General features: G+C 56.0%; 53 protein-coding genes (1 of these 53 only partly in view). 39 read left to right on the top strand and 14 right to left on the bottom strand.

Annotation, left to right across the window (positions count from 1 at the left end; genetic code table 11):
- A protein-coding gene (locus tag ACUTQ5_RS16905) for a zinc/cadmium/mercury/lead-transporting ATPase (protein ID WP_445652188.1) crosses the window boundary here: on the bottom strand, window positions 1-1,869 show its 5' portion. Its footprint begins 447 nt before the window's first position; 1,869 of the gene's 2,316 nt are visible here — the first part of the coding sequence; the start codon lies at window positions 1,867-1,869; its stop codon lies beyond the left edge, outside the window.
- A 614-nt stretch (window positions 1,870-2,483) separates the two neighbouring features.
- Here ACUTQ5_RS16905 and ACUTQ5_RS16900 point away from each other — a divergent pair.
- Both ACUTQ5_RS16900 and ACUTQ5_RS16895 read left to right on the top strand, forming a co-directional pair.
- Window positions 2,484-3,947 (top strand): serralysin family metalloprotease, encoded by a 1,464-nt coding sequence (locus ACUTQ5_RS16900; RefSeq protein ID WP_445652187.1) that lies wholly within the window; start codon window positions 2,484-2,486, stop codon window positions 3,945-3,947.
- Window positions 3,948-3,999: 52 nt separating this feature from the next.
- The gene (locus tag ACUTQ5_RS16895) at window positions 4,000-4,377 is read left to right on the top strand and encodes an AprI/Inh family metalloprotease inhibitor (RefSeq protein WP_445652186.1); all 378 of its coding nucleotides are present in this window, start codon (window positions 4,000-4,002) and stop codon (window positions 4,375-4,377) included.
- A gap of 37 nt (window positions 4,378-4,414) precedes the next feature.
- On the opposite strand, the gene ACUTQ5_RS16890 is transcribed toward ACUTQ5_RS16895, so the two are convergent.
- Complete coding sequence (locus ACUTQ5_RS16890) at window positions 4,415-5,041, bottom strand: lysoplasmalogenase (RefSeq protein ID WP_261152884.1); 627 nt, start codon at window positions 5,039-5,041, stop codon at window positions 4,415-4,417.
- A gap of 160 nt (window positions 5,042-5,201) precedes the next feature.
- Here ACUTQ5_RS16890 and ACUTQ5_RS16885 point away from each other — a divergent pair, with 160 nt between their 5' ends.
- On the top strand, window positions 5,202-5,567 hold the full coding sequence (locus tag ACUTQ5_RS16885) for a DUF2500 domain-containing protein (RefSeq protein WP_445652185.1): 366 nt from the start codon (window positions 5,202-5,204) through the stop codon (window positions 5,565-5,567).
- A gap of 1 nt (window position 5,568) precedes the next feature.
- Here ACUTQ5_RS16885 and ACUTQ5_RS16880 read toward each other — a convergent pair whose 3' ends face one another.
- Both ACUTQ5_RS16880 and rsmD read right to left on the bottom strand, forming a co-directional pair.
- Window positions 5,569-5,841, bottom strand: coding sequence for a DUF1145 family protein (locus tag ACUTQ5_RS16880; RefSeq protein WP_006317223.1), 273 nt, complete (start codon window positions 5,839-5,841; stop codon window positions 5,569-5,571).
- Window positions 5,831-6,451, bottom strand: coding sequence for a 16S rRNA (guanine(966)-N(2))-methyltransferase (gene rsmD, locus ACUTQ5_RS16875; protein WP_445652184.1), 621 nt, complete (start codon window positions 6,449-6,451; stop codon window positions 5,831-5,833). The genes ACUTQ5_RS16880 and rsmD overlap by 11 nt, the downstream gene beginning before the upstream one ends.
- Window positions 6,452-6,796: 345 nt before the next feature.
- Between rsmD and ftsY the strand changes: the two genes are divergently transcribed.
- The 4 genes from ftsY to rpoH all read left to right on the top strand — a co-directional run bounded on the left by ftsY (window position 6,797) and on the right by rpoH (window position 11,201).
- Window positions 6,797-8,407, top strand: coding sequence for a signal recognition particle-docking protein FtsY (ftsY, locus tag ACUTQ5_RS16870; RefSeq protein ID WP_445652183.1), 1,611 nt, complete (start codon window positions 6,797-6,799; stop codon window positions 8,405-8,407).
- A gap of 5 nt (window positions 8,408-8,412) precedes the next feature.
- Window positions 8,413-9,084, top strand: a complete 672-nt coding sequence (gene ftsE / locus ACUTQ5_RS16865) for a cell division ATP-binding protein FtsE (protein ID WP_012004692.1) — start codon at window positions 8,413-8,415, stop codon at window positions 9,082-9,084.
- Entirely contained in the window at window positions 9,074-10,027 is a 954-nt protein-coding gene (gene ftsX / locus ACUTQ5_RS16860) for a permease-like cell division protein FtsX (protein ID WP_445652182.1), read from the top strand. Before ftsE ends, ftsX begins: the two co-directional genes overlap by 11 nt.
- 316 nt (window positions 10,028-10,343) lie before the next feature.
- Window positions 10,344-11,201 carry an RNA polymerase sigma factor RpoH gene (gene rpoH / locus ACUTQ5_RS16855; RefSeq protein WP_012004694.1) on the top strand — a complete coding sequence of 286 codons (858 nt, stop codon included), beginning with the start codon at window positions 10,344-10,346 and terminating at the stop codon, window positions 11,199-11,201.
- Window positions 11,202-11,260: 59 nt separating this feature from the next.
- Here the strand turns inward: rpoH and ACUTQ5_RS16850 are convergent, their stop codons facing one another.
- From ACUTQ5_RS16850 to panM, 3 genes are read right to left on the bottom strand one after another with little or no spacing between them, the layout of a single operon-like run.
- Window positions 11,261-13,258 carry a hypothetical protein gene (locus ACUTQ5_RS16850; protein WP_445652255.1) on the bottom strand — a complete coding sequence of 666 codons (1,998 nt, stop codon included), beginning with the start codon at window positions 13,256-13,258 and terminating at the stop codon, window positions 11,261-11,263.
- A gap of 46 nt (window positions 13,259-13,304) precedes the next feature.
- Window positions 13,305-14,522: a DUF3142 domain-containing protein gene (locus tag ACUTQ5_RS16845; RefSeq protein WP_445652181.1), complete on the bottom strand. Its 1,218-nt coding sequence runs from the start codon at window positions 14,520-14,522 to the stop codon at window positions 13,305-13,307.
- The gene (panM, locus tag ACUTQ5_RS16840) at window positions 14,519-14,911 is read right to left on the bottom strand and encodes an aspartate 1-decarboxylase autocleavage activator PanM (RefSeq protein WP_445652180.1); all 393 of its coding nucleotides are present in this window, start codon (window positions 14,909-14,911) and stop codon (window positions 14,519-14,521) included. Before panM ends, ACUTQ5_RS16845 begins: the two co-directional genes overlap by 4 nt.
- 406 nt (window positions 14,912-15,317) lie before the next feature.
- Between panM and ACUTQ5_RS16835 the strand changes: the two genes are divergently transcribed.
- The 11 genes from ACUTQ5_RS16835 to ugpQ all read left to right on the top strand — a co-directional run bounded on the left by ACUTQ5_RS16835 (window position 15,318) and on the right by ugpQ (window position 27,071).
- Complete coding sequence (locus ACUTQ5_RS16835; protein ID WP_261093052.1) at window positions 15,318-16,433, top strand: branched-chain amino acid ABC transporter substrate-binding protein; 1,116 nt, start codon at window positions 15,318-15,320, stop codon at window positions 16,431-16,433.
- A 116-nt stretch (window positions 16,434-16,549) separates the two neighbouring features.
- The gene (gene livH / locus ACUTQ5_RS16830; protein WP_445652179.1) at window positions 16,550-17,476 is read left to right on the top strand and encodes a high-affinity branched-chain amino acid ABC transporter permease LivH; all 927 of its coding nucleotides are present in this window, start codon (window positions 16,550-16,552) and stop codon (window positions 17,474-17,476) included.
- Window positions 17,473-18,756 (top strand): high-affinity branched-chain amino acid ABC transporter permease LivM, encoded by a 1,284-nt coding sequence (locus tag ACUTQ5_RS16825; protein WP_445652178.1) that lies wholly within the window; start codon window positions 17,473-17,475, stop codon window positions 18,754-18,756. The genes livH and ACUTQ5_RS16825 overlap by 4 nt, the downstream gene beginning before the upstream one ends.
- On the top strand, window positions 18,753-19,523 hold the full coding sequence (livG, locus tag ACUTQ5_RS16820) for a high-affinity branched-chain amino acid ABC transporter ATP-binding protein LivG (protein WP_445652177.1): 771 nt from the start codon (window positions 18,753-18,755) through the stop codon (window positions 19,521-19,523). The genes ACUTQ5_RS16825 and livG overlap by 4 nt, the downstream gene beginning before the upstream one ends.
- Window positions 19,523-20,224: a high-affinity branched-chain amino acid ABC transporter ATP-binding protein LivF gene (gene livF / locus ACUTQ5_RS16815; RefSeq protein ID WP_445652176.1), complete on the top strand. Its 702-nt coding sequence runs from the start codon at window positions 19,523-19,525 to the stop codon at window positions 20,222-20,224. The genes livG and livF overlap by 1 nt, the downstream gene beginning before the upstream one ends.
- Window positions 20,225-20,266: 42 nt before the next feature.
- Window positions 20,267-21,454: an aminotransferase-like domain-containing protein gene (locus ACUTQ5_RS16810; RefSeq protein ID WP_445652175.1), complete on the top strand. Its 1,188-nt coding sequence runs from the start codon at window positions 20,267-20,269 to the stop codon at window positions 21,452-21,454.
- Window positions 21,455-21,769: 315 nt separating this feature from the next.
- Window positions 21,770-23,089, top strand: a complete 1,320-nt coding sequence (gene ugpB / locus ACUTQ5_RS16805; RefSeq protein ID WP_445652174.1) for a sn-glycerol-3-phosphate ABC transporter substrate-binding protein UgpB — start codon at window positions 21,770-21,772, stop codon at window positions 23,087-23,089.
- A 162-nt stretch (window positions 23,090-23,251) separates the two neighbouring features.
- A complete protein-coding gene (ugpA, locus tag ACUTQ5_RS16800) occupies window positions 23,252-24,139 on the top strand; it encodes a sn-glycerol-3-phosphate ABC transporter permease UgpA (RefSeq protein WP_445652173.1) in 888 nt (295 codons plus the stop codon).
- A complete protein-coding gene (gene ugpE, locus ACUTQ5_RS16795; protein WP_445652172.1) occupies window positions 24,136-24,981 on the top strand; it encodes a sn-glycerol-3-phosphate ABC transporter permease UgpE in 846 nt (281 codons plus the stop codon). Before ugpA ends, ugpE begins: the two co-directional genes overlap by 4 nt.
- 270 nt (window positions 24,982-25,251) lie before the next feature.
- Window positions 25,252-26,325 (top strand): sn-glycerol-3-phosphate import ATP-binding protein UgpC, encoded by a 1,074-nt coding sequence (locus ACUTQ5_RS16790; protein ID WP_445652171.1) that lies wholly within the window; start codon window positions 25,252-25,254, stop codon window positions 26,323-26,325.
- Window positions 26,325-27,071 carry a glycerophosphodiester phosphodiesterase gene (ugpQ, locus tag ACUTQ5_RS16785; RefSeq protein ID WP_445652254.1) on the top strand — a complete coding sequence of 249 codons (747 nt, stop codon included), beginning with the start codon at window positions 26,325-26,327 and terminating at the stop codon, window positions 27,069-27,071. The genes ACUTQ5_RS16790 and ugpQ overlap by 1 nt, the downstream gene beginning before the upstream one ends.
- Here ugpQ and ACUTQ5_RS16780 read toward each other — a convergent pair.
- Window positions 27,068-27,397 (bottom strand): hypothetical protein, encoded by a 330-nt coding sequence (locus ACUTQ5_RS16780; RefSeq protein WP_445652170.1) that lies wholly within the window; start codon window positions 27,395-27,397, stop codon window positions 27,068-27,070. The two genes, ugpQ and ACUTQ5_RS16780, sit on opposite strands and share 4 nt — an antisense overlap.
- A 151-nt stretch (window positions 27,398-27,548) precedes the next feature.
- Here ACUTQ5_RS16780 and ACUTQ5_RS16775 point away from each other — a divergent pair, with 151 nt between their 5' ends.
- Window positions 27,549-28,412 (top strand): carboxylate/amino acid/amine transporter, encoded by an 864-nt coding sequence (locus ACUTQ5_RS16775; protein ID WP_445652169.1) that lies wholly within the window; start codon window positions 27,549-27,551, stop codon window positions 28,410-28,412.
- Window positions 28,413-28,445: 33 nt separating this feature from the next.
- Here ACUTQ5_RS16775 and metR read toward each other — a convergent pair whose 3' ends face one another.
- A complete protein-coding gene (gene metR, locus ACUTQ5_RS16770; RefSeq protein WP_012004711.1) occupies window positions 28,446-29,396 on the bottom strand; it encodes an HTH-type transcriptional regulator MetR in 951 nt (316 codons plus the stop codon).
- Window positions 29,397-29,501: 105 nt separating this feature from the next.
- Here metR and metE point away from each other — a divergent pair, with 105 nt between their 5' ends.
- Window positions 29,502-31,778 carry a 5-methyltetrahydropteroyltriglutamate--homocysteine S-methyltransferase gene (metE, locus tag ACUTQ5_RS16765; RefSeq protein WP_445652168.1) on the top strand — a complete coding sequence of 759 codons (2,277 nt, stop codon included), beginning with the start codon at window positions 29,502-29,504 and terminating at the stop codon, window positions 31,776-31,778.
- A 112-nt stretch (window positions 31,779-31,890) separates the two neighbouring features.
- Here metE and ACUTQ5_RS16760 read toward each other — a convergent pair whose 3' ends face one another.
- Window positions 31,891-32,727, bottom strand: a complete 837-nt coding sequence (locus ACUTQ5_RS16760; protein ID WP_445652167.1) for a dienelactone hydrolase family protein — start codon at window positions 32,725-32,727, stop codon at window positions 31,891-31,893.
- Between the two features lie 705 nt (window positions 32,728-33,432).
- Here ACUTQ5_RS16760 and udp point away from each other — a divergent pair.
- The 12 genes from udp (at window position 33,433) to hemB (ending at window position 44,259) form a co-directional block, all read left to right on the top strand.
- Window positions 33,433-34,194 (top strand): uridine phosphorylase, encoded by a 762-nt coding sequence (udp, locus tag ACUTQ5_RS16755; RefSeq protein WP_153858756.1) that lies wholly within the window; start codon window positions 33,433-33,435, stop codon window positions 34,192-34,194.
- A 170-nt stretch (window positions 34,195-34,364) separates the two neighbouring features.
- Entirely contained in the window at window positions 34,365-35,147 is a 783-nt protein-coding gene (locus tag ACUTQ5_RS16750) for a tyrosine-protein phosphatase (protein ID WP_445652166.1), read from the top strand.
- Window positions 35,148-35,234: 87 nt separating this feature from the next.
- The gene (locus ACUTQ5_RS16745; protein WP_012004716.1) at window positions 35,235-35,765 is read left to right on the top strand and encodes a DedA family protein; all 531 of its coding nucleotides are present in this window, start codon (window positions 35,235-35,237) and stop codon (window positions 35,763-35,765) included.
- A gap of 140 nt (window positions 35,766-35,905) precedes the next feature.
- Window positions 35,906-37,453 carry a DNA recombination protein RmuC gene (gene rmuC / locus ACUTQ5_RS16740; RefSeq protein ID WP_445652165.1) on the top strand — a complete coding sequence of 516 codons (1,548 nt, stop codon included), beginning with the start codon at window positions 35,906-35,908 and terminating at the stop codon, window positions 37,451-37,453.
- A gap of 79 nt (window positions 37,454-37,532) precedes the next feature.
- Window positions 37,533-38,288, top strand: a complete 756-nt coding sequence (ubiE, locus tag ACUTQ5_RS16735) for a bifunctional demethylmenaquinone methyltransferase/2-methoxy-6-polyprenyl-1,4-benzoquinol methylase UbiE (protein ID WP_012004718.1) — start codon at window positions 37,533-37,535, stop codon at window positions 38,286-38,288.
- Window positions 38,289-38,301: 13 nt separating this feature from the next.
- Window positions 38,302-38,910, top strand: a complete 609-nt coding sequence (gene ubiJ / locus ACUTQ5_RS16730; RefSeq protein WP_445652164.1) for a ubiquinone biosynthesis protein UbiJ — start codon at window positions 38,302-38,304, stop codon at window positions 38,908-38,910.
- Window positions 38,907-40,538, top strand: coding sequence for a ubiquinone biosynthesis regulatory protein kinase UbiB (gene ubiB, locus ACUTQ5_RS16725; protein WP_445652163.1), 1,632 nt, complete (start codon window positions 38,907-38,909; stop codon window positions 40,536-40,538). The genes ubiJ and ubiB overlap by 4 nt, the downstream gene beginning before the upstream one ends.
- Window positions 40,539-40,618: 80 nt before the next feature.
- On the top strand, window positions 40,619-40,882 hold the full coding sequence (gene tatA, locus ACUTQ5_RS16720; protein WP_085116539.1) for a Sec-independent protein translocase subunit TatA: 264 nt from the start codon (window positions 40,619-40,621) through the stop codon (window positions 40,880-40,882).
- A 3-nt stretch (window positions 40,883-40,885) separates the two neighbouring features.
- Window positions 40,886-41,452 carry a Sec-independent protein translocase protein TatB gene (gene tatB, locus ACUTQ5_RS16715; RefSeq protein ID WP_445652162.1) on the top strand — a complete coding sequence of 189 codons (567 nt, stop codon included), beginning with the start codon at window positions 40,886-40,888 and terminating at the stop codon, window positions 41,450-41,452.
- Between the two features lie 3 nt (window positions 41,453-41,455).
- Window positions 41,456-42,226: a Sec-independent protein translocase subunit TatC gene (tatC, locus tag ACUTQ5_RS16710; protein WP_261093067.1), complete on the top strand. Its 771-nt coding sequence runs from the start codon at window positions 41,456-41,458 to the stop codon at window positions 42,224-42,226.
- 213 nt (window positions 42,227-42,439) lie between these two features.
- Window positions 42,440-43,222 carry a 3'-5' ssDNA/RNA exonuclease TatD gene (tatD, locus tag ACUTQ5_RS16705; RefSeq protein ID WP_445652161.1) on the top strand — a complete coding sequence of 261 codons (783 nt, stop codon included), beginning with the start codon at window positions 42,440-42,442 and terminating at the stop codon, window positions 43,220-43,222.
- Between the two features lie 14 nt (window positions 43,223-43,236).
- Window positions 43,237-44,259: a porphobilinogen synthase gene (gene hemB, locus ACUTQ5_RS16700; protein ID WP_012004724.1), complete on the top strand. Its 1,023-nt coding sequence runs from the start codon at window positions 43,237-43,239 to the stop codon at window positions 44,257-44,259.
- Window positions 44,260-44,424: 165 nt separating this feature from the next.
- Here hemB and rfaH read toward each other — a convergent pair whose 3' ends face one another.
- Window positions 44,425-44,913, bottom strand: a complete 489-nt coding sequence (rfaH, locus tag ACUTQ5_RS16695) for a transcription/translation regulatory transformer protein RfaH (protein WP_445652160.1) — start codon at window positions 44,911-44,913, stop codon at window positions 44,425-44,427.
- A 244-nt stretch (window positions 44,914-45,157) separates the two neighbouring features.
- On the opposite strand from rfaH, the gene pepE reads away from it, so the two are divergent.
- From pepE to fre, 3 genes are all read left to right on the top strand, one after another.
- Window positions 45,158-45,883 carry a dipeptidase PepE gene (pepE, locus tag ACUTQ5_RS16690; RefSeq protein ID WP_445652159.1) on the top strand — a complete coding sequence of 242 codons (726 nt, stop codon included), beginning with the start codon at window positions 45,158-45,160 and terminating at the stop codon, window positions 45,881-45,883.
- An 88-nt stretch (window positions 45,884-45,971) separates the two neighbouring features.
- Entirely contained in the window at window positions 45,972-47,468 is a 1,497-nt protein-coding gene (gene ubiD, locus ACUTQ5_RS16685) for a 4-hydroxy-3-polyprenylbenzoate decarboxylase (protein ID WP_135314738.1), read from the top strand.
- Window positions 47,469-47,641: 173 nt separating this feature from the next.
- Entirely contained in the window at window positions 47,642-48,343 is a 702-nt protein-coding gene (gene fre, locus ACUTQ5_RS16680; protein WP_445652158.1) for an NAD(P)H-flavin reductase, read from the top strand.
- A gap of 170 nt (window positions 48,344-48,513) precedes the next feature.
- Here the strand turns inward: fre and fadA are convergent, their stop codons facing one another.
- Window positions 48,514-49,677 carry an acetyl-CoA C-acyltransferase FadA gene (gene fadA, locus ACUTQ5_RS16675; RefSeq protein WP_445652157.1) on the bottom strand — a complete coding sequence of 388 codons (1,164 nt, stop codon included), beginning with the start codon at window positions 49,675-49,677 and terminating at the stop codon, window positions 48,514-48,516.
- Window positions 49,678-49,687: 10 nt separating this feature from the next.
- Window positions 49,688-51,877, bottom strand: coding sequence for a fatty acid oxidation complex subunit alpha FadB (gene fadB, locus ACUTQ5_RS16670; protein ID WP_445652156.1), 2,190 nt, complete (start codon window positions 51,875-51,877; stop codon window positions 49,688-49,690).
- 390 nt (window positions 51,878-52,267) lie between these two features.
- Between fadB and pepQ the strand changes: the two genes are divergently transcribed.
- The 4 genes from pepQ to hemG are packed head-to-tail and all read left to right on the top strand — an operon-like array spanning window position 52,268 to window position 56,255.
- Window positions 52,268-53,599 (top strand): Xaa-Pro dipeptidase, encoded by a 1,332-nt coding sequence (gene pepQ, locus ACUTQ5_RS16665; protein ID WP_445652155.1) that lies wholly within the window; start codon window positions 52,268-52,270, stop codon window positions 53,597-53,599.
- A complete protein-coding gene (locus ACUTQ5_RS16660; protein ID WP_261166075.1) occupies window positions 53,599-54,213 on the top strand; it encodes an IMPACT family protein in 615 nt (204 codons plus the stop codon). Before pepQ ends, ACUTQ5_RS16660 begins: the two co-directional genes overlap by 1 nt.
- A gap of 34 nt (window positions 54,214-54,247) precedes the next feature.
- Complete coding sequence (gene trkH / locus ACUTQ5_RS16655) at window positions 54,248-55,699, top strand: Trk system potassium transporter TrkH (protein WP_012004734.1); 1,452 nt, start codon at window positions 54,248-54,250, stop codon at window positions 55,697-55,699.
- A 22-nt stretch (window positions 55,700-55,721) separates the two neighbouring features.
- A complete protein-coding gene (hemG, locus tag ACUTQ5_RS16650) occupies window positions 55,722-56,255 on the top strand; it encodes a menaquinone-dependent protoporphyrinogen IX dehydrogenase (RefSeq protein WP_445652154.1) in 534 nt (177 codons plus the stop codon).
- 90 nt (window positions 56,256-56,345) lie between these two features.
- Here the strand turns inward: hemG and ACUTQ5_RS16645 are convergent.
- A partial coding sequence (locus ACUTQ5_RS16645) for a hypothetical protein (RefSeq protein ID WP_261277335.1) occupies window positions 56,346-56,571 on the bottom strand: 226 nt, incomplete at its 5' end.

Below are 56,571 nucleotides of genomic sequence, written 5' to 3'. Positions count from 1 at the left end.
ATCACCGGTTAGCATGACCCCGTTGATCCCCAGCGCTTTCAGTTCGGCAATCGCCAGTTTGGCATCGCTACGCAGCGTGTCGCGCAGCGCCAACAGGCCAATCGGGGCACCGTCTTCCAGCACCACCACCGCCGTTTTACCGGCGTTTTCCAGACGTTCTACCTGATTGGCACCTTGCTGACTGAGCAGGCCTGCAGCTAACTTGGCCGGCGCACTGATCAGGAAGGTTTTTCCGTCGATAACACCCTCTACCCCAACGCCCGCCAGGGCGCGGCGGCCCTGTGCCAGTGGCAGAGGGACGCCATACTGCTCGGCCCGGTTGATAATCGCTTGCGCCAGTGGGTGATGGGAACCGGCCTCTACGGCGGCGGCGAGGGTCAGCAATTGTTGTTCGCTGATGCCGTTGAGCGGCAGTACATCGGTCACCGTCGGTTTACCTTCCGTCAGCGTACCGGTTTTATCAAAGGCGATAGTTTGCACTTGACCCAATTGTTCCAGCGCCGCACCACCTTTGATCAACGCCCCGCGACGGGTGGCGGCTGCAAGCCCGGAAGTGATCGCTGCCGGGGTAGAGATCACCAGGGCACAAGGACAACCGATCAACAGCAGGGTCAGACCGCGATAAATCCAGGTATCCCAAGGTTGTGAATACAGCAACGGCGGCACCAGGATCACCGCGATGGCCAACAACATGATGGCTGGGGTGTAGTAACGGCTGAAACGGTCAAGGAAGCGTTCGATCGGCGCACGGCGCTCTTCGGCTTCTTCAATCAGTTGCAAGATACGGTCGATGGCGTTTTTGCCCGGCTCGGAAACCACCTTCATCTGCGCGGCTTGATCGACCGACAAACTGCCTGCGGCAACTTTCTGGCCCTGCTGACGCTCGACCGGCACCGACTCGCCGGTCAGGGCGCTTTCGTCGAAGCTGGCAAACGGATTGAGCAGTTCGGCATCGGCCGGCAGGCGGCCACCGGGGGCGATTTCAATCACATCACCGGGGCGCAGGCTGGCGACCGGTACGCGCTTGCGCTCCGTTCCCTGCAGCAGCAGGGCATCTTCCGGCACCAGCTCCATCAGCGCCTTCACGCCACGGCGTGCACGGTTGGCCGCGTAGGACTCCAGCACCTCGCCGACCATAAACAGCAGCAGCACCATCGCCGCCTCGGCGGTGGCACCGATAAACAGCGCGCCAATGGCTGCCACGCTCATCAGGGTTTCGATGGCAAACGGCGTGCCGGAGCGGATCAGGCGTACTGCTTTGGTGGCAACCGGAGCCAGACCCACCAGCGTAGTGGCGATAAAGGAAATACGGCTCAGTTCAGGGTCGACCATGCTGAGCGCCCAACTGACGATCATCAGCGTGGTGAGCAGCAGCAGTGGCCCAAACTCGCCGAGGCGCGATGTTTTTGGCTGCTCGGCTTGGGTGGACTGGGTGCCGAGCAGGGTAAAACCGGCTTGTTTCACCGCGTCCTGAATACGCAGGCTGATATCGGATTGCGCATCGACCACCAGTTTTTCCGTGGCGAACAACACGCGAGCGTTGTCGACGCCCGGGAGCGCGGTTACCGCATTCTCAATTTTTTTGGCACAGCTTGGGCAATCCATGCCGGTGACTTTCCAACTGTAGCGCTGGCTGCCGGAGAGAGGGGCGGCGGCTAGCCTGTCGCTTTCCTCATCCGGATCCTCGTGATCGTCAGCGCTGCACCCGCCGGCACCATGATCGTGCGTATGGGCATGATCGGCATGGCTGTCGGCGTTTTGTTTTGCACTGCTGCAACCGTGCTGGGTTTTGCTGTGGCTGTGGTTGCAACCGCAGCTGCCTTCCGCGTGGTGATGTTCCTGATGATTATGGTTTTCATGGTTGGTCATAGCGTCCCCCTCCGGGCCGTTAATGAAGTTCATTGGGCAGACTCTACACCCTGGAGCCAACTCCAGAGTCAAGCAGTGGATGAGAATAATTACTAACTGTGAGGCAGGCGCTATCGCGGGTGGCGCAAGGCCGTTAGACGAGAAAATAAATGGCTATTCCCTTAGAAACTTAAAAGTCCCGTCGGCTAATAATAAAGAGTTATTAATATATAACTCTTTAGCTAAATTTAACTTTTAGGGGGCTAAATGCCAGCACGATCCGCTTGTATCTGTAGGCCGCATTTTTGTTGAAGTTTGTTGCTAACTTGTGACTTTCAGGTTTCATTTAGATTGTAATTATCGCCAAAAACCAGCATAACTCTCCTTCGTTATGAAAATATATAGATGATTATTTTATGTGCAGTTTTGCGCACCTGCCTATAATTGGAATCGATTACCGTTTATAGAGGTAATCTTATTTGCTGATATATATGCATTAATTCTATCTAACACACTGCCGGTAACGGCGCATAAGTCCCTGCCCGTTAGCTGGCGGATCGTTCTCCGTGGCTGGCAGGCAGGTTATGTCTATCTGACTGATTGATAACGATCAGCTAATGAGTGGAATCGAACCAATGCAATCTACTAAAAAGGCAATTGAAGTTACTGAATCAAGTCTCGCAACTACTGGCTCCGGCTACAATGCTGTAGACGATCTGCTGCATTATCACGAGCGTGGCAACGGGATTCAGGTTAATGGCAAGGACTCATTTTCTAACGAACAAGCTGGGCTGTTTATTACCCGTGAGAACCAAACCTGGAATGGTTATAAAGTTTTTGGCCAGCCGGCTAAATTAACTTTCTCATTCCCGGACTATAAGTTCTCTTCCACCAACGTCGCCGGCGATACCGGGCTGAGCAAGTTCAGCGCGGAACAGCAACAGCAGGCCAAACTGTCGCTGCAATCCTGGTCTGACGTGGCCAATCTTACCTTCACTGAAGTTGCCGCCGGCCAAAAGGCCAATATCACCTTCGGCAACTATAGTCAGGATCGTCCTGGCCATTATGACTATGGTACGCAGGCCTACGCTTTTCTGCCGAATACTATCTATCAGGGCCAGGATCTGGGTGGCCAGACCTGGTACAACGTCAACCAGTCCAACATCAAACATCCGGCCAGTGAAGACTATGGCCGCCAGACGTTTACCCACGAGATTGGCCATGCGCTCGGCCTGAGCCACCCAGGTGAATACAACGCCGGGGAAGGCAACCCAACCTACAATGACGTTACCTATGCCGAAGATACCCGCGAGTTCAGCCTGATGAGCTACTGGAGTGAAACCAACACCGGTGGTGACAACGGTGGGCACTACGCGGCAGCACCATTGCTGGATGACATTGCTGCCATTCAGCATCTGTATGGCGCCAACCTGTCTACCCGCACCGGTGACACAGTGTATGGCTTCAACTCCAATACCGGTCGTGACTTCCTCAGCACCACCAGCAACTCGCAGAAAGTGATCTTTGCAGCATGGGATGCGGGCGGTAACGACACCTTCGATTTCTCTGGTTACACCGCCAACCAGCGTATCAACCTGAACGAGAAGTCCTTCTCCGATGTCGGCGGGCTGAAAGGCAACGTGTCTATCGCGGCGGGTGTGACCATTGAGAACGCCATCGGCGGTTCGGGTAATGACGTGCTTGTTGGCAACGCAGCCAACAACGTGCTGAAGGGCGGCGTGGGCAACGACGTACTGTTCGGTGGCGGCGGGGTGGATGAGCTGTGGGGCGGTGCAGGCAAGGATATCTTTGTCTTTTCAGCGGTCAGCGATTCTACGCCGGGCGCTTCCGACGTGATCAAGGATTTCCAGAAAGGCACTGATAAAATCGATCTGTCGTTCTTTAATCAGGGCAAGCAGAGCGGTGACCAAATTCACTTCGTCGATCATTTCAGCGGCTCTGTGGGTGAAGCGTTACTGACTTATGATGCTTCGAATAATGTCAGCGATTTGGCGCTGAATATCGGTGGCCATCAGGCACCGGACTTCCTGGTGAAGATCGTGGGTCAGGTAGACGTCACCACTGATTTCATCGTGTAACAGTGAAGGTAACGCCCGGCGCATTCTGGCCGGGCTTTATGCGGGAGCCGATATGAAGGGCAGCTTGGCATGCGCCGCCATAATGGCGGGAAATATGATGGTAACGGGGGCAGCTATGGCCAGCAGTTTGGTTCTTCCTTCCGCGCAGTCTCTGGCGGGTCAATGGCAAGTTGCCGATGCGCAGCAGCAATGCCAGATTGAATTTTTGGCCAGCGAACAGAGGGCAACCAACGGCTATCAATTGATTGATCGGCAAAATTGCCTGAAAAAAGTTTTAACGGCTGAGGTGGTCGGCTGGCGCCCGGCACCGGATGGCATTGCTTTATTGCAGGCAGACGGCAGCACGCTGGCGTTCTTTTCGCGGGATGGGGACGTTTATCGTAACCAGCGTGGTGCCGATGACGGTTTGACTCTCAAGGCTCTGGCTTAGTAGCAGCGGGTTCGGCAGCCGAACCCGCCCTGAGTCACTACAGGTACAGCGAACGGACAATCAGGAAGTGGCCGGAGAAATAGCAGAAGGCCACCAGCGCATCGGCCGCGCGGAAGCTAAAGCGATAGCGATTAAGCAGCCAAATAACATTGGCCAGCAACAGCAGTGAGGTCCCCGCCAGCAGCGAGAAACCGAAATCGGTGCTGCGCATAAAGTACTGCTCCCCTGCCAGCCACACCATTAGCAGCGTCATCGCGACCAGGGTGGCAATCGGCCAGCGCATTTCTTCCAGCCGGGTCCAGATGGTCGCCAGCAACAGCACGCCAATCACCAGCAGCGCCAGTGGCAGTGGCCAAAACAGACTGAAGGTCATCTGGCTGGCGAAGCTCAGGGTATACAGCAGGCTCGAGAGGAAAAATGCGCCGATGGCGTACAGCACGCGTTCACGCGGCAGCAGCAACAGAGCGTCGCCGATCAGCGTCGCCAACAGGCCGAGAACGATCAGATAGCCTGCCGCACCCAATACCGGCGCTTGCCAGGCCAGCAATAACAGCAACAGCAGGGTAACAGGTTTAAATACCCAACGTTGCCAGCGCGGCCCACGGTAGGAGGCGTCGACGAACAGCCAACCGGAAAAGAATACGGCAAGGAACGGCCAACTCATATGTCTTCCTTATTCATTATGGGAGCCACAGCCTCCGGCTCCAAATTGTCACCAGTGTCACTTCCTGCTTGCAGTGTAGGCAGTAGGCCTGTAATCGACAACGCTTTCTTGAGAATGCTATGTTTACGCTGATTTAACCGCGAAGGGAATGGAAATAGAGATGAGCAAACCGCCGCTGTTTTTTATCGCCGTGATAGCACTGATCGCCGTACTGGCCACGCAGCGCTATTTCAACCAGCGCCGATCTGAGGCGGAAAATGACCGCGCGCCGGTTCGCAGCCTGCAGGTTACGGTGAGCGAGAAGCGTGAATTCCCTGCCTCAAATAACCGTTCACGCCAGCGCGAGCATATCGTCAATGAGGTAATGCGCTATGAAGTGGTGTTCCACCCGCAGCGTGGGGGAGAGGACATCACCCTGCGGCTGAAACAGCAGCAATACAACCCGATAGAGAAAGGTGCGCAGGGCATGTTGATGGTGCAGGGCACGCGTTTTGTGTCATTCACCGCTCAGCCGGCGCCGCACTAAGCTATTTTCTTTTGATTGGCGGCTGCTTTTTCTGCCAGGCCAGCAGTTCGAAGACGCCAAAGATGAAGATCTTGGCTTCCTGCCAGTAGCTTATCGGCTGATCTTTCGGTTGCGTGGATTTCAGCAGCACCAGTTGTAACCCGTGCATCACCACCATAAAGAACAGCGCCACGTCGATGAAGTACTTCAGCGGCTTGGGAAAAGGGTGAAACAGATTGGAGAGCAGAAAGCCCCATACGCACAGCATCAGCAGGCGACCCAGATTAATCAGCATTGTCGGTTTTCTCTTGAGAACGGATATAAAGACGGTAAGCCACCTGACCGGCGACTTTTTCACGGTGTAGCTGCCAGTTGGCCGGGACGTCGGTGGCGGCGTTTTCGGCTTCGGCCTCTATGTAGATCCAGGCTTCATCGGCCAGCCAGCCCTGTTGTTCCAGCAGCGTGACGGTTTCCGCCAGCAGCCCTTTGCGAAAAGGCGGATCGAGGAACACCACGTCAAACGGTTGGGCATTTTTCGCCAGCCAGCTCAGTGCGTTGGTATTGACCACATGGCCTTTGCCTTGCAGCAGCGCCAGATTCTTTTCCAACTGCTGCGCCACCGGGCGTTCAAACTCCAACAGCGTAACGCTACCGGCATAGCGGGACAGCGCTTCCAGGCCGAGTGCACCGCTACCGGCGAAACAGTCCAGGCAACGTGCGCCCTGGATCACCGGTGCCAGCCAGTTAAACAGGGTTTCACGGACGCGATCGGTAGTGGGACGTAGCCCAGGGCTATTGGGCACTGGCAGTTTCCTTCCGCGCCATTGGCCGCCGATAATACGGATCTGCCCAGCCGCAGCCTGAGGCGGTTTTTTTGCCGACGCCCGTGGCGATATTCTTGTCATAGGATTGGTTTATTTCTGTTTGGGGCGGTGAAGGCCGCACAAGTTAACGAAAAGTTGCCTCTATTCTACCGGTGAGACGCGCCGGGGGAAACGTTAAAACTTTGTTGCCTGATTTCACCGTGGAAAGCATACCGGATGCGTGTTGCTGGGCGAGGGAAAGTGATAGACTCGGCGAATTATTGTCAGCATATACCCAAAATAATTGAAGATGCATCAAGACGGCAACAGCGTGAGTCCCCAAGAGCTTACTCAGGTAAGTGACTGGGGGGAATGCTGGCAGCCAACGCAGAGGCGTTTTCAAGTATGAAGGGAAAGCAAGCCTTCGGTACGGAGTAGAGTCATAACATGGCAAAAGATAAGAAACGCGGGTTTTTCTCCTGGTTGGGCTTCGGCCAGAAGGAAGAAGAGCAACAGCAACCTGAGACGGCGGTAGAACCGGCGGAACATCAGGCCGTGGAGACCCCGGCTGAACCGGTTGCACCCAAGCTCGATGACCAGCTCCCCGCCCAGGAATCTGAACCTGCCGCCTCCGTAGAAACCCCGGGAGAATGGGACGGCAGCCTGACCGGCGAGCATATCGCAGAAAGCGTGCCGGTGGTTGCCGAGCACCCAGCAGCGGCTGAAGCGCTGGCGGAAGAGATTGTTACTATCACCGAACAGGTGGCGGCAGAACAGCAGTCGGTGACAGAGGAAGAGATTGCCGAGTCGGTTGCCGTTATCGAACCTGAAACGGTGACCCTGATTGAGCCGGAAGTGGTTGTCGTACCCGAGCCAGCAGCGGTTATCGAACCTGAACCGGAAGTGATTGCGCAGCAGCCTGTTATCGAGCCTGCGCCAGAACCGGTTATTGTGCCAGAAGCGGAAGCGATCGAGCCTGAACCTGAGGTCATTACGCCAGAGTCAGAACCAGAGCCTCTGCCGGCCAGTGTGGCGCTGGAGCCGATTATCGTCGCTCCGGCCATTATTGAAGAGATTGAAGAACAACAATTTGAACTGCCGGCCCCTGCGGTGACTCAGGAGCAGGAACGCCCAACTAAAGAAGGTTTCTTCGCCCGCCTGAAACGCAGCCTGGTGAAAACCAAACAGAATCTGGGTTCCGGTTTTATCGGTCTGTTCCGCGGCAAGAAAATCGACGACGATCTTTTTGAAGAGCTGGAAGAGCAGCTGCTGATTGCCGATGTCGGCGTGGAAACCACGCGTAAAATCATTACCTCTCTGACTCAGCATGCCAGCCGCAAGCAGTTGAAAGACGCCGAGGCGCTGTACGGCAAGCTGAAGGAGGAAATGTCCGAAATTCTGGCTAAAGTTGATCAGCCGCTGGATGTTGGCGGTAAAAACCCGTATGTCATTTTGATGGTTGGCGTGAACGGCGTGGGTAAAACCACCACCATCGGCAAGCTGGCCCGCCAGTTCCAGGCGGAAGGCAAATCGGTGATGCTGGCGGCGGGGGATACCTTCCGTGCGGCGGCGGTGGAACAACTGCAGGTATGGGGTGAACGTAACCGGATCCCGGTGATCGCGCAGCATACCGGGGCAGACTCCGCTTCGGTGATTTTTGACGCGGTACAGGCCGCCAAGGCTCGTGGCATCGACGTACTGCTGGCCGATACCGCCGGGCGTCTGCAGAATAAAGCGCACCTGATGGAAGAGCTGAAGAAAATCGTCCGCGTCATGAAAAAACTGGACGACCAGGCCCCCCATGAGGTTATGCTGATTCTTGATGCCAGCACCGGGCAGAATGCTGTCAGCCAGGCGAAATTATTTAATGAAGCCGTAGGCTTAACCGGTATCACACTGACTAAACTGGACGGTACCGCCAAGGGCGGGGTGATCTTCGCCATTGCCGATCAGTTCGCTATCCCGATTCGCTATATCGGCGTTGGGGAAGGCATCGAAGATTTGCGGCCGTTTAAGGCTGACGATTTTATTGAGGCACTTTTTGCCCGAGAGGATTAATACGGATGATTCGCTTTGAACAGGTCAGTAAAGCTTATCTGGGCGGACGGCAGGCCCTGCAGGGGGTTGATTTCCATCTGCGCCCGGCAGAGATGGCGTTTCTGACCGGCCATTCCGGCGCGGGTAAAAGTACCCTGCTGAAACTGATTTGTGGCATAGAACGGCCGAGCGCCGGCCATATCTGGTTTGGTGGTCACGACATCAGTCGCCTGAGAAACAGTGAGGTGCCGTTCCTGCGTCGTCAGATCGGCATGATTTTCCAGGATCACCATCTGCTGCTGGATCGTACGGTGTATGACAACGTGGCGATGCCGCTGATTATCGCCGGTGCCAGTACCGAGGACATCCGTCGCCGCGTTTCCGCCGCGCTGGACAAGGTCGGGCTGCTGGATAAGGCGAAAAACTTCCCAATCCAGCTTTCCGGTGGTGAGCAGCAGCGCGTGGGTATTGCCCGTGCGGTGGTGAACAAACCGGCGGTGCTGCTGGCGGATGAGCCAACCGGTAACCTGGACGATGCGCTGTCGGAAGGCATCCTGCGTCTGTTTGAAGAATTTAACCGTGTTGGTGTGACCGTGCTGATGGCCACCCATGACACCGGGCTGATTGCCCGTCGCAATTACCGCACTCTGCGTCTGAGCCAGGGTCGTATGGCTGGAGGAGCGCATCATGGCGAATAACGCAAAAACCGCCAAGAGCAAAGCGCTGCGCGGTGGCTGGCGTGAACAATGGCGTTATGCCTGGATGAATGCCATCAAGGATATGCTGCGCCAGCCGTTGGCAACGTTGTTGACGGTGATGGTGATCGCTATTTCTCTGACGCTGCCGAGTCTGTGTTACATCGTCTGGAAAAACGTCAGTACTGCGGCTACCCAATGGTACCCGACCCCACAGCTGACGGTTTATCTGGATAAATCCCTTGATGACGACGCGGCGGTGAAAGTGCTCGACGCCATCAAGGCGGAAGCCGGCGTCGAGAAAGTGAATTATCTGTCGCGTGAAGAGGCCCGGGGCGAATTCCGCAACTGGTCCGGCTTTGGCGGCGCACTGGATATGCTGGAAGAGAACCCATTGCCGGCGGTAGCTATCATCACGCCTAAAATGAGTTTCCAAAGTTCCGACACCCTCAATACTCTGCGCGATCGCGTAGCCGCGGTACAGGGTGTGGATGAAGTAAGAATGGACGACAGCTGGTTTGCCCGCCTGGCGGCGCTGACCGGGCTGGTGGGCCAGGTAGCTGCGATGATCGGCGTGCTGATGATTGTGGCGGTCTTCCTGGTGATCGGCAACAGCGTACGGCTGAGCATCTTCAGCCGCCGTGACACCATCAACGTGATGAAGCTGATCGGTGCGACCGACGGCTTTATCCTGCGGCCGTTCCTGAATGGCGGGGCCATGCTGGGCTTCTTTGGCGCATTGCTGTCGTTGCTGTTATCCGGCGGGATGGTGTGGCGTCTGGAGTCGGTGGTCACCGGCGTGGCCAAGGTGTTTGGCACTACCTTTACCCTGCACGGTCTGGGTTGGGATGAGGCTTTGTTGCTGTTGATTGTCTCCGCGATGATCGGCTGGATCGCCGCCTGGCTGGCGACGGTGCAACATTTACGTCGATTTACACCACAATAAAGTTTTTTTGGTATACTCTTCTCCTGCTGCTCCGAGCGTGTTGTGGGAGAAGAGCTACCGGCACCAATCCAAGCCCCATCCAGTCTCTTCTTTGCGCACAAATTCCCTATCGGCCTGAGTCTTCGTCACGTATTGTCATGCACAATATGATCGAAAAACTGTGAACCAATAGGGCGGAACACGGTCAAAATCTGCAGCAAAATGTTATGGTGCCCGGCGTGTGGACCGCTTTTGCAATAGCAACTGCCGTAAAATCAATTATTTTCCCGCCGTGATAAATCACCTGCATGACCTGTTTTTTCAAGAGAGGGTTTGAATGACCAAAGAAATGCAAACTTTAGCTTTAGTGCCCCAGGGCAGTTTGGAAGCCTATATCCGGGCCGCCAACACCTATCCGATGCTGACGGCAGAGGAAGAGCGGGAGCTGGCTGAACGGCTGCATTATCAGGGCGATCTGGAAGCCGCAAAGCAGCTGATCCTGTCTCACCTGCGCTTTGTCGCTCATATTGCCCGGAATTACTCTGGTTATGGCCTGCCGCAGGCGGATCTGATCCAGGAAGGTAATATCGGCTTGATGAAAGCTGTTCGCCGCTTCAACCCAGAGGTTGGGGTGCGCCTGGTTTCCTTTGCGGTGCACTGGATCAAGGCAGAAATTCACGAGTACGTACTGCGCAACTGGCGTATCGTCAAAGTTGCTACTACCAAGGCACAGCGCAAGCTGTTCTTTAACCTGCGTAAAACCAAGCAGCGTCTGGGCTGGTTCAATCAGGACGAGGTGGAGTTGGTGGCCCGTGAACTGGGCGTGACCAGCAAGGACGTACGCGAGATGGAATCCCGCATGGCGGCACAGGATATGACTTTCGATCCAACGCCGGATGACGACGCCCGTGAAGGCCAGTCGATGGCGCCGGTGCTGTACCTGCAGGATAAAAGCTCTGACTTTGCCGAAGGTATCGAAGAAGATAACTGGGAAAGCAACGCCGCAGACAAACTGGCCTACGCGATGGAAGGGCTAGACGAGCGTAGCCAGCATATTATTCGTGCCCGTTGGCTGGACGACGATAACAAGTCCACGCTGCAAGAGCTGGCCGATCAGTATGGCGTTTCCGCTGAGCGTGTTCGTCAGTTGGAAAAGAATGCCATGAAGAAACTGAAAATGGCGATCGAAGCCTAATCTCGAGTAAGCGTTAAAAAGCCCGGCTAGCCGGGCTTTTTTGTGCCTGAAATTCGGCGCTATAGCGTAACAGCTGCGAAGTCTGGCGCTGGGCAGCTATAGCCAAACTTGTTGGCCCAGGGATAGCGAGACCCGGTGTTGATATAGCGCTGATACAGTGCCTGACCGGTTTTTGCATCACGTTTGATCACCCAACCGGCGGCATTACACAGCACGGCGGCATAGGCCTGGCTTTTTGGCGGCAGCAAATCGGCGGCCTGCTGGGCCAGGGTGACGGCTTGCCAACGGTAGTGCAGGAAGCGATTGTCCTGTGGCGGTAGCGCTGCTTTGGCCCGTGCCGCCTCCGCGCCGCTGATCCAACTCTTATGTTTGAGTTCGCGGGTATCAAACGCATCTCCCAGATAGGAATAACCTGCGTCATAAATCGCGTAATCCGGCGTCATCTCATAACCGGTGAAAGTTAGCCCTTGTGTGCGCAGTAGCGTGGCCGCCTGATAATAGGCTTTGGCGCGCTCCAATTTGTCGGCGGTTTTATCCTGTGCCGTCTTCAGAGTATCGGCGTACTGCTGCGCCACTTGGCGATAGTTAGGGATATCAAAATAGCCCATGGCCTCTTGAGGACGTCCGGCGCGCATCAGTCGCCGCGCCAGCAGCTCGCGCAGCTGTATCTCCGGCGTCAGTGGCTGACCGCTGTACTCGTCCGGATTGACCGGTTTGAGCGGCGTAGTGGGCGCTGGCGCATGCTTATCGACAAAGCCTTTCAGCTCGTCGGCGGTCAGCACCCGTTCGGCCACGTCGGCGACGTCGGCCCAATAAATATCTTTACCGCGATACAGGAAATCCATTGCCTGCAGATAGTCGCCGCGATCCAACGCCAGGATCGCCTGTTCACCCGCAACCCGACATTCGGGCACGATGGTTTCTTGTACAAAGTCGACATTGCGCTGCTCGCCCCAGCTTTCACTGGATGGGAAAGCGGCCGCCGCTTTGGCGTAGTTAGCGGTCGCGGTTTTAACATCACCGTCACGCAGCGCCATCTTGGCGCGTAGCCACCAGGCCAGGCCGCTGTCACCGGCGTGTTTCAGCAGGCTGGCCGCCATGGGATATTGCCCGGCGCGGTAGGCCAATGCTGCCAACCGGTCGCTGCCGCTGAAGCCGCTTTTCACCGAGGCGTCCAACAGCGTCAGAATTTGGCTGATAATCTGAGTTGAGCGGCTACCGGTGCCGTCCGTGTCGGCCATTTGCAGATTACTGCTGCGAGCGAACAGTTCAATGGTCACCAGCTGCTGGATCAGCGGATCGGTAATTGCCTGTTTTAGCGTATCGAAGTGATCAGGATTGACCAGATAACTGGAGACGTACTGCAACGACCGTCCGCCGTCTTGATCCCCCTGCGCCGCCTGTTGGGCATACAGCCGCGCCGCTTGAGTCACGTCATTGAGCCACAGGTGGATACGCGCCTGCTGGCCGAGACTGCTTAGCGCCAGTTGATCCGGATCGGCCGTGCCGCTTTTCACTCGCTCAATCACCTGCTGGAAAGCTGTCAGCGCTTGCTCCAACTGTGGTTTTGCCGGGTGTTTGACCGTCGCAGCCGGTTCGCCACTTTCGTTCTCTGGCGTGCCGCGATCGCCCATCAGCAGTCGGCCGAGTGAGTATTGCGCTCGCAGCCCCCAATCGCCCTGCTCTGCAATGGGTAGCGCCAATACCTGCTGGAAGTATTCGCCTGCACGCGGATCCTGGCCGGCAAAGGCCACTGCGCCCAGTTGGTACAGGCGAGTGGCGTTAGACAACCCTTGAGTATTGACCGCATCGGCTTCTTCAACCGTTTTGGCAGCGCGCATTTTGCCGATGATGATGGTTTCCGGCGACTGCGGCATCGGTTTCGGCGGCATGGGGGGGGGTGGCGCTTTCCATAACGGCAGCTGTTTATCCACGGTGACCAGGCGCCCAGCCTCAAAGGCAAAGTTACCTTCCGGCATATACAGCAGCGTGCCATTGCGATCGACCAGCAACCGGTTAGGGAAATCCGGCCCGCAGGCGTAGCCGTTAATCGGCATCGCCAACGCAGAGGCGATCAGGGTCGCCAGTGGAAGAGTGCGAGCATTAAGGTGTGACAAGGGTGCCTCCTGGCGTCAGTTGTTGGCAGCGAAGCCAGCCCAGTGGGCGGGATTGCCCGGCGCGTAACTGGTCGTCGTTAATCAGGACAAAGCGTTGCCGTTGAGGCTCACTTTCCAGCCGGTAGTTGCCCGCGGTATCTGCCGCCAGACAGTCGCTGGCGGTGATGACAATTTCATGGGGCAGCGGGGCATCAACCGGCCCGTTATTATGAATTATCAGATCATACAGCCCATTTTGCTGTGGCTGAGGGCTAAATTTTACCTGCCAGCTGGCGTTAAGCGGTTGGTTTTCAATCACGGCCCGCAGCGTCGTCAGTGACCAGGCGCGGCGATCGTCCGCCAGCGGCAGCCGGAACCAGATAATGCCACGCAGGTGTGGCGTGGTCTGCGCGTTCAATTGATGCAAAAAGTCGGCAACCTGTTGCGGTGCGACCGTCAGCTCTCGCGTGGTCCCGGCCACACGCAGCGAGGCTTCGCTTTCAACCTGCGCGCCCTGTGCATCAAACCCCACCAGACCCATGCCATAGGCGGGCAGGGCCACCCGGAAGGGCTTCGGCGTTATTTTCGCGTACTGCTTTACCCAGCGCAGTGCCAGCGGGCCGGAAAATAACCCTTGCTGCGGAGACAGCACCGCATGTACCTGCAGTACCGAAGTGTCCACCTGCTGTAATATACCGGGCAGCGTCACTGAGCCGATCCAGGTCGGTAAGGCGGTGATACCCAGTTGCAATGAGCGAGGTAGCTGCTGGCGCAGTTGCTGAAGGAAATGCTGATAGTCGGGCAGGCGAGCGGTGGCGGCGTCGTGATCGATTTCAACGCCGATGACCTGCAGCCCGGCGGCTTGCCACTGATGCAGCTGTTTTAGCAGGCGCTGGCGAATAGCAGATTCGTCCAACTGCGCCAACTGCCCGTTCAGGCGCACGACCAGCCACAGCGGGCGGCCATCTTGTTTCAATAATGGGAGATTAGCCGGGATTTCACGCCAGCCTTCGCGCGGATGTACCTGCAAACCCAGCACCCGTAACGTAGAGAAAAGATCGCGGCTTTGTGCCAATGCCGCAGCATGTTGCGGCGTCCAGACTCGTTGCCAAACGTAGACCTGGTTATCCCAGGCTTGCTGTAGTTGCAGTGCCTGCTGGTGGCCGCCAAACCAGGCGATCAATGCCAGTGCCAGCATTAATAACGCCATTAGCCCGCGTTTCATTGCTGCCAGAGTTCGCCTTGTTGAGTAAAACCGCAGGCGCGCATAAAGTTATCCACTTCACCACGTTCGCGCGCGGTCAGACCGGCGGTCAAAAGCTGCCAGTGCGTTATCTGCGGCAATTGGCGCTGGGCGTCCTGTACCAGATACAGCCCGACGCCGCGACGGCGTGTCACCTCACGCACCAGTAAATCCTGCAGTTGGGCATGGTCGCCGTCCAGCTCGATTTTCACCGCACCGAGCAACCGTTCGTTGAAGCGAGCGGCAAACAGGGCTTTATTGCCACCCAGCCAGCTTTCCCACTGCTCCGGCTGCTGATGCGGCCAGATCTTGCCAAGGTCGATAAGGTCTTGCGGGGACAGCGTGGTTAATCGCTCAATAGTCAGTTTCATGCAGGATTTCCGAACGGCTAATCGATGCCGACAGTGTAATAGATCTTGCACAGAGCGTTGTGTAAGTTTTTCTGTACGATTACTGCGCGAAATGTTTTTTGCAAGACGCATTTTCCGAGTAAATATGTAGTAAAGCGATCGAGAACCAGCATAACGCGCTGCGCCTGACGCTAAATGGCGCAGATTTAATCCGGATTTTATGCTGTTTACACCGCTTGTTCCTGATTGTGCAAGTTGATTTGCAGCAGAAAATTCCTGTTTAATGGCATGAAAAATAAAGTCTTATTAGAAAATATTGCCATGAAAACACCTAAATCATTATTACTTATGAATAAAAGCAGTAAATAAGGGTCAGGTGCAGGCAAACACAACAGGTACGTTCACAACGACAGATGGGGATTTGCGGATGAAATTAACAAAAGGTAAGGCATTGTTGGCTGGCTGTATCGCGATGGCAATCGGGCATGCGGCAATGGCAAAAGACATTAAGGTGGCGATCGTCGGGGCGATGTCCGGCCCGGTCGCACAGTATGGCGATATGGAGTTTACCGGTGCCCGTCAGGCGATTGCCGATATCAATGCCAAGGGCGGCATCAAGGGCGATAAGCTGGTTGGTGTGGAATACGACGATGCCTGTGACCCGAAACAGGCGGTAGCGGTGGCCAACAAGGTGATCAACGACGGTATTCGTTATGTGATCGGCCACCTGTGTTCTTCCTCGACGCAGCCGGCTTCCGATATTTATGAAGATGAAGGCGTGATCATGATCACCCCGGCGGCCACCAACGCAGATCTGACCACCCGTGGTTACAAGATGATCATGCGTACCACCGGTCTGGACTCCGATCAGGGCCCGACCGCGGCCAAGTACATCCTCAGTGAAATCAAACCCAAGCGCATTGCCGTTATCCACGACAAGCAGCAGTATGGCGAAGGCCTGGCACGCTCGGTACGCGACAGCCTGAAAAAGCAAGGTACCGACGTGGTGATGTTTGAAGGTATCACCGCCGGGGATAAAGATTTCTCCACCCTGGTGGCACGCCTGAAGAAAGAGAACGTCGATTTTGTTTACTTCGGCGGCTACTACCCGGAAATGGGCCAGATCCTGCGCCAGGCTAAACAAGCCGGCCTGACCACCCGCTTTATGGGGCCAGAGGGGGTGGGCAACTCCTCACTGTCCAACATCGCCGGTGCCGCTTCCGAAGGCATGCTGGTGACCTTGCCAAAACGTTACGATCAGGTTCCGGCCAACAAACCGATTGTGGATGCGCTGAAAGCCAAGAAACTGGACCCGACCGGGCCGTTTGTCTGGACTACCTACGCCGCACTGCAATCTCTGACCACCGGGATGGAGCGCAGCGGCAGCCAGGAGCCGGCCGATATCGTCAAGGATTTGAAAACCGGCAAGCCGGTGGACACCGTGATGGGGCCACTGAGCTGGGATGACAAGGGCGATCTGAAAGGCTTCGAGTTCGGCGTGTTCGAGTGGCATGCAGACGGCACATCAACTCCAATTAAATAAGCCATAATCATCAGGGTAGGGCGCAGTTCTGCTGCGCCCGCGGGCCGGCTTGCCGGCTCCGTATCCCTTTACCTGAATGCTCTTCGCGTTCAGGTTTCGCAGCCAAGGGTTAGAGTATGTCAGAGCAGGTTCTCTATTTTCTGCAGCAGATGTTCAACGGCGTCACGTTGGGCAGCACCTATGCATTGATCGCCATCGGTTACACCATGGTCTACGGCATCATCGGCATGATCAACTTCGCCCACGGCGAGGTGTATATGATCGGCAGCTATGTCTCCTTTATTGTTATTGCCGCCCTGATGATGGTGGGCATCGACGTGAGCTGGTTGCTGATTGGCGCCGGGTTCCTGGTGTCGATCGTCATTGCCAGCGCCTACGGCTGGAGCATTGAGCGGGTGGCCTACAAGCCGGTGCGCAACTCCAAACGTTTGATCGCGCTGATCTCCGCCATCGGGATGTCGATATTCCTGCAAAACTACGTCAGCCTGACACAGGGTTCGCGCGATCTGGCGCTGCCTAGCCTGGTCACCGGCCAGTGGGTGCTGGGTGAAAGTAACGGTTTTGCCGCCACCATCACTACCATGCAGGTGATTATCTGGGGCGTCACCTTCCTGGCGATGTTGGCGCTGACGATATTTATTCGTTATTCACGCATGGGCCGCGCCTGCCGTGCCTGCGCGGAAGATTTGAAGATGGCCAGCCTGTTGGGCATCAATACCGACCGGGTTATCTCACTGACCTTCGTAATTGGTGCGATAATGGCGGCAGTGGCCGGCGTGCTGCTGGGCCAGTTCTACGGAGTGATCAACCCCTACATCGGCTTTATGGCCGGCATGAAAGCCTTCACCGCGGCGGTGCTGGGCGGTATCGGCAGCATTCCCGGCGCAATGATTGGTGGCCTGGTACTGGGTGTGGCGGAAGCGCTGACCTCGGCCTACCTGAGCACTGAATATAAAGATGTGGTGTCGTTCGCGCTGCTGATCGTGGTGTTGCTGATCATGCCAACCGGCATCCTTGGGCGTCCGGAGGTTGAGAAGGTATGAAACTCAATCTGCTCAATGCGTTTATCGCCACGCTGGTGCTGTTTGTGATGGCTTCATTCTTGATGGGGATGCAACTGAGTCTCGACGGCACCAAACTGGTGGTGCATGGCGCGGCGGAAGTGCGCTGGATGTGGATCGGCATTGGCTGCGTCATCGTGTTTTTCTTCCAATTGTTGCGTCCACTGATGCAGCAAGGGCTGAAAAAAATCTCTGGCCCGTCATTCGTCTTGCCGAGTTTTGATGGTACCACTGCACGCCAGAAGCTGCTGGCCGCGGCGATCATTGTTGCCGCCGTCGCCTGGCCGTTCCTGGTCTCGCGCGGCACGGTGGATATCGCCACCCTGACCTTGATCTACGTGATGCTGGGTCTGGGCCTGAACGTGGTGGTCGGGTTGTCCGGCCTGCTGGTGCTGGGTTACGGCGGTTTTTACGCCATCGGCGCCTACACTTATGCGCTGCTGAACCATTATTACGGTCTCGGCTTCTGGGAAAGCCTGCCGCTGGCGGGCATCGTCACCGCCATCTTCGGTTTCCTGCTCGGTTTCCCGGTGCTGCGACTGCGCGGCGATTACCTGGCGATTGTGACCCTGGGCTTCGGGGAGATCGTGCGCATCCTGCTGCTGAACAATACCGAGATCACCGGCGGGCCGAACGGTATCAGCCAGATCCCGAAACCGACCTTCTTTGGGCTGGAGTTCAACCGCAGCGTGCGCGACGGTGGCTGGGATACCTTCCACAACTTCTTTGGCCTGAAATACGATCCGAGCGATCGCATTGTGTTTCTGTATTTGGTGGCTCTGCTGCTGGTGGTACTGACGCTGTTTGTGATCAACCGCCTGCTGCGCATGCCGCTGGGCCGTGCCTGGGAAGCACTGCGCGAAGATGAAATCGCCTGCCGTTCACTGGGCCTTAACCCGACCAAAATCAAGCTGACCGCTTTTACCATCAGCGCCGCCTTTGCCGGTTTTGCCGGTACGCTGTTTGCCGCGCGTCAGGGCTTTGTCAGTCCGGAGTCCTTTACCTTTGTCGAGTCGGCCTTTGTGTTGGCGATCGTGGTTTTGGGTGGCATGGGGTCGCAGTTTGCCGTGATCCTGGCGGCTATTCTGCTGGTGGTGTCGCGTGAAATGATGCGCGATCTGAACGAATACAGCATGTTGCTGCTGGGAGCCCTGATGGTCTTGATGATGATTTGGCGACCACAGGGGTTGCTGCCGATGAAGCGGCCACAGCTGAAACTGAAAGCGGCGGATATCCACGCGAGCAAGGGGGAACAGGCATGAGTACGCAACCTTTGCTGAAGGTCGAAGGGTTGTCGATGCGTTTCGGCGGCCTGCTGGCGGTCAATAACGTGGCGCTGGAACTCAATGAAGGCGAAATCGTTTCGCTGATCGGCCCGAACGGTGCCGGAAAAACCACGGTATTTAACTGCCTGACCGGTTTCTACCACCCAACCGGCGGTACCATTAAACTGCGCGAACGCCACCTGGAAGGGTTATCCGGCCAAAACATCGCTCGCATGGGCGTAGTGCGGACTTTCCAACATGTGCGGCTGTTCCGTGAAATGACAGTGATTGAAAACCTGCTGGTTGCGCAGCACCAGCATCTGAAAAGCGGCGTTTTCGCCGGGCTGTTGAAAACGCCGGCCTTCCGTCGTGCCGAAGCCGACGCGCTGGAACGTGCTGCGGTGTGGCTGCAGCGGGTTGGCCTGCTGGAGATGGCTAATCGCTCGGCAGGCAACTTGGCTTACGGCCAGCAGCGGCGGTTGGAGATTGCGCGTTGCATGGTGACCCGGCCGGAGCTGCTGATGCTGGACGAGCCGGCTGCGGGGCTGAACCCGAAGGAAACCGATGAGCTGGATCACCTGATCGTCGAGCTGCGTAATCAGCATAAGGTGTCGGTGCTGTTGATCGAACACGATATGAAGTTGGTGATGGGCATTTCCGACCGTATCTACGTGGTGAACCAGGGCACGCCGCTGGCGCAGGGTACTCCGGCAGAAATTCGTAACAACCCGGACGTGATCCGGGCGTATTTGGGGGAAGCTTAATGTTGTCATTTAATCAGGTCTCCGCCCATTACGGCAAAATTCAGGCGCTGCATCAGGTCAGCCTGAACATTAAGCAGGGTGAAATAGTCACGCTGATCGGTGCTAACGGCGCAGGTAAAACTACGCTGCTCGGCACGCTGTGCGGTGAACCTCGTGCCAGCGAGGGCAGCATCACTTTCCTCGATCAGGATATTACCCAATGGCAGACCTCGCGCATCATGCGTGAGGCGGTGGCGATTGTGCCGGAAGGGCGGCGGGTATTCTCGCGCATGACGGTGGAAGAAAACCTGGCGATGGGCGGTTTTTTTGCCGACCGCCAGCAGTATCAGCAGCGTATCGAACGGGTCTTCAGCCTGTTCCCGCGCCTGCTGGAGCGCCGCACCCAACGTTCAGGCACCATGTCCGGCGGTGAGCAACAGATGTTGGCGATCGGCCGTGCGCTGATGAGCCAACCAAAGTTGCTGTTGCTCGACGAACCCTCGCTGGGGCTGGCACCGATCATTATCCACCAGATTTTTGACATCATTGAGCAACTGCGCGAAGAGGGAATGACCATCTTCCTGGTGGAGCAAAACGCCAATCAGGCACTGAAACTGGCCGATCGTGGTTATGTACTGGAAAACGGCCGCGTGGTGTTGGAAGATACGGGAGCCGCATTGTTAGCAAACGAAGCTGTGCGCTCCGCTTATCTCGGTGGATGATTTGTCCCAAGAACTAATAATAATCAGGAATGAGAAGAAGAAATGAACACAGAAGGGTTACTCGCGCAGCGCATCGTAAAAGTAAAAAGCTCGGCAATTCGTGAATTGCTCAAGCACAGTAAGATGGAAAACGTCATTTCGCTGGCGGGCGGCATCCCCTCTGATGCCCTGTTTGATTTCGAAGGCCTGAGCATCGCCACTCATCAGGCGATCACCGAGCAGCCGAAAAGCGCTTTCCAGTATGGTTTGACCGAAGGCAGCCCGGTGCTGCGTGAACGCATCTGCGAGCTGTGCGCCCAGCGTGGTGTTTCGGCCACGGCCGAAGAAGTGATGGTCACGGCAGGATCCCAGCAGGCACTGGATTTGGTGATGCGCGCGATCGTCAACCCTGGCGACGTGTTTGTGGTGGAGCGTCCGACCTATCTAGCGGCGCTGCAGACGCTGGAGCTGGCGGAAGCCAACATCATGTCGGTGTCGTCCGACAGCGATGGCATGGTGGTCGAAGAACTGGCCGAGTTGCTGAAAACCCAGCGGATCAAGGGTGTGTATGTGGTGCCGAATTTCGGTAACCCAAGTGGCATCACCCTGAGTGCAGCGCGCCGCGAACTGTTGGTAAAACTGGCGGCCGAGCACAATTTCCTGATCATCGAAGATGACCCGTACGGCGAACTGCGTTTTACCGAAGAGCGTAACGCCACGCTGCACCAGATTTCGCAGCAGGTGCTGGGCCATGCCGATAACATTATCTACACTTCGACCTTCTCCAAGATCCTGGCGCCGGGCTTGCGTCTGGGCTGGGCTATTTTGCCTGAGTTTCTGCTGCATAAAGTGGCGATCATCAAACAGGCGGCGGATCTGCACGCCAGCGCGCTGTCGCAGAGCATCGTCGAATGCTACCTGGGTCTGGATCGTCTGCCGGGGCAGATCGACAAGATCCGCGCCGCCTACAAGCAAAAGGGCGAGATCCTGGCCGGATTGGTGGAACAAGAGTTGGGTGACCATATCAGCTTTGATATGCCGAAGGGCGGTATGTTCCTGTGGGCGCGCTTCCGTCAGTCGTTTAACGCCACCGAATGGCTGAAAACCACCCTGCAGCAGGGCGTGGTATTTGTGCCGGGGGAATACTTCTTCTCTGACAACCCGGACCGTTCGACCTTCCGCCTGTCGTTTGCTACTGCCACCGAGCAACAGATGCAGGAAGCCGTTGCCCGCCTGCGTCGTTCTCTGTAATCCCCACGGCGGCGGGGCACTTTTCCCCGCCGCCGACATCAAACCGCAATCTGCACTTCACTTCGCTGTCACCTTGCTGTCATTTTTTAGTTATTTTTCTGTCATCCGAGCATGGCATGTTAGCTTCCGAACAAAAAACTGATTCTTTTCGCTCACGCGCTTATTGCCCCAATAGATTTCACGTTGCAGCCAGGCGGCGACCGCCAGCATCCCCGGGAGATTACATCGGTAAGCGACTGGGGTGATGAAGGGAAGCCAACGCGGCTGCGGCTTGAAAGATACCGGGGATACACCAGCTTTTTTCAGGAGTTAGGCATGCTCACCTACGCTATTCGCAAAACTACGCTGTGCGTCGCGTTGACCCTGGCGGTCAGCACCCAGGCACTGGCGGCAACCGAGATCCCGTTCTGGCACTCGATGGAGGGTGAACTGGGTAAAGAAGTGGATTCCCTGGCGGACCGCTTCAACCAGTCGCACAGCGACGTCAAAATTGTTCCGGTTTACAAAGGCAACTACGAACAGAGCCTGGCGGCGGGCATCGCGGCCTATCGCTCCGGTAAAGCGCCGGCGATTTTGCAAGTTTATGAAGTGGGCACCGCCACCATGATGGCGAGCAAAGCGATCAAACCGGTGTATCAGGTGTTCAAAGATGCGGGCATCAACTTTGACGAATCGGTGTTCGTGCCGACGGTGGCTGGTTACTACACCGACAACAAGAGCGGCCATCTGCTGTCCCAGCCGTTCAACAGCTCCACCCCGGTGCTGTATTACAACAAAGATGCCTTCAAAAAAGCCGGCCTGAACCCGGACCAGCCGCCAAAAACCTGGCAAGAGCTGGCGGCGGACACCGCCAAACTGCGCGCAGCAGGCATGAAATGCGGCTACGCCAGCGGCTGGCAGGGCTGGATCCAACTGGAGAACTTCAGCGCCTGGCACGGTGTGCCGTTCGCTACCGAAAACAACGGCTTCGGTGGTGCCAGCGCCAAGCTGGAGTTCAACAAACCCTTGCAGGTCAAACATATCCAGCTGTTGGCGGACATGAACAAGAAGGGTGATTTCACCTACTTCGGCCGTAAAGATGAATCGACCGAGAAGTTCTACAGCGGCGACTGCGCCATCACTACCGCCTCTTCCGGTTCGCTGGCGGATATCAAACACTATGCCAAATTCAACTATGGCGTGGGCATGATGCCTTACGATGCCGACGCCAAGAATGCGCCTCAGAACGCCATCATCGGCGGCGCCAGCCTGTGGGTGATGAACGGCAAAGATGCCGCCACCTACAAGGGTGTAGCCGAGTTCCTGCAGTATCTGGCGCAACCGGAAATTGCCGCCGAATGGCACCAGAAGACCGGTTATCTGCCGATCACCACCGCCGCCTACGACTTGACCAAGCAACAGGGCTTCTATGACAAGAACCCGGGCGCCGACGTTGCGACGCGCCAAATGCTGAATAAGCCACCGTTGCCGTTCACCAAGGGCCTGCGTCTGGGCAATATGCCGCAGATCCGTACCGTGGTGGATGAAGAGCTGGAAGGCGTGTGGACCGGCAAGAAAACGCCACAGCAGGCATTGGATGCCGCCGTGCAGCGCGGTGATGTGTTGCTGCGTCGCTTCGAGTCTCAGACTAAGTAATAGCAGCTACTGCGCTTTGCCATTCTGGGATTGGGCAGTGCTCGCTCTCCTCATGGACTTTATGTCCACTCCGGGAGCTGTGCGCTGTCCGCACCCAGACTGGCTTTGCTCGCGACGCCTTGCTTCGAGTCACCCGTTTTTTGTCTTCATGAGTCCCTGATTATGAGCTCACATCGTCCCGGTTTTGGCTGCAGCTGGCTGCCCTATGTGTTGGTGCTGCCGCAGTTGCTGATCACCGCAATATTCTTCCTGTGGCCCGCCGGTGAGGCGCTGTGGTATTCGGTGCAGAGCCTCGACCCCTTTGGCCTGTCCAGCCAGTTCGTCGGGTTGGATAACTTTAGCCAACTGTTCCAGGATCCGTACTACCTCGATTCTTTTTACACCACGCTGATTTTCAGCTTCCTGGTGGCGGGTATCGGGTTGGTGGTGTCGCTGTTCTTCGCTGCGCTGGTGGATTACGTGCTGCGCGGTAGCCGGATTTACCAGACTCTGATGATCCTGCCTTATGCGGTAGCTCCGGCAGTGGCAGCGGTGCTGTGGATCTTCCTGTTCAACCCCGGCCTGGGGTTGATTACTCATTTCCTTAACGGGCTGGGCTACAATTGGAATCACGCGCAGAACAGTGGGCAGGCGATGTTCCTGGTGGTGCTGGCTTCGGTCTGGCAGCAAATCAGCTACAACTTCCTGTTTTTCCTGGCGGCATTACAGTCCATTCCCCGCTCGCTGGTTGAAGCGGCAGCCATCGATGGCGCCGGCCCGGTGCGGCGTTTCTTCAATTTGGTGCTGCCGTTGATCACGCCGGTGAGCTTCTTTCTGTTGGTAGTGAATCTGGTGTACGCCTTCTTCGACACTTTCCCGGTGATCGATGCCGCGACCGGCGGTGGGCCGGTGCAGTCCACCACCACGCTGATCTACAAGATCTACCGCGAAGGCTTTGCCGGTCTGGACTTGTCCAGCTCTGCGGCGCAGTCGGTGATCCTGATGCTGCTGGTGATAGGCCTGACGGTGCTCCAGTTCCGTTTTGTCGAACGTAAGGTGCGTTACCAATGATTGAGAACCGACGCGGGCTGGATATCTTCAGCCACGTAATGCTGATTATCGGCGTGCTGGTGGTGCTATTCCCGCTGTATGTGGCCTTTGTTGCCGCCACGCTGGACGACAAACAGGTGTTCCAGGTGCCGATGACCCTGATCCCGGGCGGCCACCTGTGGGAAAACATCCGCAATATCTGGCAGGGCGGAGTGGGCAACCTCAAGGTGCCGTTTTCGCTGCTGCTGCTCAACAGCGTGATCATGGCGCTGGCGATTACCTTCGGCAAAATCGTGGTATCGGTGCTGTCGGCCTATGCCATCGTTTATTTCCGTTTTCCGCTGCGCAGCCTGTTTTTCTGGCTGATTTTCATGACGCTGATGTTGCCGGTGGAAGTGCGTATTTTCCCCACGGTGGAGGTGATTTCCAACCTCAACCTGCTGGACAGCTACACCGGCCTGACGTTGCCGCTGATGGCCTCGGCGACAGCCACCTTCCTGCTGCGCCAGTTCTTCATGACGCTGCCGGATGAACTGCTGGAAGCGGCGCGCATCGATGGCGCCGGCCCGATGCGCTTTTTCTGGGACATCGTGCTGCCGTTGTCGAAAACCAACCTGGCGGCGCTGTTTGTCATCACCTTTATCTACGGCTGGAACCAGTACCTGTGGCCGATCCTGATTACCAGCGACGCCTCCATGGGTACTGCGGTGGCGGGCATCAAAAGCATGATCTCCACCTCCGGCGCGCCGACCCAGTGGAATCAGGTAATGGCGGCGATGATCCTGACTTTAATCCCACCGCTGGCGGTGGTTCTTCTGATGCAGCGCTGGTTTGTGCGCGGTCTGGTTGATAGCGAGAAGTAGTAGGGGGCATCCCATAGTTGTTAATCGTGGCGTCGCTGGGCAAAAAGCGGTCCGTCACGGCGGAGGGTACAGCTCATAGTGGGTCTATGAACAAGCCCGACAACACAGAGGGGGCGTCTTTTGGACGCGACCCGGAGGGCTGGCCCTGCGCCGCTCCGGTACTGCGTTACTTCCCGCTTCTTTGGACCCACCAAAGTGCACGGCGCGCGCCTTGCCCCGAAACGGCACAGAGCCAGCGCCATCGACTAACAACTATGGGGTACCCCCTGAATGGCAGGTTTAAAACTACAGGCAGTCACCAAATCCTACGACGGTAAAACGCCGGTGATTAAGCAGATCGATCTCGACGTGGCGGACGGTGAGTTTATCGTGATGGTCGGCCCGTCCGGCTGCGGTAAATCGACGCTGCTGCGCATGGTCGCCGGGCTGGAACGTACCACCAGCGGGGATATCTATATCGACAGCCAGCGTGTGACCGATATGGAGCCGAAAGATCGCGGCATTGCGATGGTGTTCCAGAACTATGCGTTGTACCCGCATATGAGCGTGTATGACAACATGGCCTATGGCTTGAAAATTCGCGGCTTTGGCAAACAGCATATCCAACAGCGGGTAGAAGAAGCGGCGCGCATTTTAGAACTGGAGCCATTGCTGCAGCGTAAGCCGCGTGAGCTTTCCGGCGGCCAGCGTCAGCGGGTGGCGATGGGGCGGGCTATCGTGCGTGAACCGGCGGTGTTCCTGTTTGATGAACCGCTGTCCAACCTGGATGCCAAGCTGCGGGTGCAAATGCGCCTGGAGTTACAACAGCTGCATCGCCGGTTGAAAACCACCAGCCTGTATGTCACGCACGACCAGGTGGAGGCGATGACGCTGGCGCAGCGGGTTATCGTGATGAACAAGGGCGTGGCGGAGCAGATTGGCACCCCGAGCGAGGTCTATCAACGCCCGGCGTCGCTGTTTGTCGCCAGCTTTATTGGCTCACCGGCGATGAACCTGTTGCCGGGCACCCTGAGCGCCGACGGCAGCCAACTGCAACTGGCGGACGGTATGACCTTGAATTTACCGCAGGCGAAGGCGCACTGGGGCGGACGCCGGTTGACGCTGGGTATCCGCCCCGAGCATATTCAACTGCTCCCCGATGGGCAGGGTGGTGTGCCGCTGGTGCTGCAAACGCTGGAACTGCTGGGCGCAGATAATCTGGCGCACGGGCAGTGGGGTGGCCACGGGATCATTGCGCGGCTATCGCATGAAACTATGCCGACGGCAGGCAGCACGCTATATTTACAACTGCCTGCACAGGCACTGCACTTTTTTGATACCGATAGCGGATTACGGATGGAATGATGACCACAGCCTGGCCTTACCCTCATATTGTTGCCCACCGCGGCGGCGGTTCCCTGGCACCGGAAAATACCCTGGCAGCGATCGACGTTGGCGCGCGACACGGCCACAAAATGATTGAGTTCGACGCCAAGCTGGCACAGGACGGGCAAATCTTCCTGCTGCACGACGATACTCTGGATCGTACCAGCAACGGCTGGGGTGTGGCGGGCGAATTGCCGTGGGATAAGCTGGTACAGCTGGATGCCGGCAACTGGTACAACTCGGCCTATAAGGGCGAACGCTTACCCTTGCTGGCGGAGGTCGCGGAACGCTGCCTGCAGCACGGCATGATGGCGAATATCGAAATCAAGCCCACCACCGGCACTGACGATGAAACCGGCCGCGTGGTGGCGCTGGCGGCACGGCTGTTGTGGCAAGGCCAGACCGAACCGCTGCTCTCCTCTTTCTCTGTGGAAGCGCTTGAGGCGGCGCAGCACGCCGTGCCGGAGTTGCCACGCGGCCTGCTTCTGGATCAGTGGGATAACAACTGGCTGGCATTGACCGAACGCCTGGGTTGCGTGTCGTTGCATATCAACCATAAAGAACTGACCGCCGAACGGGTGGCAGCGCTGAAAGCGGCGGGATTGCGCATTCTGGTTTATACCGTCAACCAGCCGGCGCGGGCGCGCTTGTTGTTGAACTGGGGCGTTGACTGCATTTGCACCGACCGAATAGATTTGATTGGCCCCGATTTCCCCAATGGTTAACCTCGGTTGACCGGCGTCGGCAGCGGCGCCTGAGGTACAGCAGGCGTGGTGCGATCGAACGGATTGCGCGGTTGGTTGCCATTTGGCAGCAGTTTTCCACCGTTCGGAGCAGTTTGCTGCAGTTGCTGCTGGTTGTTGTCAAACTGCTGCTGTTGTTGCAGGCGGCGCTGATCCAACTGCTGGTTATTTAGCATGCGCTGCTGCTGCGTTTGTTGATTGCGTTGGTTGAGAAACTGCTGTTGCGAGCTGAGTTCGGTAACCCCGTTGGCTGCACTAGCCAATCCGGACAGCAGCAACAGGCCGTAGAGCAGGTGATAAGTTTTCATGATGTTGACTCCTGTTTTCTATTAAGACTAACCCAGCGGTGAAAATTTGCCGAAAGTTTGTATTTTGAGCAGATGTAAACTGCCTTTTCGTCACCCCTTCTCCCGCCTTCCGTTACAATCGCCCTTTGTGAATTTTTAGGGTGGACCCATCGTGCTGCTTCTGGTGATTACTACCATTTTGTGGGCGTTCTCTTTTAGCCTGATTGGCGAATATCTGGCGGGCCAGGTCGACAGCTGGTTCTCGGTGCTGATGCGTATTGGCCTGGCGGCATTGGTGTTTCTACCTTTTCTGCGTTGGCGCAATATCAGACTGAAAGTGATCCTGATGTACATGCTGGTGGGGGCTTGCCAGCTCGGTATCATGTACCTGTTCAGCTTCCGTGCTTACATGTACCTGACGGTGCCGGAATTCCTGCTGTTTACCGTGCTGACGCCGCTGTATGTCACGCTGATTTATGACCTGATCAGTGGGCAGCGCTTGCGCTGGAGTTACGTATTCAGTGCGTTGCTGGCCGTTTTGGGGGCGGCGATCATCCGTTACCACCAGCTTAGCGAGCATTTCTGGTTGGGGCTGCTGCTGGTGCAGGCGGCGAATATCAGCTTCGCCATTGGCATGGTCGGTTACAAGCGTCTGATGGAAGTGCATCCGTTGCCACAGCACACCGCGTTTTCCTGGTTCTATCTGGGGGCGTTGGTGGTGGCGGTGGTGGCCTGGTGCCTGTGGGGCAATCCGCAACAGTTGCCGACCACCAATCTGCAATGGGGCATTCTGGTGTGGCTGGGCGTAGTAGCTTCCGGGCTGGGCTATTTCATGTGGAACTACGGCGCTACGCAGGTGGATGCCGGCACGCTGGGCATCATGAATAACATGCATGTGCCTGCCGGGCTGCTGGTGAATCTGGCCATCTGGCAGCAACAGCCGCACTGGCCAAGTTTTATTATCGGTGGGGCGGTGATTGTGGCTTCGCTGTGGGTGCATCGCCGTTGGGTGGTACCCAAAATAATCAGTAAATAAACCGGGCAGCCCAAGCGCAGACAGCCCTGGTCGTCAGGGCTGTGAGGCCAGCGGTTTGACGCTGGCAACGCCGGCGCTTGGGCGTGCAGCGTCACGGACGAACGGCAGATGATTGCAGGCGTGCTGGCGTGCCGAACGGATAAAGGCTTCGGTGACCGCCTGGCGCTGCTCACCATCGCGAACAGCGGCATACAGACGGCTCCACAGACCATCGCCGAGGGTTTTGGTCACCACTAAACCTTGGCGCTCAAAACTCTCCACCACCCAATGCGGTAACGCCGCAATCCCCATCCGCGCCGACACCATCTGGATCAACAGCAGAGTGTTATCGACGTTTTTCAGCGCCGGGCTGATGCCCGCTGGCTGCAGGAAATGACGCCAGATATCCAGCCGTTGACGCTGTACCGGATAAATCATCAGCGTCTCATCGATCAAATCTTCAGGTTCAATGTGCAGCTTGCTGGCCAACGGATGATCCGGCGCCAACACCAGCCGCACTTCAAAATCAAACATCGGTGAATAATGCAGACCGCTGCGCGGCAGAATATCGGAGGTCAGCACCAGATCCAGCTCGCCTTGCTGTAAGGCCGGTTGTGGATCAAAGGTAACGCCGGACTTAAAGTCCATCACCACCTGTGGCCAACTCTGACGAAAGTTATCCAGCGCCGGTGTCAGCCACTGAATACAGCTGTGGCATTCAATGGCGATGCGTAGCGTGGCCTGATGCGGTTCGTGGCACGTTTGCAACGCCTGCTGAATTTGCGGCAGAACCTGCTCCGCCAGCTGTAACAGGATCTCTCCCTGCGCGGTAAAGCGCAGCGGTTGGCTTTTACGAACGAACAATTTGAAACCCAGGCGCTGCTCCAGATCGCTGAACTGATGCGAAAGAGCAGACTGCGTCTGGTGGAGTTGAGCAGCCGCGGCCGCCAGCGAACCGGTATTGCGCAGAGCCTGCAGCGTCCGTAAGTGTTTCAGTTCGATCATGAGAGTCCTTCACAGTGACAGTGAATAAATTGCGCTTGTGGTTAATACAGTACCTGCGGATTATGGATGTGTAAACATCTGGACGGCTAAATGGGGAATATGACGATGGCAATTCTAAATCACACTCTGGGTTTTCCTCGCGTTGGGCTACGACGTGAACTGAAAAAAGCTCAGGAAAGCTACTGGGCAGGTAACTCAACGCAGGAAGAACTGTTGGCCGTTGGCCGCGAGCTGCGTGCTCGCCATTGGCAACAGCAACAACAGGCCGGGGTGGATTTGGTGCCGGTCGGCGATTTCGCTTGGTACGATCATGTCTTGACCACCAGTCTGCTGCTCGGCAACGTGCCGGCGCGTCATCAAAATGCGGACGGCACAATCGATCTCGATACACTGTTCCGACTGGGTCGTGGCCGAGCACCGACCGGTGAACCGGCGGCAGCGGCGGAAATGACCAAATGGTTTAACACCAACTACCACTATATGGTGCCTGAATTCCACAAGGGCCAGCAGTTCAAACTGGGCTGGACCCAATTGCTGGACGAGGTTGACGAAGCGCTGGCGTTGGGTCACAAAATCAAGCCTGTGCTGCTGGGGCCGGTTACTTACCTGTGGCTGGGCAAAGTGAAGGGTGAGCAATTTGATCGCCTGTCGCTGCTGAGCGATATCCTGCCGGTTTATCAGCAGGTGCTGGCCGAATTGGCGAAACGCGGCGTTGAATGGGTTCAGATCGACGAGCCTGCGCTGGTGCTGGAATTGCCACAGGCGTGGCTGAATGCCTTCAAACCGGCTTATGACGCACTGCAAGGCCAGGTAAAGCTGCTGTTGACCACCTATTTTGACAGCGTTGGCCACAATCTTGACACCATCCGTGAGTTGTCTGTGCAAGGGCTGCACGTTGACCTGGTTGGCGGTCACGACGATATCGCGGTATTGAATAAAGCGCTGCCGAAAGAGTGGCTGCTGTCACTGGGGGTCATCAACGGTCGCAACGTCTGGCGCGCCGATCTGAGCAGCTGGTTCGAACGTTTGCAGCCATTGGTGGGCAGTCGCCCGCTGTGGATCGCGACTTCCTGTTCCCTGCTGCACAGCCCGATCGATCTGAGCGTGGAAACCCGACTGGACGAAGAAGTGAAGAGCTGGTTCGCCTTTGCCCTGCAAAAATGTGGCGAACTGGCGTTGCTGAGTGGGGCGTTGAACGCATCGGGTGCAGCAAAACAGGCTGAACTGGACGCCTACAGCGCGCCCATCCGTGCCCGTCGTCAGTCCAGCCGTGTGCATAACGCCCAGGTCGGCCAACGCCTGGCGGCTATTACCACGCAGGACAGCGAACGTCAGCGTCCTTACGCCGAGCGCGCTCAAACACAGCGTGAACGCTTTAACCTGCCGACCTGGCCGACCACCACTATTGGTTCATTCCCACAAACCACCGAAATTCGCGGCCTGCGTCTGGACTTCAAACAGGGGCGTTTGGATGGCAACAACTACCGCACCAGCATTAGCGAGCACATCAAACAGGCGATCGTTGAGCAAGAACGTCTGGGCCTGGACGTATTGGTGCACGGCGAAGCCGAGCGTAACGACATGGTCGAATACTTCGGTGAGAACCTCGACGGCTTCGTCTTCACCCAAAATGGCTGGGTACAGAGTTACGGTTCCCGCTGCGTAAAACCGCCGGTGATCATCGGCGATATTAGCAGGCCGCAAGCCATCACCGTAGAGTGGGCGAAGTATGCCCAGTCGCTGACCGACAAGCCGGTGAAGGGCATGTTGACCGGTCCGGTGACCATTCTTTGCTGGTCGTTCCCGCGTGAAGACGTGACTCGTGAAGTGATTGCCAAACAAATCGCCCTGGCGCTGCGTGACGAAGTGGAAGATCTGGAAAAAGCCGGTATTGGCATCATCCAGATTGACGAACCGGCACTGCGTGAAGGCCTGCCGCTGCGTCAATCCGATTGGGCCGCCTACCTGAATTGGGCGGTGGATGCGTTCAAATTGAATGCCGCCGTGGCGCAGGATGATACTCAGATCCACACCCACATGTGTTACTGCGAGTTCAACGACATCATGGATTCGATTGCGGCGCTGGATGCTGACGTGATCACCATCGAAACCTCGCGTTCCGATATGGATTTGCTGGAAGCCTTCAAAGAGTTCGAATATCCGAACGAAATCGGGCCGGGTGTGTATGACATCCACTCGCCAAACGTGCCAAGCGTGGAATGGATTGAAGCGCTGCTGCGTAAAGCCGCGCAGAACATCCCGGCAGAACGCCTGTGGGTTAACCCGGACTGTGGCCTGAAAACCCGTGGCTGGCCGGAAACCCGTCAGTCGCTGGCCAACATGGTGCTGGCAGCACAGCGCCTGCGCGAGCAGCAGGCCTGATTGTCACCCTTGGGCAAGGATGCTTTGCTGTGATTTGTGATTATTGTGGGCGCTTCGGCGCCCTTTTTCATATCGCAAACGGCTGCCTGGTCAGGCAGCCGTGAGGTGAGGTTTATTTCGCGCCCGGTACGCCGTGTTGGGCGAACCATGCCAGCATGCGTTGCCAACCGTCGGCGGCCGCTTCGGCATCATAGCTTGGCCGGTAGTCGGCATTGAAGGCATGGCCGGCGTCGGGATAGACCACGATCTCGGCATCGGCGTTGGCCGCCCGCAGTGCCTGACGCATGCTTTCCACCGTATCCTGCGGGATGCTGGTGTCCTTTCCGCCATATAACCCCAGCACCGGCGCAGAGAGTTGGGTCGCGACATCGATCGGTTGTTTTGGCGAGTTCAGGGTTTTTTCGCCCACCAGTTTACCGTACCAGGCGACGGCTGCTTTCAACTGCGGATTATGTGCCGCATACAGCCAGCTAATACGCCCACCCCAGCAGAAACCGGTAATCGCCAGCTTGCCTGCATCACCGCCGTGGCGCGTGGCCCAATGGGCGGCATGATCCAGATCTGCCAATACCTGGCGGTCCGGCACCTTGAGCACCAACTTTTGGAACAGCTCGCCGATGTCGGTGTAATCCCGGGCATCTCCCTGACGGAAATACAGCTCCGGTGCTATCGCCAGATAGCCCTGTTTGGCCAGGCGACGACAGACATCCTGAATGTGCTCATGCACGCCAAAAATCTCTTGTACCACCAGCACCACCGGGAAGGGGCCGCTGCTATCTGCAGGTTTGGCGATATAGGCCGGCAGATTGTCACCCTGCGAGGGAATAGTGGTTTCCCCGGCATGAATGCCTTGTTCATCGGTGAGAATGGTTGAAGCAGCCAAGGGTGTAACGGCCGGGGTGAATCCCCCCTGAGCCTGTTTTAATGTCATCACTTGATCGGTTTTCATTGCGGTCTCCGTGCAATCGAGAAAAGCGCTGAGATTAACTATAGGAAAGATTACCCGTTATTGGCTCCGGATGGAGCATTTTCGGCCAAGTCTATACCCGTCATCTTTCAAGTTGCAGCGTTGTTATCTGCACTCAGATATGTGGCCCGTCCATGGGCCACACCCCATCGGGGCCGCTGCAAGCAGCGTTCAAATCTGCTCCTGGCAGATTTGTCACCCCAGTTACTTACTTGAGTAAGCGCCTGGGGATGAGCGAGCTAGCCGCCTAGCTGCAACTTGAAAGCTATAGGGTATATAAAAACGAATAATTATCTGGTTGTAGCGCATTTTTGTTGCCTTTTTATCATGCTATTACGCATGTTGACCTGCATTAATACCATAAGGTGCGTTAGCTCCCTTTATTGTGGCTAAGTCACCGATAAAATAAGGTTATTTTCTGTGGCGGTGTCAATAGTTTCATCAGGAAATCAGCCTTGCGCTCAACAACGGCATTGAACAACGGCGGTGCATTTTGTCGACTAGACTTGGGGCATCTGAGATGACCATTGTAGCTTCTGGTTTTTTTTGTGACTTCAATCACAAAAGATATGTAGATTGCATTCTGTTTCTTTATTCATAGTGATGGTTGTCACGAAATTGAATGGCAATTTTCAGTAGAGTACTTTTTTGTTCCTCCCAATAAACATGATCCATGAGGAGTCTCGCATGTCCCAATCTGACGTTTTTCATCTCGGCCTCACTAAAAACGATTTACAAGGGGCCCAGCTTGCCATCGTTCCTGGCGATCCACAGCGCGTAGAGAAAATTGCCAAGCTGATGGAAAATCCGGTGCATCTGGCTTCCCATCGTGAATTTACTTCCTGGCGCGCAGAGCTGGACGGCAAGGCGGTGATCGTCTGCTCTACCGGCATCGGCGGCCCGTCTACCTCTATTGCCGTTGAAGAACTGGCGCAATTGGGGATCCGTACCTTCCTGCGTATCGGCACCACCGGTGCGATCCAGTCGAACATCAATGTTGGCGATGTCCTGGTCACCACCGCGGCGGTTCGCCTTGACGGTGCCAGCCTGCATTTCGCCCCGATGGAGTTCCCGGCCGTGGCCGACTTTGCCTGTACCACGGCACTGGTCGAAGCCGCCAAGGCTGCCGGTGCCACCACGCACATTGGCGTGACCGCCTCTTCCGATACCTTCTACCCTGGCCAGGAACGTTACGATACCTTCTCCGGCCGCGTTGTCAGCCGCTTCAAAGGCTCGATGGAAGAATGGCAGTCGATGGGCGTGATGAACTATGAAATGGAGTCCGCTACCTTGCTGACCATGTGTGCCAGCCAGGGCCTGCGTGCCGGTATGGTTGCCGGTGTGATTGTTAACCGCACCCAGCAGGAAATCCCGAACGCAGAAACTATGAAAAACACTGAAAGCAAAGCGGTGCAGATCGTAGTTGATGCGGCGCGCCGCCTGCTGTAATTATCTCGTAGTTCGACGGGGCGCCGACGCGGCCCGTTTCTCCATTCAGCCGTAATCTGTTACGGTTAATCTCATCAGCGCCATCTTTCTGGCCGCCTCTTTATCCGCTGAGCCCGGTTTTTCCGCTGCTCTCAGGTTGCGTTTTACAGACAATAACCACGAGGACGTCTATGACTGCCCAGATCCTGCTTCACCCTTCATTGGCGCCGCTTGATGGCGGCATTAACTTTCGCGATCTTGGCGGAAACAGTGTCGCCGACGGCCGCCGTATCAAGCGCGGTTTGTTGTTCCGGTCCGGTTCACTGGAGCGTCTGACCGAAGACGACTGCACCTTCCTGGCCGGTGTGCCGGTGCGTTCGGTACTCGATTACCGGGATGCCGATGAAGTTCAGGCCAAGCCAGACATCCTGTGGAGTGGTGCCGATTACCATCATTTCCCAGCCAACCCGTTGAGCAATGAAGTGAATGCCAATCTGGAAAAGTTGACCAGTGATACGTTGGCCGGCTTCGACGCTCAGGCTTTTATGCTGGAACTGTACCGTCGGTTGCCTTTCGGTAATGCGGCGTATAAACAGTTGGTCCAATTGCTGAGCAATGTCGATAACGGAGCCATCGTCCAGCACTGCGCGGTAGGTAAAGACCGCACCGGGATAGGATCGGCGCTGGTGTTGTTTGCTCTGGGAGCGGATGAGGCGACGGTAGTGGAAGATTACCTACTGACCGAAACCACACTGGCGACCTTCCGCGAGCAGATGCTGGATCAATTGTCGATTCGCCTGAGCGCCCCGGCACTGGGGCAATTTACCTACGTGCTCAGCGCCCGTGAAGAATTCCTGATGACCGCCCTGAGCTGCATCCGTGACCAATACGGTTCAACCGATCGCTGGCTGGAAGCCGAGTACGGCCTGGGCCAAAATCAGCGTGAAGTGTTGCAGGCGTTTTACCTCGAGTAAACTGGACGGGTGTTTAGCCGGGGTTTAATCGGCCCCGGCCGGCATTGCGTATCCTTGGGACCATAAATCCCGCATCAGGAGCCCATATTGAGCCTCAATGACATTATCCACTGGGTCAGCGACACCGTGCGGCAGCATGAAGCCTGGGCCATCCCGATTATTTTCTTCCTGGCGTTCGGCGAATCGTTGGCGTTCCTGTCGCTGCTGTTGCCGGCCACGGTGATTTTGCTGGCGCTGGGAGCCTTGATCGGCGAAAGCGGCATTGCATTCTGGCCTATCTGGGCCGCTGCTGCTGCCGGGGCCTTTTTCGGCGACTGGCTCTCTTACTGGATTGGCTATCACTACCAAGACCGGGTGGCACATATGTGGCCCCTTTCCCGCAATCCACAGCTACTCACGCGTGGCCATGCGTTTTTTGAACGCTGGGGCGTACTGGGCATTTTCATCGGTCGCTTCTTCGGCCCGTTGCGTGCCGTGGTGCCGTTGGTCGGTGGCATTTGCGGCATGCCCCAACGTTATTTCCAGGTAGCGAATATTACTTCGGCGATGATCTGGGCGTTCGGCATTCTCGCGCCGGGGGCGTTTGGCATCAAGTGGTTAAGCCAGTGGTTTGGCTAGTTCTGGTCTGACTTGCGTAGCGTTTCGCAATTTTGCGCCGTCGAGGCAAAAACAGACTGGACATCCATACAGCATCCCCTTAACGTGACGGGCAACAGGCGCATAAAACGCCGGAACGATCAGGTGTAACAGGAGGCAGGGTGGATACCAGTTTGGTTTACGGTATGGGCGGGGTGGCAATTGGCCTGCTGCTGGGCTGGCTAATTGCCAGTCTGCGCGTGCAGCAGACGCATGCACAGCATGAAACCGAGCTACGTCTGCTGGAACAATCGCTGCAACAGGCGCAGCAGGAAACAGCAGCCCGGCAAGAAACGCTGCAGCGTAATGAACAACAAATGCGGCAAACCGATCTGGAACTGCGTAATTTGCACAGCCAGCTGGCTGCCGGGCACGAAAAACTTCAACAGCTCAATCACTGGCGCAACGAATGCGAGTTGCTGAATCAGGAACTACGCGCCCAGCGTGAGGTTAACAGCGCTCAGGAGGCCGAACTGCGTGAGGTGACTATCCGTCTGGAAGAAACCCGTATGGCGGCAGAAGAGAAACAGCGTCTGCTGATTAACAGTGAACAGCGCCTCACCACCCAATTTGAAAATTTGGCCAACCGCATTTTTGAACACAGCGGGCGCAAGGTTGACGAGCAGAATAAGCAAAGTCTGGACCGCCTGTTACTGCCGCTGCGTGAGCAACTTGATGGATTCCGCCGCCAGGTGCAGGACAGTTTTGGCCAGGAAGCGCGTGAACGCCATACGCTGACTCACGAAATACGTAACCTGCAGCAGCTCAATGCACAAATGGCGCGCGAGGCGATTAACCTCACCAAGGCCCTGAAAGGGGATAATAAAACTCAGGGTAACTGGGGTGAGGTGGTGTTAAGTCGGGTACTGGAGGCCTCCGGCCTGCGTGAAGGGCACGAATACGAAACCCAGGTCAATGTGCGGCTGGATCATCAGAGCCGTATGCAGCCCGACGTCATTGTTCGTTTGCCGCAGGGGAAGGACGTGGTCATCGATGCGAAAATGTCGCTGGTGGCCTATGAACGTTACTTCAACAGTGAAGATGAAGTGGAACGCGAGGCGGCGCTGAGTGAGCATATTGGCTCGCTGCGTGGCCATATCCGCCTGTTGGGCCGCAAGGATTACCAGCAGTTGCCCGGCTTGCGTTCGCTGGACTACGTACTGATGTTTATTCCGGTCGAGCCGGCTTTCCTGTTGGCCATTGACCGTGAACCAGAGCTGATCAGCGAAGCGCTCAAACACAATATCATGCTGGTCAGTCCGACCACCTTGCTGGTGGCGTTGCGTACCATCACCAACCTTTGGCGCTATGAGCATCAAAGCCAGAATGCCCAACGCATTGCCGACAGAGCGGCGCGGTTGTATGACAAAATGCGGCTGTTTGTTGACGACATGTCGGCGCTGGGGCAGAGCCTGGACAAGGCCCAGGGGAGTTATCGCCAGGCGATGAATAAACTGAGCGAAGGCCGTGGTAATCTTATCGGCCAGACCGAGGGGTTCCGCGCGTTGGGGGTTGAGGTGAAAAGACCGATTAACCCGCTGCTGGCTCAGCAGGCCAGTGCGCAGCATGATGAAGAATTCGAGACGGCGGGCCTTGATGAAGTTGACGCGTTGCCCGGGGCGGAAGACGACGACTCCGCAGAGGAACCCCGCTCCGCATCGCAGGCATGACAGCTGCGGCGAGGTGGGGTATTGCGTAGGGTTCTGGTACACTCATCCACACTAAATTGACTGAATAGCAGGCAGGACAATGGCAGATCAACCGCAGGAAACCACCGACTTCGGTTTTCGCACCGTAGCTAGAGACGAGAAGCAGGCCATGGTGGCAGACGTTTTTCATTCGGTAGCTGCAAAGTATGACGTGATGAACGACCTGATGTCGTTTGGTATCCACCGTATCTGGAAGCGTTTTACCATTGACTGCAGCGGCGTTCGCCGTGGGCAGCGGGTGTTGGATCTGGCCGGTGGTACCGGTGACCTGGCCGCCAAGTTCTCCCGCATGGTCGGCGAGCAGGGGCAGGTGGTACTGGCGGACATTAACGATTCCATGCTGAAGATGGGGCGCGAGAAGCTGCGTGACCGTGGCATTATTGGCAACGTCAACTATGTGCAGGCCAATGCCGAGGCGCTGCCGTTCCCGGATAACTATTTTGACTGCATTACCATTTCCTTCGGCCTGCGTAACGTGACCGACAAGGACAAAGCGCTGCGTTCCATGTTCCGCGTGCTTAAGCCGGGCGGCCGTTTGCTGGTGCTGGAGTTCTCCAAACCGCTGCTGGCGCCGTTAAGTAAAGCCTATGACGCTTACTCGTTCCACGTGCTGCCGAAAATCGGTGAGCTGGTGGTGAAGGATCCGGAAAGTTACCGCTATTTGGCTGAGTCGATCCGCATGCATCCCGATCAGGAAACCCTGAAAGGCATGATGGGGGCTGCCGGCTTTGACAACGTGACCTATTTTAACCTGACCGGCGGTATTGTGGCCCTGCATCGCGGCTTCAAGTTCTGATATGGACATGCCGATGCTGTTAACCCCGTTGTTGACCGGCGTGCTGGAAACATCGCTCAATAGCCTGTTGTTCCGCGATCGCAGCATGAAAGCCGCCCGTTTGCGCCTGGCAGGTAAGGTCTTGCGTATTGAATTGCAAGAGCTTTCCTCACCGCTGGTGTTGCTGTTCAGTGAGCAGCGTGTTGATGTGCTTGGTCAGTCTGAAGATACCGCCGACTGCACGGTGCGCAGCCGCATCTCGGTGTTGCTGAAGCTGCGGGATCGCCAGCAACTTTCGCCATTGATGCGTAGCGGTGAGCTGATCGTCGAAGGGGATATTCAGGTGGTTCAGCAACTGGTTGGGCTGCTCGATCTGGCAGAGTGGGATCCGGCTGAATGGTTGGCCCCCTACATCGGTGATATTGCCGCGCAGGGTATTACGCAGGTGCTCGGTAAGGGCGCGAACCTGCTGAAGACCGGCTTCCAGCGTCAACAGCATTATGTAGCGGAAACGCTGACGGAAGAGTGGCGCGTGGCACCAGGCCCACTGGAAGTTGTGTGGTTCAACGAGGAAGTTGATGCCACCGTTCGCAACCTCGAAGCGCTGATTGCTCGCATGGACAAGTTGGAGGGTAAACGATGACCCCTGGCGAACTACGCCGCCTGTATTTGATCGTCCGCGTTTTTCTCAGCTATGGCCTGGATGAACTGATCCCCCAGATGCGCTTGACGTTGCCGCTGCGCGTGGGGCGCCGTCTGCTGTTCTGGATGCCAAACCGCCATGCGGATAAACCTCTGGGTGAGCGTCTGCGTTTGGCCTTGCAGGAGCTGGGACCGGTATGGATCAAGTTTGGGCAGATGATGTCCACCCGCCGCGACCTGTTCCCACCACAGATTGCCGATCAACTGACTTTGCTGCAGGACCGGGTTGCCCCCTTCGATGGTGCACTGGCGCGCAAGCATATTGAGTTGGCGATGGGCGGCCCGCTGGAAACCTGGTTTGATGATTTTGACCAGCAGGCGCTGGCTTCGGCATCGATAGCTCAGGTGCATACCGCACGGCTAAAAACGACCGGGCAGGAAGTGGTTCTGAAGGTGATTCGGCCCGATATCCGGCCGATCATCAGGGCTGACGTCCGCCTGATGTATCGTTTGGCGGCCTGGGTGCCAAAGCTGCTGCCGGATGGTCGCCGTCTGCGTCCGCGTGAAGTAGTGCGCGAATATGAAAAGACCTTGCTGGATGAGTTGAACCTGCTGCGTGAAGCGGCCAACGCCATCCAGCTGCGCCGTAATTTCGACGGTAGCCCGATGCTGTACGTGCCGGAGGTTTATTCCGATTACTGCCGCGAAAGCGTGTTGGTGATGGAGCGCATCTACGGAATTCCGGTTTCGGATATCCCAACGCTGGAAAAGCAGGGCACCAACATGAAACTGTTGGCCGAACGCGGGGTTCAGGTGTTCTTCACCCAGGTCTTCCGCGACAGTTTCTTCCATGCAGACATGCATCCCGGTAATATTTTTGTCAGCTATGAGCATCCTGAAGATCCCTGCTATATCGGCATTGACTGCGGTATTGTCGGCTCGTTGAACAAAGACGATAAACGCTATCTGGCGGAAAACTTTATTGCCTTCTTCAATCGCGACTATCGCAAGGTTGCAGAGCTGCACGTTGATTCTGGCTGGGTGCCGCGCGACACCAACGTGGAAGATTTCGAATTCGCTATTCGCACAGTGTGTGAGCCGATTTTCGAAAAGCCACTGTCGGAAATTTCGTTCGGCAACGTGCTGATGAACCTGTTCAATACCGCACGCCGTTTCAATATGGAAGTGCAGCCCCAACTGGTGTTATTGCAGAAGACCTTGCTGTATGTTGAAGGTCTGGGCCGGCAGCTCTATCCACAGCTGGATTTGTGGACCACTGCGAAGCCGTTCCTGGAAAGTTGGATGCGTGATCAGGTCGGTATACCAGCAGTGCTCCGCGCACTGAAAGAAAAAGCGCCGTTTTGGGCCGAGAAACTGCCCGAACTGCCCGAATTATTTTACGACAGCCTGCAGCAGCATAAACTGTTGCAACAAAGCGTTGATAAGCTGACCAATCAGATGCAGGCCCAGCGCGTTCGTCAGGGACAATCGCGTTATTTGTTCGGCGTTGGCGCTACACTGTTAGTAAGCGGTACGATTTTGCTGTTGGGGGATGTTGAAGTGTTCCCTGCGTGGCTGATAACGGCCGGCATCGTATCCTGGGTGATTGGCTGGAAGCGAACCACCTGAATTGATTCGAAACTCTGGTAAAATCTGCCGTATAATGCGACGGATTTTGAAAAAAACCTGTAAAAATAGAGGTAATTGCAATGGGCGGTATTAGTATTACGCAATTGTTGATCATCGCAGTGATCGTGGTGCTGCTGTTTGGTACCAAAAAGCTCCGTACGCTGGGCTCTGATCTCGGTGCATCAATCAAAGGTTTCAAAAAGGCGATCGGCGATGAAAATACGCCGCCGACCAACACGGCTGAGAAAAGCAGCCTGGATGACGCTGACTTCACGGCCAAGCCTATTACCGATAAGCAGCCGGAAGTGAAAACGGAAGAGTCGAAGAACAAAGAGCAGGTATAAACCGTGTTTGACATTGGGTTTAGTGAACTGTTGCTGGTTCTGGTTATCGGCCTGGTGGTACTCGGACCGGAACGGTTGCCGGTTGCGGTAAGAACAGTTTCGGGCTGGATCCGCGCGCTGCGATCGCTGGCGGCTTCGGTGCAGAACGAACTTTCTCAGGAACTAAAACTGCAGGAACTGCAGGATAGCCTGAAAAAGGTAGAGAAGGCGGGCATGCAGAATTTGTCGCCGGAGCTGAAGGCGTCAATGGATGAGCTGAAAGACGCGGCGGAATCGCTGAAACGTTCTTATCAGGGCGGCAGTGACGATAAAACCGAACCTGCGCACACCATCCATAACCCTCTGGTCACCGATCCTGAAGCCATTCATGACGGTGTGACGCCGGCAGAGGCTGCGGCTGTGGCATCGTCCCCGGCTGCCGTGCCGGAGCCGGTGGTTGCGGTAACGCCGCCGGCTGCACAACCCGTGGTCGAGCCGGTTAAACAACCGGTCGCGTCGGCCGTTCAGGCAACCTCAGAACCTGTTGTGGATAAAACCCCAGCGTCTCACCAACCTAGTGGCGATCGTTAAAACATGGCTGTTGAAGATACCCAACCCCTTATCAGTCATCTGATAGAACTGCGTAAGCGGCTGTTAAACTCGATTATCAGCATACTGGCGATCTTCCTGGTGCTGGTTTTTTTCGCCAATGACATTTATCAACTGGTGTCTGCACCGCTGATCAAGCAGTTGCCTGCCGGGGCGAGCATGATCGCCACCGACGTGGCTTCACCGTTCTTTACTCCGATCAAGCTGACCATGATCGTCTCGGTGTTTGTGTCTGCACCGGTGATCCTGTATCAGGTGTGGTCGTTTATCGCACCGGCGTTATACAAGCATGAACGCCGTCTGATGATGCCTTTACTGGTCTCCAGCAGCCTGCTGTTTTATCTCGGCATGGCGTTTGCCTACTTTATCGTGTTCCCGTTGGCGTTCGGTTTTTTTGCCAAGACCGCGCCTGCCGGGGTGATGATTGCCACCGACATCAATAACTACCTCGATTTCGTCATGGCGCTGTTTATGGCGTTCGGCGTGGCCTTTGAGGTACCGGTTGCCATTATTCTGCTGTGCTGGAGTGGCGTCACTTCACCGGAAGACCTGAAAAAGAAACGACCTTACGTGCTGGTTGGCGCTTTCGTGGTTGGTATGCTGTTGACCCCGCCGGATGTGTTCTCTCAGACTCTGTTGGCGATCCCGATGTACCTGTTGTTTGAAGTGGGCGTTTTCTTTGCCCGTTTCTACACGGGTAAGCGTCGCGCGCAGCCGGAAGAAGAAGATGAGGGCGATGAACCCCCGGCACCTTAAAAATTAGTATGTCGCAAGCCGCCCGATGGGCGGCTTTAGGTTGCTGACAAAGCAGGAAAAAGCGTGGTTTTTCCTGCTTTGTGGTGAGCAGCCGAAAATCAATAAATTGATTTTCCTGATTTTTATTTATCGGCCTCGACTCGCTCTGGGCAGGAATGAGGTTTGTCATCAGTCTGAAGCCGCCCGATGGGCGGCTTTTACTTTGGGAACATCATGTTTGATATCGGCGTCAATCTCACCAGCTCACAATTTGCCAAAGACCGTCCGGCGGTGGTGGAGCGCGCCCGTGCTGCAGGTGTAACAGGGCTGCTGATTACTGGTACCGATCTGCCGGAAAGCCTGGCTGCCAGTGAACTGGCGCAACAGCATGCGGGTTTTTGCTGGTCCACTGTCGGCGTACATCCTCACCATGCCAGCGGTTGGGACCATCGGGCCGCAGACCAAATCCGCGAGTTAGCCTCTTTGACGCAGGTCGCGGCTATTGGTGAATGCGGGCTGGATTTCAACCGTAACTTTTCTACCCCGAAGCAGCAGGAAGCGGCATTCAGCGCGCAGTTGGCGCTGGCAGCAGAGCTGTCGATGCCGGTTTTTCTTCATTGCCGTGATGCACACGCACGATTTGCCGCGCTGCTGACCCCTTGGTTGGATAAACTGCCCGCGGCCGTGGTCCACTGTTTTACCGGCACTGCCGAAGAATTGGAAAACTGCCTGTCGTTAGGCCTGTCGGTGGGTATTACCGGTTGGGTCTGCGATGAGCGGCGTGGCCTGGAATTGCGTGCGTTGCTGCCGCAGATCCCGGCGGACCGTCTGTTGCTGGAAACCGACGCCCCCTATCTGTTGCCCCGGGATTTACTTCCGAAACCCGCATCTCGCCGCAACGAACCCTGTTTTTTGCCTCATATCGTCCGGCAGGTGGCTGCCTGGCGGCAAGAGGATCCCGAATGGCTGGGGCGAAAAATCGATGAGAACGCCCGCCGGCTATTCCGGCTGGAATGAGTTAGGAGAAAACTATGAGCTATGCATTTCCGGGCACCTTCCCAGGTCGCCGTATGCGCCGCGTGCGCCGTCATGATTTCAGTCGTCGCCTGGTGGCGGAGAACCAACTGACGGTTAACGACCTGATCTACCCAGTATTTGTCATGGAAGGCAGTAACCGCCAAGAAGCCGTGGCATCGATGCCTGGCGTATCGCGTATGAGCATCGACCTGCTGGTTAAAGAAGCGGAAGCCATTGCCAAGCTGGGCGTGCCGGTGATCTCCCTGTTCCCGGTCATTGAGCCGGGCCTCAAGTCACTGCACGCAGAAGAAGCTTATAACCCGGACGGCCTGGTGCAGCGTACAGTACGTGCGTTGAAAGACGCGGTGCCAGAGCTGGGTATTTTGACTGATGTGGCGCTCGACCCTTACACCACCCACGGTCAGGACGGCATCATTGACGAGCAAGGTTATGTGATTAACGACATCACCAAAGAGATTTTAGTACGCCAGGCACTGTCCCATGCTGAAGCCGGTGCAGAAATCGTGGCACCAAGTGACATGATGGATGGCCGAATTGGTGCGATCCGCGATCAACTGGAACATCAGGGCCTGATTAACACTCAGATCATGGCTTACTCAGCCAAATATGCGTCTTGCTACTATGGCCCGTTCCGGGATGCGCTCGGTTCCAGCGGTAATCTGAAAGGTGGCAATAAGAAAACCTACCAGATGGACCCTGCCAACAGCGACGAAGCGCTACAGGAAATTGCGCAGGATCTGCAGGAAGGTGCAGATATGGTAATGGTGAAGCCGGGCATGCCGTATCTGGACGTGGTACGCCGGGTGAAAGACACCTTCGGTGTGCCGACCTTCGCCTATCAGGTGTCTGGTGAATATGCGATGCACATGGCGGCGATTCAAAACGGTTGGTTACAGGAACAACCGGCGGTGATGGAGTCGTTGATGTGCTTCAAGCGTGCCGGTGCGGATGGCGTGCTGACCTACTTCGCCAAGCGGGTAGCTCAGTGGATGCATGACGACGCAATGCAGCGCTAAGGCGCGAGTATCCAATAAAAAAGGCGCCTTGGGCGCCTTTTAGGTTGCTGACAAAGCAGGAAAAAGCGTGGTTTCTCCTGATTTTTGTTTATCGGCCTCTACTTGCTCTGGGCAGGAATGAGGTTTGTCATCAGTCTGAAAGGCGCCTTGGGCGCCTTTTTTACATTACAGCTTTTGGAACTGTCGGTTGTCCACGCTTTGGCTGACCTGTTTGTTGATCAGGTTGAGCAACAGCATTGAGCGCGCTTCGCCGTCCGGCTCGGTGTAAATCGCCTGCAGCCCTTCGAACACCCCATCGACGATCAACACACTATCGCCAGGTTGCGGCGTTTCCGGATCGACATAGGTTTCGCAGGTATGAGTCTGCAACTCTTCGATGACCTTCTGCGGGATAGTGGCCGGTGTCGAACCAAAGCGCACGAAGTGGTTGACACCACGTGTTGCACTGATGGTGGTGGTATGGATACGCTCCGGATCGAATTCCACAAATAGATAGTTGGGGAACAGGGGTTCGCTGACCGCGATGCGTTTGCCGCGAACGATCTTTTCCAGCGTAATGATCGGGCTCAGGCAGTTCACTTCCTGCCGCTCGAGATGTTCCTGCGCCCGTAAGAGCTGGCCGCGTTTGCAATACAATAGATACCAGGATTCCATAATTTCACATGCCTTTCTGTCAGCCGGTAAGCATATCAAAAGCCATTACGGATACATAGTGATGCAGGTTTCAGCATGTAACAGCCGCTATCTGCATGAATCTTTTGCAATTAGCGAGGGGTCACACACTTATCCGCACGGCTTGGGTATAACAGAGGGCTAAAAATTTGCTACCGTCGCAGTATGCCTCGGGGCGCTGTCGCCTGATGTGACGGCATTCATCGTTTTTGATTGAGGGGGAGAAATGGAGTTATTTCTGTTAAGCAACGGTAAACTGTCCGGTGAGAGTGAGCTGCTGGGCTATGCCAAGAGCCACCTGTTGGCGATGATCGCGCGCCGCAGTATCACGTCCGCCGTCTTTATCCCATATGCCATGATCCGCGGTGATTACGATCAGCGTGCGCAGGAGCTGGCGCAAACGTTGGGTATCAAGGTCACCAGCATTCACCATGCCGAATCCCCGGCTGCGGCAATTGAACAGGCGGAATGTATCCTGGTCAGCGGCGGCAATACCTGGATGCTGAACCAAATGCTGCATGAGAAAGGCCTGATTGTCCCGATCCAGCGGGCTGTTCGTGAACGTAGCGTCCCCTATATTGGCTGGAGCGCCGGTTGTAACGTGGCTACGCCAAGTATCCGTACCACCAATGACATGCCGGTACGCAACAGCGTGGTGTTGCCGGCGTTGAGCCTGTTCCCGGTGCAGATTAACCCGCACTACATTGACGCCCATATCAGCGGTCACATGGGCGAAACCCGTGATGAGCGCCTGGCGGAGTTCTGCGCGGTTAATCCGAGCGAATCTGTGGTGGCGCTGCGCGAGGGCAGCATGTTGCATGTTGAGGGCAATGAATTACGTTATTTCAGTGCCAGAGACCAGGGCTTCAAGGTGTTCCGCCAAGGCGCAGAGACCCATGAGTACCAGGATACGCAGGCATTACGCCCGCTGGTGCCGTTCACGTGTCACTGAGTGCTGGTGAGGTCTTTACCGGTGTTTAACAAAAGTGCAGCAACAACCGTGAAGAGGGCTTATAATATCCTCCTCACTGGCCGTTATAATGATCAGCATGAAATACCGTGACTTACGCGATTTCCTCTCGTTGCTGGAAAAGAGAGGCGAACTAAAACGCATTAGCCAGCCGATTGATCCCTATCTGGAAATGACAGAAATTGCCGATCGTACTTTACGTGCGGGCGGCCCGGCATTGCTGTTCGAAAACCCGAAAGGGTACGACATGCCAGTGCTGTGCAATCTGTTCGGTACTCCTGGTCGTGTAGCGATGGGGATGGGCCAGGAGGATGTCAGCTCGTTGCGCGAGGTCGGCAAGTTGCTGGCGTTCCTGAAAGAGCCGGAGCCACCAAAGGGCTTTCGCGATCTGTTCGATAAACTGCCGAAGTTCAAGCAAGTGCTGAACATGCCGACCAAGGTATTGGGTTCAGCGCCTTGTCAGGAGCAGGTATGGCAGGGTGATGACGTCGATCTCAGCCGTATTCCGGTGATGCACTGCTGGCCGGAAGATGCCGCACCGCTGATCACCTGGGGCCTGACCGTGACCCGTGGGCCGCAAAAAGAGCGGCAGAACCTGGGTATTTATCGTCAACAGGTGCTGAGTAAGAATAAAGTCATCATGCGTTGGCTGTCGCACCGCGGCGGCGCGCTGGATTATCTTGAATGGTGCCAGGCGCACCCCGGTGAGCGTTTCCCGGTTGCGGTTGCGCTGGGCGCGGATCCCGCCACCATTCTCGGTGCGGTCACGCCAGTGCCGGATACCCTGTCTGAATATGCCTTTGCCGGGCTGTTGCGCGGCAACAAAACCGAAGTGGTCAAGTGTATCTCCTGCGATCTGGAAGTGCCCGCCAGCGCGGAAATCGTGTTGGAAGGCTATATCGAACCGGGTGAAATGGCGCCTGAAGGCCCGTATGGCGATCACACCGGTTACTACAACGAAATTGACCACTTCCCGGTATTCACCATCACCCATATCACCCAGCGTCGTGATGCCATTTATCACTCGACCTATACCGGCCGTCCACCGGATGAGCCTGCGGTGTTAGGCGTGGCGCTGAATGAAGTTTTCGTTCCTATCTTGCAAAAGCAGTTCCCGGAAATTGTCGATTTCTACCTGCCGCCTGAGGGGTGCTCTTATCGCCTGGCGGTGGTGACTATCAAGAAACAGTATGCTGGTCATGCCAAACGCGTAATGATGGGGGTCTGGTCGTTCCTACGTCAGTTTATGTACACCAAATTTGTTATCGTCTGCGACGATGACGTCAACGCACGCGACTGGAATGATGTGATTTGGGCGATCACCACCCGAATGGATCCGGCAAGGGATACTGTTTTGGTGGAGAATACGCCGATCGATTATTTGGACTTCGCCTCACCGGTTTCCGGTTTGGGTTCGAAGATGGGGCTGGATGCCACCAATAAATGGCCGGGTGAAACCCAGCGCGAATGGGGCCGTCCGATTCAGATGGATGAAAAGGTGCGTGCGCGCGTCGATGAAATCTGGGATGAGCTCGCAATTTTCAGTGACAGAGAACCGACATTATAATATACCCAAAATAATTGGAGTTGCATTGAGGCGGCAACGCAGCGAATCCCAAGAGCTTACTTGAGTAAGTGACTGGGATAAGCGAGGAAAGCCAACAAAATGCAGCTTCAAGTATGAAGGGTATGACAGGTTCTGTTCTCAGTTTTGCATTGATGACCCGACAGAGGGAACGCATGACAATATTGAGCTGTAAAGTGACCTCCGTAGAGGCCATTACCGATACGGTTTATCGGGTACGCTTGGTGCCTGAGGCACCGTTTTCTTTCAAGGCAGGACAGTATCTGATGGTCGTGATGGATGAGCGTGACAAGCGTCCGTTCTCACTGGCCTCCATTCCGTCAGACCAGGATTACATTGAGCTACATATTGGCGCTTCGGAGCTGAATCTGTACGCCATGGCGGTGATGGGTCGCATTCTGAAAGAGCGGGCGATTACCGTTGATATCCCGCACGGTGACGCCTGGTTGCGTGAAGAAGGCAGCCGTCCGCTGGTGTTGATCGCCGGTGGCACAGGTTTCTCCTACGCGCGCTCGATTCTGTTGGCCGCACTGGAGCAGCAGCCGGAACGCGATATTTCCATCTATTGGGGCGGACGTGAGCTGAAGCACCTGTATGACTTGAGCGAGCTGGAAGCGCTGTCGTTGCGGCATCCAAATCTGAAAGTCATACCGGTAGTTGAACAGCCGGAAGAGGAGTGGCGTGGCCGTAGTGGCACGGTGCTCAGCGCGGTGCTGCAAGATTTCGGGACGCTGGCAGAGCACGACATTTATATTGCCGGTCGCTTCGAGATGGCAAAAATCGCTCGCGAACGTTTCTGTGCCGAACGTGGCGCGCTGGAAGCGCATATGTTTGGCGACGCCTTCTCGTTTATCTGAGGCGCGAAGCAGTAGCAAACGGGGTGGCCAATGGCTGCCCCTTTTTATTGGGGGCGTCAGAAGAATTCAGACGTAAAAAACCCGCCCCTGACAGGCGGGAAGTACGGCAACTAAACTTGGTGGAATGCTGCGGTTTGAAGTGTTGACGCAGTCATCCCTAATAGACACAGCTAAACGCGTTCAAAAACGGTGGCAATCCCCTGACCCAGACCGATACACATGGTCGCCAGACCAAACTGTACGTTGCGGCGTTCCATATTGTTCAGCAGGGTAGTCGAGATACGCGAGCCCGAGCAGCCTAATGGGTGGCCCAGAGCAATGGCACCGCCGTTCAGGTTGATTTTGTCGTCGATGCTGTCCAACAGTCCCAAATCCTTGATGCACGGCAGTGACTGGGCGGCAAAGGCTTCATTCAGTTCAAACAGGTCGATGTCCTGCACGCTCAGTCCGGCACGTTTGAGCGCCAATTTGCTGGCAGGCACCGGGCCGTAGCCCATGATGGAAGGATCGCAACCGACTACCGCCATTGAACGAATGCGGGCGCGGGCTTTCAGGCCAAGCGCTTTGGCGCGTGATTCACTCATCAACAGCATGGCAGACGCACCATCGGACAACGCTGAAGAAGTGCCGGCGGTCACGGTCCCGTTGACCGGATCGAAGGCCGGGCGCAGCGCTGCAAGACTGGCGACGGTGGTTTCCGGACGGATCACTTCGTCAAAGTCATAACGAGTCAGCACGCCGTCGGCATCGTGGCCGGTGGTTGGGATGATTTCATTCTTGAAATAGCCGGCCAGGGTGGCGGCATGCGCGCGTTGGTGCGAGCGTGCTGCGAACTCATCCTGCATCTGGCGGCTGATATTGTGCATCTTGGCCAGCATCTCGGCGGTCAGCCCCATCATACCGGCGGCTTTTGCCACGCTGCGACTCAGACCCGGGTGGAAATCCACACCGTGATTCATCGGTACGTGGCCCATATGTTCTACGCCACCAATCAGGCTGACGTGTGCATCGCCGACCATAATGGCGCGTGCGGCGTCGTGTAGTGCCTGCATGGATGAGCCGCACAGTCGGTTGACGGTGACCGCCGGGACACTGTGTGGGATCTCAGCCAGCAGCGAAGCGTTACGGGCAATGTTAAAGCCCTGCTCCAGCGTTTGCTGCACGCAACCCCAGTAAATGTCGTCAATTTCGGCGGCATCCAGTGACGGATTACGGCTCAGTACGGCACGCATCAGATGAGCGGAAAGATCTTCAGCACGTACCTGGCGGAAGGCGCCGCCCTTGGAGCGGCCCATCGGCGTGCGTACGGCATCAACAATAACTACGTTTTCCATCTTTATGACCTCATGCCGGTTGGCCAGTGGAGACATCGGACAGCGGCGCTGCCACCGGGTAGTAGCTTTCATTATGTTCAGCTTTGGCACGCAGGCCGGCAGGCACCTGATACAGGGCGCCAAGATGCGCATAACGCTGGGCCAGTTCAACATAATTGGCGGTGCCAAGCGTATCCAGGTAGCGGAACGCCCCGCCGTGGAACGGAGGGAAACCGATGCCGTAAACCAGCGCCATATCGGCTTCGGCCGGGCTGGCAATAATGTTTTCTTCCAGGCAGCGCACCACTTCGTTAATCATCGGGATCATCATGCGGGTGATAATTTCTTCGTCGCTGATGGTCTGACGCGGTTGGCTGACTTCGGCCAGCAGCACATCGGTCTGCTCATCGTTATCTTTACGTGGCTTGCCTTTGTTGTCCTGGCTGTAACGATAGAAGCCCAACTGATTTTTCTGACCAAAACGCTGGTTATCGAACATCACGTCGATAGCGTCGCGGTAATCTTTGCTCATGCGCTCAGGGAAGCCGGTCGCCATCACCGCCTGGGCGTGGTGCGCGGTATCAATCCCCACAACGTCGAGCAGATAAGCTGGGCCCATTGGCCAACCAAACTGTTTTTCCATCACTTTGTCGATCTGGCGGAAGTCCGCACCGTCGCGCAGTAGCATGCTGAAACCGGCAAAATACGGGAACAGCACACGGTTGACGAAGAACCCTGGGCAGTCGTTAACCACAATCGGCGTTTTACCCATACGGCTGGCATAGGCCACCACGGCGGCGATGGTGCTGTCGCTGGTCTGCTCACCACGGATGATTTCCACCAGTGGCATGCGATGTACCGGGTTAAAGAAGTGCATGCCGCAGAAGTTCTGTGGGCGTTTGAGCGATTTGGCCAGGTGATTAATAGGAATGGTCGAGGTATTGGACGCCAGTACGGTATCTTCACCGATCAAGCCTTCCACTTCGGACAGTACTGCCGCCTTAATCTTTGGATTTTCGACCACGGCTTCGACGATCACCTGAGCGCGCTCGATACCGGCGTAATCAAGCCGGGGTTGAATGGTCGACAGCACTTGGGCCATTTTCATGCCATCGAGCTTGCCGCGTTCCAACTGCTTGTTCAGCAGCTTGGCGGCTTCGTTCATACCGAGCGTCAGGGACTTGTCGCTGATGTCTTTCATGACAACCGGCACGCCTTTTAGTGCCGACTGGTAGGCGATACCGCCACCCATGATACCGGCACCCAACACGGCAGCCTGCTTCGGTGCTTCGACACCTTTTGCCAGCTTCTTCGCCTGACCTTTCACAAATTGGTCATTAAGGAAGATGCCAACCAGCGCGCGGGCCTCTTTGGAGCGGGCCAACGGCACAAAGCTGGCGCTTTCCAGTTTCAGCGCTTCATCACGGCCCAGCTTGGCTGCGGCCTCAATGGTTTTGACTGCGGTCATTGGCGCCGGATAGTGTTTCCCGGCCGTTTGCATCACCATGCCTTTGGCGGTGGTGAAGCTCATGGCCGCTTCAATTGGGCTGAGTTTCAACGGCTCGAGCTTTGGCTGGCGATAGGCGCGCCAGTCCAATTTGCCCTCAATCGCCTGTTGCAGCATGTTCAGCGCAGCATCCACCAACTTCTCCGGTGCAACTACCGCATCCACCAGGCCAACCTTCAATGCATCTTTGGCACTGACGTCCTTACCGGCGGCGATAATTTCCAGTGCGCTGTCGTTACCCAACAGGCGTGGCAAGCGAACCGAGCCGCCGAAGCCGGGCATAATACCCAGTTTGGTTTCCGGCAGGCCGATACGCGCATCCGGAGATGCAACGCGGAAGTCGGTCGCCAGAACACATTCGCAGCCACCGCCGAGCGCATAGCCGTTAATGGCCGAAATGGTTGGCACCGGCAAATCTTCCAGCCGGTTAAAGATCGCATTGGCGAAGTTCAGCCACTGCTGCAGCTTTTCAGCCGGGGCAGCAAACAGCGAAAGGAATTCGGTGATGTCGGCGCCGACAATAAAGGCGGCCTTGGTAGAACGCAGCAGCAGGCCTTTTAACTCGGTCTGCTTTTCCAGCACCGCGAGCGCTTCGCCCAAGCTGGCAACGGTGCGTGTATCCAGCTTGTTTACCGAGCCTGGGGCATTGAACACCAGCTCGGCGATGCCGTTGTCGAGCCAGTGCAGTTGTAATGTTTCGCCTTGGTAGAGCATGTCTATCTCCTGAATCAGCGTTTGATCTGGTATGACCAGATGATGAGGAGTGTGGTTTTTATGTTAACAATATGCAAATGAGAGATTGCATTTTTGCTAGTCTGATCACATGACTATGAGTTAGTGCTTTGATTTAAAACGAAGTTATATTTTATGCTTTATGCTGATTTGTCGACGAGTGAAAGCCTTCATAAGCCTTTATCGTCGCGTTGGGCGGCCGCCATCGCGCGGCTTGGTCTGCTCGCCTGGTTAATTGTTAAGCTACGGATGTAACGACGTTTACAGCGATTTGCGAACCGCTCCGCATGCCAGAGCTGATGGGGTTGGTGCACCTGAACGGTGTGCTAAGATGACTCATTCCGTTCTAATGGTATGTATAAGGGTATTGTGATGGAAACGCTGGCTTCTTTGTATAACGACCACCTGGCAGAACTGCAAAAACGGGCGTGTGAAGTGTTAACGCGCAACAAACTGGATGCGCTGCTGATTCACTCAGGAGAGCTGCAAAGGATATTCCAAGATGATCGCAGCTATCCGTTCAAAGTGAACGCGCACTTTAAGGCTTGGGTGCCAGTCACCTCGGTACCCAACTGCTGGTTGTGGGTGGATGGCGTTAACAAACCGAAGCTGTGGTTCTATTCGCCGGTCGATTACTGGCACAGCGTTGAGCCACTGCCGGAGAGTTTCTGGACCAAATCCGTTGAACTGATGCCCTTGGCCAATGCTGATGATATCGCGCAGCAACTTCCTGCCCAGCGTGAGCGTGTGGGTTATATCGGCTATGCGCAGCAACGTGCCCGCGATCTCGGTATCCTGGCAGAAAACGTCAACCCGAAAGCAGTGTTGAATTACCTCGATTTCCATCGCTCAATCAAAACTGGCTACGAGCTGGCCTGCATGCGCGAAGCGCAGAAAACCGCGGTTATGGGGCACCGTGCTGCTCATGAGGCCTTCCTGTCAGGCATGAGTGAGTTTGATATCAACCAGGCTTACCTCACCGCCACGGGGCATCGTGACACCGATGTGCCTTATGACAACATTGTTGCGCTGAATGAGCATGCGTCGGTACTGCATTACACCACGTTGGATCATCAACCACCGTCAGAAATGCTGAGCTTCCTGCTTGATGCCGGTGCCGAATATAACGGTTACGCTGCCGATCTGACTCGTACCTACGCTGGCCAGAGCGGCAGTGATTTCGCGCATCTGATAAAAGATCTTAACGGTGAGCAACTGGCACTGATGGAGACCATTAAAGCCGGAGTGCGTTACACCGATTACCATGTGCAAATGCATCAACGTATCGCCAAACTGCTCAAGAGCCACAAACTGGTGACCGGCATCAGTGAAGAGGCGATGGTTGAGCAGGGGCTGACCACGCCATTCCTGCCACACGGCCTGGGCCATCCCCTGGGATTGCAGGTGCATGACTCTGCCGGCTTTATGCAGGATGAACAGGGTACCCATCTCGCCGCCCCATCCAAATACCCGTACCTGCGCTGCACCCGCGTGTTGCAACCTGGCATGGTGTTAACCATTGAACCCGGTATGTATTTTATTGATTCCCTGTTGGCGCCATGGCGCAGCGGCGAATTCAGTCAACACTTTGCCTGGGATCGCATCGATGCGCTGAAACCTTATGGTGGTATCCGTATTGAAGACAATATCGTGATCCACGAAAAGCGTATCGAGAACATGACGCGCGATCTGAATCTGGCCTGATGCAGCCTTACCCGATCCCGGCAGGCCCCGTCAGCGTCAGTGAAGAAATAAAGAAGAGTCGTTTTATCACCCTGCTGGCACCGACCAGCGGGGTTGATGCGGCAAAGGCGTTTATCCAGCAGGTTCGTGATGAACACCCTGCGGCCAGGCATCATTGCTGGGCATTTGTCGCAGGCTCACCGACTGACTCACAACAGTTGGGTTTCTCCGACGACGGCGAACCTTCCGGCACGGCCGGTAAACCCATTCTTGCACAACTGATGGGCAGTGGAATCGGCGAAATCACCGCCGTGGTCGTGCGTTACTACGGCGGTATCAAGTTGGGCACCGGCGGTTTGGTGAGAGCCTACGGCAGTGGCGTGCAGCAGGCATTAAAGCAATTGGCCGTGAGCTACAAAATCCCGCAGGCCGAATATACTTTGCAATGTGACTATGCTCAGTTGGCATTGGTAGAGAATTTATTGCAGCAAACTGAAGGACGGATAGTGCAGGGGGAATATGGTGCTTCCGTCATGTTGCATCTGGCTTTGCCGGTCACCGGTGTCGAAGCGTTCGGGAATAAATTACGTGATCTCAGTCGCGGTAATTTGCAATTAACCCCCATTTCGCAATAATTCCCCCAACTGAATTGCTAAGGATCGTGCTGAAATGCATTTTCGCGCTATAACCCGTATCGTTGGTTTGCTGGTCATCCTGTTCTCCGGGACGATGTTTATTCCTGGGCTGGTGGCATTGATATACCGCGATGGGGCGGGGCGGGCGTTCAGCCAAACCTTCTTTGTAGCGGTAACCATCGGTCTGATGCTGTGGTGGCCCAACCGTAAACAAAAGCATGAGCTGAAGCCGCGAGAGGGTTTTCTGATTGTGGTGTTGTTCTGGACGGTGCTGGGCAGCGTCGGGGCATTACCGTTTTTATTCTCGGAGCGGCCTAATCTTTCACTGACCGATGCCTTCTTCGAATCATTTTCCGGTTTAACCACCACCGGCGCGACGACGCTGGTGGGGCTGGACTCACTACCCAAAGCCATTTTGTTCTATCGGCAGATGCTGCAATGGATGGGCGGGATGGGGATCATTGTGTTGGCAGTGGCGATACTGCCGATCCTCGGTGTTGGTGGCATGCAGCTGTATCGCGCAGAAATGCCAGGCCCGTTGAAAGATAATAAAATGCGGCCGCGCATTGCCGAAACGGCCAAAACCCTGTGGCTGATTTATGTCCTGTTGACCATTGCCTGTGCACTGGCGCTTTGGGGCGCTGGCATGTCAGTGTTTGACGCCATTGGCCACAGCTTCTCGACCATCGCGATTGGCGGTTTCTCTACCCATGACGCCAGCATCGGTTATTACGCCAGTCCGACCATCAACACTATCATTGCTATTTTCCTGCTGATCTCCGGTTGTAATTACGGCTTGCACTTCGCCTTGCTGAGCGGCCGTAGCCTGAAAGTTTACTGGCGCGATCCTGAGTTCCGCATGTTCATTGCCGTGCAGTTGACGCTGGTAGTGGTGTGTACTGCCGTGTTGTGGGGGCATGGTGTCTACAAAACCGGTATGGAAACGGTCAATCAGGCGTTCTTCCAGGTAGTGTCTATGGCGACAACTGCCGGTTTTACGACTGATAGTATTGCCAAATGGCCGTTATTCCTGCCGATGTTGTTGCTGTGCTCTGCATTTATTGGTGGCTGTGCCGGCTCGACCGGTGGCGGCCTGAAGGTGATTCGCATTCTGCTGCTGTATTTACAGGGCTCGCGTGAGCTAAAAAGGCTGGTGCACCCTAATGCGGTTTACACTATCAAGTTGGGTAACCGCGCGCTTCCGGAACGCATCCTGGAGGCGGTATGGGGTTTCTTCTCTGCATATGCGTTGGTGTTTATCGTCAGCATGTTGGCGATTATTGCCACCGGCGTTGATGATTTTTCTGCTTTTGCTGCGGTCACGGCGACGCTGAACAACCTTGGGCCTGGGCTGGGAGTGGTGGCGGATAACTTCACTACTATGCCTGCCCCGGCGAAGTGGATCTTGGTCCTGACGATGCTGTTCGGGCGCCTTGAAGTCTTTACACTGCTGGTTCTGTTCACGCCGACATTCTGGCGTGAATGATCCTGATAGAAGGAGTAACGCCGTGAAGGCACTGATTCTTTATTCTAGCCGTGATGGGCAAACACGTTCTATTGCTTCTTATATAGCAAGCAAATTGCAGGATACGCTGCGCTGCGATGTGATCGATTTGCTACAGGCGGATAATGTCGACCTCAGCCAGTATCAGCAGGTGCTGATTGGTGCCTCGATACGCTATGGCCATTTTCATCCGACACTGGAGAAGTTTGTTAAGAGGCATGTTGAGCAGTTGAACCAGATGCCGAGCGCGTTTTTTAGCGTTAACCTGACCGCCCGTACGGCAGACAAGCGTTCGCCACAGACCAACGCCTATACCCGCAAGTTCCTCTTGTCTTCTCCCTGGCAGCCAAAACAGTGTGCCGTGTTTGCCGGCGCGCTTCGCTATCCACGTTATCGCTGGTTCGATCGAGTCATGATTCAACTTATTATGCGTATGACGGGGGGCGAAACAGATACCAGTAAAGAAGTGGAGTACACAGACTGGCAGCAGGTGGATCGTTTTGCCCAGGAGTTTGGCCATATTCAGTATGAAAAGTGACGAAAACGCTGACTTGTGCAGCGCTTTGTTGAAATAATCCGCGCTTGAAAAGTTTTTTGCATTTAGGGGTTGCGGCCTTCTGAGAACTCCCTATAATGCGCCTCCACTGACCGGGAACAACGACTCCTCTAACGAGAACCAAGTCGCCCAGTCGGAAAGAGAAAAGCGAAATAAACGCTTGACTCTTCGGGTGAAAAGCGTAATATACGCCACCTCGAGATAGCAAGCCACGGCGGCTAACTCACTGCTCTTTAACAATTTATCAGACAATCTGTGTGGGCACTCCACAAGACGATATCCAGAACCTTCGGGTTCG

The sequence above is a fragment of the Serratia sp. NA_112.1 genome (genome assembly GCF_052691715.1).
Note: the sequence above shows the minus strand (reverse complement) of the source record. Positions and strands in the feature narration are given on the sequence as shown.

Excerpts from the sequence above, each read along its gene's own strand:
- ACUTQ5_RS16900 (WP_445652187.1), top strand. The coding sequence starts at position 2,484 with ATGCAATCTACTAAAAAGGCAATTGAAGTTACTGAATCAAGTCTCGCA.
- ACUTQ5_RS16895 (WP_445652186.1), top strand. The coding sequence starts at position 4,000 with ATGAAGGGCAGCTTGGCATGCGCCGCCATAATGGCGGGAAATATGATG.
- ACUTQ5_RS16890 (WP_261152884.1), bottom strand. The coding sequence starts at position 5,041 with ATGAGTTGGCCGTTCCTTGCCGTATTCTTTTCCGGTTGGCTGTTCGTC.
- ACUTQ5_RS16885 (WP_445652185.1), top strand. The coding sequence starts at position 5,202 with ATGAGCAAACCGCCGCTGTTTTTTATCGCCGTGATAGCACTGATCGCC.
- ACUTQ5_RS16880 (WP_006317223.1), bottom strand. The coding sequence starts at position 5,841 with ATGCTGATTAATCTGGGTCGCCTGCTGATGCTGTGCGTATGGGGCTTT.
- rsmD (WP_445652184.1), bottom strand. The coding sequence starts at position 6,451 with ATGACAAGAATATCGCCACGGGCGTCGGCAAAAAAACCGCCTCAGGCT.
- ftsY (WP_445652183.1), top strand. The coding sequence starts at position 6,797 with ATGGCAAAAGATAAGAAACGCGGGTTTTTCTCCTGGTTGGGCTTCGGC.
- ftsE (WP_012004692.1), top strand. The coding sequence starts at position 8,413 with ATGATTCGCTTTGAACAGGTCAGTAAAGCTTATCTGGGCGGACGGCAG.
- ftsX (WP_445652182.1), top strand. The coding sequence starts at position 9,074 with ATGGCGAATAACGCAAAAACCGCCAAGAGCAAAGCGCTGCGCGGTGGC.
- rpoH (WP_012004694.1), top strand. The coding sequence starts at position 10,344 with ATGACCAAAGAAATGCAAACTTTAGCTTTAGTGCCCCAGGGCAGTTTG.
- ACUTQ5_RS16850 (WP_445652255.1), bottom strand. The coding sequence starts at position 13,258 with ATGCCGATTAACGGCTACGCCTGCGGGCCGGATTTCCCTAACCGGTTG.
- ACUTQ5_RS16845 (WP_445652181.1), bottom strand. The coding sequence starts at position 14,522 with ATGAAACGCGGGCTAATGGCGTTATTAATGCTGGCACTGGCATTGATC.
- panM (WP_445652180.1), bottom strand. The coding sequence starts at position 14,911 with ATGAAACTGACTATTGAGCGATTAACCACGCTGTCCCCGCAAGACCTT.
- ACUTQ5_RS16835 (WP_261093052.1), top strand. The coding sequence starts at position 15,318 with ATGAAATTAACAAAAGGTAAGGCATTGTTGGCTGGCTGTATCGCGATG.
- livH (WP_445652179.1), top strand. The coding sequence starts at position 16,550 with ATGTCAGAGCAGGTTCTCTATTTTCTGCAGCAGATGTTCAACGGCGTC.
- ACUTQ5_RS16825 (WP_445652178.1), top strand. The coding sequence starts at position 17,473 with ATGAAACTCAATCTGCTCAATGCGTTTATCGCCACGCTGGTGCTGTTT.
- livG (WP_445652177.1), top strand. The coding sequence starts at position 18,753 with ATGAGTACGCAACCTTTGCTGAAGGTCGAAGGGTTGTCGATGCGTTTC.
- livF (WP_445652176.1), top strand. The coding sequence starts at position 19,523 with ATGTTGTCATTTAATCAGGTCTCCGCCCATTACGGCAAAATTCAGGCG.
- ACUTQ5_RS16810 (WP_445652175.1), top strand. The coding sequence starts at position 20,267 with ATGAACACAGAAGGGTTACTCGCGCAGCGCATCGTAAAAGTAAAAAGC.
- ugpB (WP_445652174.1), top strand. The coding sequence starts at position 21,770 with ATGCTCACCTACGCTATTCGCAAAACTACGCTGTGCGTCGCGTTGACC.
- ugpA (WP_445652173.1), top strand. The coding sequence starts at position 23,252 with ATGAGCTCACATCGTCCCGGTTTTGGCTGCAGCTGGCTGCCCTATGTG.
- ugpE (WP_445652172.1), top strand. The coding sequence starts at position 24,136 with ATGATTGAGAACCGACGCGGGCTGGATATCTTCAGCCACGTAATGCTG.
- ACUTQ5_RS16790 (WP_445652171.1), top strand. The coding sequence starts at position 25,252 with ATGGCAGGTTTAAAACTACAGGCAGTCACCAAATCCTACGACGGTAAA.
- ugpQ (WP_445652254.1), top strand. The coding sequence starts at position 26,325 with ATGACCACAGCCTGGCCTTACCCTCATATTGTTGCCCACCGCGGCGGC.
- ACUTQ5_RS16780 (WP_445652170.1), bottom strand. The coding sequence starts at position 27,397 with ATGAAAACTTATCACCTGCTCTACGGCCTGTTGCTGCTGTCCGGATTG.
- metR (WP_012004711.1), bottom strand. The coding sequence starts at position 29,396 with ATGATCGAACTGAAACACTTACGGACGCTGCAGGCTCTGCGCAATACC.
- metE (WP_445652168.1), top strand. The coding sequence starts at position 29,502 with ATGGCAATTCTAAATCACACTCTGGGTTTTCCTCGCGTTGGGCTACGA.
- ACUTQ5_RS16760 (WP_445652167.1), bottom strand. The coding sequence starts at position 32,727 with ATGAAAACCGATCAAGTGATGACATTAAAACAGGCTCAGGGGGGATTC.
- udp (WP_153858756.1), top strand. The coding sequence starts at position 33,433 with ATGTCCCAATCTGACGTTTTTCATCTCGGCCTCACTAAAAACGATTTA.
- ACUTQ5_RS16750 (WP_445652166.1), top strand. The coding sequence starts at position 34,365 with ATGACTGCCCAGATCCTGCTTCACCCTTCATTGGCGCCGCTTGATGGC.
- ubiE (WP_012004718.1), top strand. The coding sequence starts at position 37,533 with ATGGCAGATCAACCGCAGGAAACCACCGACTTCGGTTTTCGCACCGTA.
- ubiJ (WP_445652164.1), top strand. The coding sequence starts at position 38,302 with ATGCTGTTAACCCCGTTGTTGACCGGCGTGCTGGAAACATCGCTCAAT.
- ubiB (WP_445652163.1), top strand. The coding sequence starts at position 38,907 with ATGACCCCTGGCGAACTACGCCGCCTGTATTTGATCGTCCGCGTTTTT.
- tatA (WP_085116539.1), top strand. The coding sequence starts at position 40,619 with ATGGGCGGTATTAGTATTACGCAATTGTTGATCATCGCAGTGATCGTG.
- tatC (WP_261093067.1), top strand. The coding sequence starts at position 41,456 with ATGGCTGTTGAAGATACCCAACCCCTTATCAGTCATCTGATAGAACTG.
- tatD (WP_445652161.1), top strand. The coding sequence starts at position 42,440 with ATGTTTGATATCGGCGTCAATCTCACCAGCTCACAATTTGCCAAAGAC.
- hemB (WP_012004724.1), top strand. The coding sequence starts at position 43,237 with ATGAGCTATGCATTTCCGGGCACCTTCCCAGGTCGCCGTATGCGCCGC.
- rfaH (WP_445652160.1), bottom strand. The coding sequence starts at position 44,913 with ATGGAATCCTGGTATCTATTGTATTGCAAACGCGGCCAGCTCTTACGG.
- pepE (WP_445652159.1), top strand. The coding sequence starts at position 45,158 with ATGGAGTTATTTCTGTTAAGCAACGGTAAACTGTCCGGTGAGAGTGAG.
- ubiD (WP_135314738.1), top strand. The coding sequence starts at position 45,972 with ATGATCAGCATGAAATACCGTGACTTACGCGATTTCCTCTCGTTGCTG.
- fre (WP_445652158.1), top strand. The coding sequence starts at position 47,642 with ATGACAATATTGAGCTGTAAAGTGACCTCCGTAGAGGCCATTACCGAT.
- fadA (WP_445652157.1), bottom strand. The coding sequence starts at position 49,677 with ATGGAAAACGTAGTTATTGTTGATGCCGTACGCACGCCGATGGGCCGC.
- fadB (WP_445652156.1), bottom strand. The coding sequence starts at position 51,877 with ATGCTCTACCAAGGCGAAACATTACAACTGCACTGGCTCGACAACGGC.
- pepQ (WP_445652155.1), top strand. The coding sequence starts at position 52,268 with ATGGAAACGCTGGCTTCTTTGTATAACGACCACCTGGCAGAACTGCAA.
- ACUTQ5_RS16660 (WP_261166075.1), top strand. The coding sequence starts at position 53,599 with ATGCAGCCTTACCCGATCCCGGCAGGCCCCGTCAGCGTCAGTGAAGAA.
- trkH (WP_012004734.1), top strand. The coding sequence starts at position 54,248 with ATGCATTTTCGCGCTATAACCCGTATCGTTGGTTTGCTGGTCATCCTG.